Raw genomic sequence first — 56,003 nt, 5'->3', positions numbered from 1 at the left:
GAGCCGGACTGGGAGGATACCGTTCCGATACTCGGCCTCGATGGCGTCCTCGTCGATCGTCTTCGGAAACCGGAACCGGCGGTGGTACGTCCGGCGCGTGCCGCGGAACTCGTCCTCGTGCTCGCCGGCGACGTTCAGCGTGCCGTCGTTCCACGAGACGGTGAGTTCCGCCGGATCGAAGCCGGGGAGTTCGATCGCGAGGACGAACTCGTCCTCCTGTTCGTACAGTTCGTAGTCGTCGCTTCCTCGTTCGAACAGTCCGCTTGGCAGCTTCATGCCTCCGGTCCACGTGCTGGCTGGTCGTGGAAGAGCCATGTCTACCACCTCGAATCCATTCGATAGTCTATGGGCGGTTCAATAAAAGTCTAGCAGACTATAATATATATAGAGAGAATAAAAGTGGCAAGCGGAGGACGTGCTGCATTGTCCGGCGGGCGAGTTCATGTCTCGAGGCGGTCGAGGACCCCAGCCATCACCTTCGCTTCGGCACGGGAAAGGTGCTCCCAGACCGTGGTGGTTCCGAGTTCGAGTTCGTCGGCGACCGTCTCGATGCCGACATCTCCGCCGTGTTCGTAGTACCCCATCGCGATCGCGACCGCCAGCACCTCACGCTGTCGTGGCGTGAGATCCTCGAGAAAACGGGACAGTTCCAGCTGTGGCGGCCGCTCTATCTCCGACAGCGGTACGTTTCGGGCAAGTTCGACATCGTTGCCACCCGCTTCCAGCGCACGGATCACGGCCGAAAGGTCGTCGTCAGGCTCCAAATACAGCGTCCACCGCTCGATCCCGGCGGTGATCGTCGTCCCCATCCGGTAGTGGATCCCGAGGTCCGAGAGACGTTCGGCGATGCTGTCCCAGCGTTCGGCGTCGACGACGAGCGCCACGTAGACGTGGAACCCTTCGAGCGGCGAGAGCGGCTCTGCCTCGACGACGGACTCCGCCTCTCGGAACGCCTCGAGGAATCCATCGATGTCGTCGCCCGGCCCGCGGAGTTCGATGATCCGCTTTCGCTCCGTCCCCCGTCCGGTCATCGAGGAGACCGAGCGGAGCGTCACCTCCGGGTAGCGAGCGCTAGCCTCGCACTCGGGCGTGTCGTGGTGGCGGATCCGGAGCGTCACTTCGCGCATGGTCGAGGTGAGTCGGTGGAGGAACATAACGTGTTTCCCGTCGCGCTCGACGGTGGAAGGCGAGCAGAGCCCAAATCAATTCGGGCAACAGTATATAAACAGTATCGAAGATTGTAGATTCATTGAGAGAACTAAGATGAAAACCGCAAGACAGCAGCGGATTTAGAACTGGTAGTATACTCGTTGATCGGACCTCAGCGAAAAGTTTAAATTTATAATACCTAAATGGTGGGTATGGTGGCGTTTACCACATAAACTCATGTCAGAAGAAAACACAAACAGTCCGTCGATCTCGGAGGCCGGGATAGACGCCGCAGATCTCGAAGGTCCTAAAGTCGACCGACGGACCGCGGTGAAGGTGTTCGGTGCGGCCGGGATGGGCGCACTCGCGGGCTGTGCCGGCGAGGGAGGTGGCGGCGAGGGTGGTGACGACGAGGGCAGTGGCGGTGATGGTAGCGGGGACGACGGGTCCGGCGGATCGGACCGGTACGGCGGTCGTCTTCAGGCGGCGTGGTGGACCGGCGACATCAGCAACCTCGATCCGGCGTACATCAGTACGGGGATCTACTTCCAGCTCTCGGTTAACATCTTCAACGGACTCGTCATGGCCAACGAGAACCTGGAGATCGTTCCCGACCTAGCGACGGATTGGACCGTCGAGAACGACGGGACGAGGATGGTCTTCGACCTCCGCGACGACGTGTCGTTCCACAACGGAGACCACTTCACGGCCGAAGACGTCAAGTACACGATCGAACGGAACATCGAACGGGAGGCACCCCACAACCTGGAGAACGAACTCATCGCAGTCGAGGACGGGGCGGTCGAGGTCATCGACGACTACACGGTCGCGTTGAACTGGGAGGCACCGCTCGCGTCCGCGCTCGCCCTCCTCACCACCGGTCCGGGTCGCGCGGCGACGATCGTGAACGAGACCGCGTTCGAGGAGATGGGTGCCGACGCGTACAATCTCGAACCGGTGGGTACCGGTCCGTTCCAGGTCAGTAACCACGACACGGGCTCAGAGATCGTCCTCGATAGGTTCGACGACTACTTCAGGGAGGACGAGGACGGCAACTCGCTTCCGTACCTCGACGGCGTTGACGTCAGTCTGATTCCCGAGCCCGGAACCGTCGTGAATACGCTCCAATCCGGCGACATCCAGTTCACGAACCTCCTCCCGTTGGGGAACATCAATGAGGTCGAGGACAGCCCGGACGCCGGTGTCAGCAGTACGATCGGGAACACGTGGGCCGGCGTGATATTCAACCACGCCCGCGAGCCGTTCGACGCCCTCGAGACGCGCCTCGGCATCGCCAAGGCCATCGATAACGAGGCGTTCGTCGAGTCCGCGTACTTCAACTACGGCGTCGCGAACCCCGGCGTCTTCTCGCCGAGCCCCGAGTGGATCTGGCGGGAACCCGACGAGAAGCCGGACGATCAGGCCTACGCACCCGAGGAAGCGCGGGAGCTGTTGGAGGAGGGCGGCGCGATGGACACCACCATCAGCATCCTCGCGAATCCGGAGAACCTGCGTGCCTCGCGGGTCCTGAACCAACAGTTGAACGCGGTCGGCCTCGACTCCGAAGTCGAGCAGGTGACCTCCGCGACGTTCTGGGACCGGTTCGACTACGACGGCGACTTCGACATCCTGCTCAGTGGGAGCGTCGACAAGCCTGACCCCGAGGAGTCGATCTGGAACTTCTTCCGGCTGCCAGAGGAGGACGGCGTCTGGAATTGGGCGCAGTACCGCAACCAGGAAGTCCATGATCTCCTCGGCGAACAACGCCGTCAGATCGATCAGGAGGAGCGTCGTGAAACGCTCTGGGAGGTCGAGGACATCCTCATCCAGGAGGCAGCCTCCGGATTCATCGGACACCAGGAGGACGTCTGTGGGATCCGCAACGAGGTGAACGGCTTCGTCCACATCCCCGCGTTCGTCCGGAAGTTCGAGCCTGTCTGGTTGGATGAATAGGACGTGCCGTGACCGCTAAATGAAAAAGTACATCGCTAAACGCGTCCTCAACGCACTGTTCGTCGTTTGGCTGGTAGCGACGGTAGTGTTCTTCGGACTACGGGCCATCCCCGGCGGGCCCGTTCGGACGATGTTGGGTGCCGAGGCCACCGAGGAGGCGGTAAACCGGATGCGTGCTGAACTCGGTCTCGATCAGCCACTCTACGTCCAGTATGTCGAATGGATGATCGACCTGATGACGTTCGATCTCGGACAGAGCCTCACCTCAGGCGAACAGATCAGCGTGATGATGGCGAGCGCCGTCCCACGAACGCTCTCGATCGCGCTGATCGGGGTCGTCGTCGGCCTCGGGATCGCGCTTCCGACCGGGATCATCAGCGCGACCCGGAAGGGGCAGCGCTCGGACTACGTCGCGACCGTCGCGGCCTTCCTCGGACTCTCGATGCCGGCGTTCTTCATCGGCATCCTGTTGGCGCTCGTCTTTGGCGTCTGGTGGGGCGTCCTCCCGATCGTCGGATATGCTCCGCTACAGGAGGACGGGATCGTCGAGTGGTTCCGTCGGATCCTTCTCCCCGGGATCTCCGTCGGCGTTCCGTACGCGGCCGTGGTGATGCGAATGACGCGATCCTCGCTGCTCGAGGTACTCGACGCGGAGTACATGCGGACGGCGAAGGCGAAGGGCGTCGGTCGAACCACGAGGCTGTACAAACACGCGATGCAGAACGCGCTCATTCCGGTGGTTACCGTCGCCGGGATCCAGATCGCGCTCGTACTCGTTGGAAGCGTCACCGTGGAACTCGTATTCGGTATTCAGGGGATCGGTCGGCTCCTCGTCGACGCGATCCTCGATCGCAACTATCCCGTCACTCAGGCGGTGATCCTCCTCGTCGCGTCGATCATGGTATTCATGAACCTCTCAGTCGACATCATTTACACGTTCCTCGATCCGCGGATCCGTTACGGGGATGAGGCGTCATGAGCAACGATCACACCACGGCCGGCCGGTCGGACTCGGACGCACTCGACCCCGACGAACGGGAACGGATCGCTCGACGGTATCGCGACGAATCGCCGGTCGAATCGACCGAGAACAGGGGAGTGTATCGCCGAATACGCGATCAGATCCTCTCCGATAAGAAGGCGATCTTCGGCGCGACGATGGTGCTACTGTTCGTGTTCACGGCGATGTTCGCGCCGATGATCGCTCCATACGAACAGGACGAGACGTTCGGAATCAACCAGGAGCCGAACAGCTACTCCGAGGGCGACTACACCGGAAACGGCGAGATCGACCGTGTGTGGCACGTGCTCGGGACCGACTCGTTCGGTCACGACCTGTTCACTCGTATCGTCTTCGGGGCGCGGATCTCGCTTCTGGTCGCGCTGACGACCGTGGCGTTCGCGTTTACCGTGGGGACCGCGATCGGGTTGATAGCCGGCTACTACGGCGGCCTGATCGACGAGTTGTTGATGCGATACGTCGACTTCCAGTGGGCGTTCCCCTCGATCATCCTCGCCGCAGGGTTGATCGCGTTTCTCGGCGGACTCGGCGTGACGAACGTGGTGATCGCGATCGGAGTCGCCTTCATCGACGACTTCGCCCGATTGGTTCGGGGAGAAGTGTTGTCGATACGGGAGGAGGAGTACGTCCTCGCCGCCCGAGCGATCGGGACGAGCGACCGCCGGATCATGACCAAGGAGATACTCCCCAACGCCGTCGCGCCGATCATCGTCCAGATGACGCTTATGATCCCGCTTGCGATCATCGCGGAGGCGGCCCTCTCCTTCCTCGGTCTCGGGGTCAAACCTACGACGCCGACCTGGGGGCTGTTGCTCGCGGAGGGGCGACAGTACATCAACCAGGCGTGGTGGATCAGCGTCTTCCCCGGCCTGGCGATCATGGTTGTCGTGTTGGCGTTTAACATGTTCGGTGACAGCCTCCGGGACGCGTTCGATGTCAAGCAATCGGAGGTGTCGGAGAAATGACGATGCTGCAGATAGAGAACCTTCGGACGGAGTTCGAGACGCCTCGAGGGACGGTCACCGCGGTCAACGGTGTCGACTTACACATCGACAACGGCGAGATAGTCGGGCTCGTCGGCGAGAGCGGGAGCGGAAAGAGCGTCCTCGCACAGAGCGTCATGCGGCTCGTAGAGGACCCCGGTGAGATCACCGCAGATGAGCTGCTGTTCAAGGGCGAACCGCTGCTCGAGAAGTCGGAAGCGGAGATGACGACGATCCGCGGCAACGAGATCTCGATGGTGTTTCAAGACCCGATGAACAGCCTGAATCCCACGATAACCGTGGGAGAACAGATCGCGGAGACCGTCCGACTTCATCAGGACATCGGCGAATCGATCTCGCTTCCGGCGGAGATGAAACGGAAGATAATCGGCGCCTCGAAAGCTAGCGAGTCGTGGCGCCGGGCGATAGAGATGCTGGAGTCGGTTCAGATCCCGCACCCGGAGAGCCGTGCGACGGATTATCCCCACGAGTTCAGCGGTGGAATGCGCCAGCGCGCGATGATCGCGATCGCGCTCTCGTGTGAGCCTGACCTCCTGATCGCGGACGAGCCGACGACGGCGCTCGACGTGACCATTCAGGCGCAGATCCTCGAGGAGTTACACAGCATTCTCGAGGTGTTCGATACGTCCATCCTACTCATCACGCACGACTTGGCGGTGGTCGCTGAGACGTGCGACCGGGTGAACGTCATGTATGCCGGGGAGATGGTCGAACGGGCGACCACCCGGGAACTGTTCTCGAACCCCCAACACCCCTACACGCAGGCGCTTCTCGCGAGCACTCCGCAGGTCGAGACGGCGGTAGAGGAGTTGGAACCCATCCCGGGGACCGTTCCCGAACCGATAGACATCCCGTATGCGTGTCACTTCGCGCCGCGCTGCCCGGAGGCGAAAGAGGAGTGTTTCGAGGTCGATCCGGCGTTCAGACGTGTCGGCAGCGAGGATCACGAGGCGGCGTGTATCCGCCGTGATCCGGTGGACGGCGAGGTGATCGAGAATGAGTGAAACCGATATGACGGACGTCGGAGTGGAGGGAACCGACCGGAACTCGAACGAGGATCCGCTGCTCCAAGCGGACGGACTGAAGAAGTACTTCGATCAGTCCGACGGGATGCTTGACCGGCTCCTCGGCCCCGCCTCGAAAGTCAAGGCCGTCGACGGCGTCGATTTCGAACTCGGTCGGCAGGAGACGGTCGCGGTCGTCGGCGAGTCCGGCTGTGGAAAGAGTACGCTCGGAAAAACCCTTCTCAACCTCCATGACCCGACGGGCGGGGAAGTCCGACTGGACGGGACCGAGATCGGCGGCCTCTCCGACAAGGAGATGCTTCCGTATCGCAAGGAGATCCAGATGATCTTCCAGGACCCGCTCGCGTCGTTGAACCCGCGACAGACCGTCGGCGACATCATCAAGGCCCCGTTGGAGGTACACGGTATCGGCGAGGACGACGCGGAGCGGACGGAACGCGTGCGGTCGTTGCTCGACCGCGTGGGACTGTCTCCCGACTACTTGGAGCGGTACCCACACCAGTTCAGCGGAGGCCAGCAACAGCGGATCGGGATCGCCCGGGCGCTCGCGTTAGAACCACGAGTCCTCATCGCCGACGAACCGGTGAGTGCCCTGGACGTCTCGGTACAGGCGCAGATACTCAACCTCCTCAATACGTTCCAGGAGGAGTTCGGGCTGTCCATCCTGTTCATCACCCACGACCTTAGCGTGGTCCGGTACATCGCGGACCGGGTTCTGGTGATGTACCTGGGCGAGATAGTCGAAGCTGCGCCGGTTGACGAGCTGTTCGAGAACCCGAAGCATCCCTACACGCAGTCGCTCCTCTCGTCGGTACCGCGGATCGATCCGAAGGAGCGTTCCGACCGGATCACGCTTCGAGGCGTGGTCCCGTCGCCGATGGATCCGCCAAGCGGCTGTCGGTTCCACACACGCTGTCCGGTCGTCATTCCACCCGACGAGTGGCCCGGCACCGAGGAGGCGTTCCGGTTCGCCTTCCGGTTCCGGAACCAACTGCTCTCGGGAGAGATCGATGTCGAAAACATCGAGACGCATCTCGAGGCGACGACCGGCCGCGTCACGACGGAATCGGTCGCGGACGAGGTGATCGCGGACGCCTACCCCGGATCGCCGGAGAATCTGCCGGGAGAGAAACGGGACGCGATCGAATCCGCTGCGCTCGCGCTCGCGAAGGGGAACGACGAGGAGGCGGCGTCGATCGTCACCGAGGCGTTTCCATCGCCGTGTGAGCGGCGGATGCCGACCGAACACCGGCACGCGAGCGATCACGCCGTCCGCTGTCACCGGCTCGACCCGTCGGCACCCGGAGAGCCACGGCGGATCGGGGCGGACGACGCTTAGGAAGGGTCCGACGACGCTCAGGACGAGTCGGCCGCCCGCGGCGTCAGCGAGAGCGGGTAGTCGACCAGGTTCTCGAACCCGTCACGGGTGACGACGACGAGGTCCTCGAGGCGAACGCCGCCCCGGTCGGGGTCGTACACGCCCGGTTCGACCGTCACCACGTGGCCGGGTCGTAACTCGCGATCGTCGGTTAGTCCCGGCCCCTCGTGGAGACTGACTCCGATCCCGTGGCCGACGCCGTGATAAAACCCGCTCGAGACGTCGCCGACGCCGTACCCGGCGTCGGAGAGCACGTCCGAGGCGGCCTCATGAACCGAAACAGCGCGGACGCCGGCACCCTCTTCGAGGACCGACATCGCCGCGTTTCTGGCCTCAAGAACCGCGTCGTAGACGGTCTCGACCCACGGGTCGGGCGATCCCACCGTGAACGTTCGCGTGATGTCCCCGTAGTACCCGTGTGGTCCCCGCGGTGAGAGGTCTATCAGGACTGACTCGCCCGGTCGTATCTCGTCGGTTCCCGTGAAGTGGAGGTCGGCGCATGTCGGTCCAGCGCCGATGACGGAATAGCCCGACGGATCTACGCCCTGCCGGGAGAGTTCGGCGTTGATCTCTCGACGAAGGCGCTCCGTCGTCAACACGTCCCCGTTCCAGCGTGTCACGTCACCGTCGACGGTTGCCTCGGAGAGGACGGCCTCGGCACGCTCCAGCCCGTGCTGTGCCGCTCGCTCAACCGATTCCAGACATCGTCGTTCCCGATCTGTCTTGCGTTCGCGAGCGTTCTCGACCGCGCTCGTCGTCTCGATCTCGTATCCCGCCTTCGAGAGTCGGGCGTACGCGTCGTGGCGGATCGCGGAAGGAACCGCGACAGGGCCGTCGACGTCGCGGTCCGCGAGGATCGCGAGCACGGCGTCCACCGGGTCAGGTTCCGACCGATCGCCGTATCCGACCACGGTCGTCCCCGGGAACTCCCGCTCGGCCTGTTCATCGAAGAGCGACGGCGGGAAGAGTAGGGCGTCGCCGTCGTGGTACGCGAACGCGTACGGCCGGTCGGGACCCGAGAACCGCGTGAGGTATCTGAGGCCGTCGTCGAACCGGTCCGCAACGTGCACGAACGCGTCCGCGTCCGTGTCCGCCAGTGCCTCGGCCAGGAAGCCGTACTCCGTCTCCGGGTCGTCCGGGTGGTCCATACGAACACGGAACGTGACCTCGGACATAAACGCACCTCACTCGAGCCGTTCGGCGAGGTACGTCTCGACCGTTTCGTAGTGTTCCTCCGGTTGTTCCCAGAACGGCATGTGGCTGCTCGAGTCGAACTCGATCAAGCGGGAGTCGGGGAGCCGTTCGTCGATCCCCGCCGCGATATCCGGGTCGATCTCGTCGTGCGTCCCGGTGAGCACGAGCGTCGGCACGTCGATCGTCCCGAGATCGTCACGCACGTCCCAACCGCGGAGGCGGGCCGTCTCCGTCAGGACGTACTCGTTGGGCCCCCACATCAGCCCGTACACGTCCGTGTTGACGTTTTCCAGGGTGTGTTCGACCGCGGGGGGGTACTCCTCGAGCCGGCAGACGTGGTCGTGGTAGACGTCGTCGAGCGCGTCGAGGTACGCCGGCGCGTCGTAGGCTCGTCTCGCCTCGTGTCTCTCCACTTCTTCGAGCCGTTCGGACGGGAGGTCTTCCGCGCGGCTCCGCATCGATCGGTACGCGGACGCGGTGTCCGCGAGCGTGTTGGCGAGAACCAGTCCCGACAGTTTCTCGCCGTACTCGAGCGCGTACTCGAGCGCGAGCATCCCGCCCCACGACTGGCCGTACACGAGGAACCGGTCCGGATCGAGTTCGCGACGGACCGCCTCCACCTCCTCACGGTACGCTTCGATCGTGTATCCGTCGAAGTCGCCGGGGGCGGGACGGCTCGACCGTCCGACACCGAACTGATCGTACAGTACGACGCTCAGGTCGTCCGACCCGTGTCGCGAGAGCGGGAGGAGGTAATCGTGCGGCATGCCCGGTCCACCGTGGAGTCCGAGCATGACATCGTCGCCGTCGCCGAACCGGCGAAAGTACAGTTCCTTGTGGTCGACGGAGAGGTAGCCCTCCGCGTGCGGGTCCCGTAGATAGTCATGTGTCGACATGGATCGCTCGAGTGAACCGACAGGGGCGACGAAGCATATAGTTGCCCCTCGCGGAATAGGGCGGGGCGCTACGTCCGAGGCTCCCGACAACTCCCGATCTCGGTTAATCGAAGATCCGCTCCTTCGAGTCCTCACTGAATCCGTCGCTGGCGTCGTATGCGGCCTCGTACACCCGACGGATCTCGGCTATCGGGTCGTCGGCGTGGTCGACGCGGAGATCGTGGTAGGCGGTCGTCTTCGGTGCGGACACACACACCGCAGCGGAGCTGTGCCCGCGCTTGTCGCCGCCGACCTCGACGCCGGCCGCGAGCGCATCGATCAGCCGGGGGACGAGCCCGGCGTCGACCGTGTTGGCGGGATCCGTCGCGAGAAACGCGTCGGCGGCGGCGGGTAGCGCCTCGGGACCGGCGAGCATGTTGCCGGCGACGGAGACACCCTCGTCGGGATACGTCTCATCGCCCGACCACGGGTCGGTCTCGTCGCCGGTGTACGCGAAGACATCGTCGTCGGCGACGCCGTGGAGTTGGCGGAGTCCGTCGTGCTCGTCACGGGCGAGGACGCCCGAAAGTGCCTGCTCGAGCGGCACGTCCTCGAGGAGCGCGATGCCGCGACGACCCAGCCGCACGTTGACGAACGCCTGCGTACTGACGGCACCGCGACGACTAACGTACGGTGCGAGAGCACCCACGGCGGGCGCGTCGGTCGTTACGGCGACTCCGTACACCGTCCCAGCGTCGGTCTCCTCTTGAACGCAAATGGAAAACGTCATACGAACCCCTGTGACGGCCGCGGATATAACCGTCACTCCGAAACTATCCGGTCGGAGCCGCCGGGAACAATTCGGGGAGTTATTTAACCCAGTCCTCCGCCAACGGCTGGTATGGAGCCAGACCTTGACCGATTCACCTCGCGTCGATCGACCGTCCACGGCCAACGGGGCGTCGTCGCCACTAGCCAGCCGCTCGCGAGCGAGGCAGGGATAGAGACGCTGCGAAACGGCGGCAACGCCTTCGACGCTGCGGTGGCGACGGCGGCCGCACTCAACGTCGTGGAGCCGACCTCGACCGGCCTGGGTGGCGACGTGTTCGCGCTGTATCGGACCGCCGACGGCGACGTGGGCGCGATGCGCGCCTGCGGCGGCGCGCCCGCTGACGCGACGATCGAGAACGTTCGAGCCTCTCTTCGGGAGACCGACGACGTCTCCGCGTACTACCCCGACGACGGGGGGTACGCCGTCGACGACACCGATGAGGCCGGAATGCCCTTCTACGGCCCACACGCGGTCACGGTCCCCGGCACGGCGCGAGGCTGGGAGGCGACGGTTGAGGAGCTTGGACGGCTTACTCTCGCCGACGCGCTTGCCCCGGCGATCCGGTACGCGACGGAGGGGTATCCGGTCAGCGAGGTCATCGCCTCTTACTGGGAGAGCGCCGAGGAGCTTTTCACCGACGGAAACGCCCGCGACGCGTTCCTCTTCGACGGGGAGTCGCCGTCGGTCGGCCAGCGGGTGACCCTCCCCAAGCTCGGCGAATCGATGGAGCTGATCGCGGAGGAGGGCGCCGACGTCGTCTACGAGGGTGAGATCGCGGAGGCGATCGCGTCGGAGGTCCAGTCACACGGCGGGTTCATGACCGTCGACGATCTCGCGGACTTCGAGGTCGAGTGGCCTGAGCCGGTCTCGACCACCTACAACGGCGCGGAGGTGTACGAGCTGCCGCCGAACAACCAGGGGCTCATCGCGCTCGAGGCGCTCAACGTCGCCGAGGAGCTGGGCGCGGGCGAGTACGACTACGACACCGCGGAACGCGTCCACTACTTCTCGGAGGCGCTGAAGGTCGCCTTCCACGACGGCCACCGGTACATCACCGACCCCGAGTACGAGGACCACCCTCCGCTGGGATCCAAAGACTGGGGGGCGAAGCGCGCCGCGGCGGTCGGCGAGACCGCGAACCACGACGTGAGCTTCGGCGTGCCCGACGCGAACGCCGAGGACGCCGACACCGTGCTCCTCACCGTGGCCGACGAGGAGGGGAACGTGGTCTCGTACATCAACTCGCGATTCGCCGGGTTCGGGTCCGGACTCGTCGCCGGCGACACCGGGATCGCCCTCCAGAATCGCGGATCGTCGTTCTCGCTCGATCCCGACCACCCGAACAGCCTAGAGCCCGGCAAGCGCCCCTTCCACACCCTCATTCCCGGGATCGTTCGCCTCGACGAGGACGACTGGGCGGCCTTCGGCGTGATGGGGGGGTACATGCAGCCGCAGGGGCACGTCCAGGTCGTCTCGAACCTGGTCGACTACGGGATGCCGCTCCAGCGCGCGCTCGACGAGCCGCGGTGGCGGTATCGCGAGAGCGGTGAACTGGCGCTCGAACCCCACTTCGACGACGACGCCGCCGCCAAGCTGGTCCGAAAGGATCACGACGTACGGACGCTCTCGCCGGTCATGTTCGGCGGCGCACAGATCGCGCGGAACGAGGACGGGGTCCTCTCGGCCGCCACCGAGCCGCGAAAGGACGGGAACGCCCAGGGGTACTGAGGAACGGACCGGGGACGGACCCGCTTCAATCGCCGCCGGCCGCCCGTGCTCGTCGCCTGGCGTCCTCGGCGGAACGTCCCTCGCGCACGAGCGCGTCGACGAACAGCTCGCCGGCCTTGTACGACGAGCGGACCATCGGCCCGGAGGCACAGTAGAGGAAGTCGAACTCCGTCTCGGCCACCTCGCGCCACGTCTCGAAGACGTCCGGATGGACGTACTCGAAGACGTCGAGGTGCGACCGTGACGGCTGGAGGTACTGTCCGAAGGTGACGACGTCGACGCCGACCTCGCGGAGGTCGCCGAGCGTCCGGTACACCTCGTGGTCGTACTCGCCGACGCCGAGCATGAGGCTCGTCTTCGTGTGGATCTCGGACTCGTGGTCGACCCGGTCGAGCACGGCGAGCGACTGCTCGTAGTTCGCTCGTCGGTCGCGAACCGGCCACTGGAGGCGCTCGACCGTCTCCACGTTGTGGGCGATCACGTCGGGACCGGCCTCGATGATCCGGTCGATCGCGTCCGGGTCGCCACCGAAATCGGGGATCAGCGTCTCGACGAGGATCCCCGGATCGCGACGCTTGATCGCGCGGATGGTCTCGGCGAAGTGCGCGGAGCCGCCGTCGGCGAGGTCGTCGCGGTCGACGGACGTGAGGACGACGTACTCCAGTCCGATCTCCGCGACCGCGTCGGCGACGTTCTCGGGTTCGTCGGGGTCCAGCGGCTCCATCCCGCCGGTCTCGACGTCACAGAAGTTACACCCGCGTGAGCAGCGGTCGCCCATGAGCATGAACGTCGCCGTGCCCGGTCCGTTCGCGCCACCCTCGGCTGCGTTCGCGCCCCCGGACCAACACTCGCCCATGTTCGGGCAGTTGGCCTCCTCACAGACGGTGTGGAGGTCACGGTCGCGGAGCGTCTCCTTGATCTCCGTGAACCGGCTGCCGGAGGGGGGACGCGACTTCAGCCAGTCCGGTTTCCGCCGGCCGCGTTGCATACCGATCCCTCGGGAGGGTAGGGAGAAAAACGTGCGGGTCGACCGGGGTCGGAGCTATCGAACCGCCACACCGTGACGCGCGCGGCGCGTCCGTCGCCGCCGGCGATCCCGTCCCGGAAAAGCCGACGACGATCCCGTCCCCGAAAACGAGTTCGTCTCGGACGGGGACCGTCCGTCCGAACGCCCCTCCGGCGACAGCGGGAGAACCTATATGCGACCTCTCCACGGTTGGGACGTATGAACGATCCTCCGGAGCGTTCGAACGACGCCTTCGAGACGAAAGCGATCCACGCCGGCGAGGAACCCGACCTCGGCCCCGGCGGGACCGGGGACCTCGTGTCTCCGATCCACCTGTCGTCGACGTTCGCGATGGACGAGGCCGGCGACCCGAGCCACGGGTACAAGTACTCCCGGCTGGGGAACCCGACCCGTGCGGCGCTCGAGCGTCGCGTGGCGACGCTGAGCGATGCTGACCACGCGATGACGTTCGCCTCCGGCATGGCCGCCATCTCGACGACGTGTCTGAGCATGCTGGACTCGGGCGACCACGTCGTGGCGTTCGACGGGGTCTACGGCGGAACGAAGGTGTTCTTCGACGACTACCTCGCCGAGCACTTCGACGTGAGCGTCGAGTACGTCGACGCGACCGATGCGGACGCCGTCGCCGCCGCGGTCACCCCCGAGACGACGCTGTTCTGGATGGAGTCGCCGACGAATCCACTTCTAAAGCTGTGCGACATCGGGGCCATCGCCGGGATCGCCGACCGACACGACGTCCTCCTGGCCGTGGACAACACCTTCGCCACGCCGTACTTCCAGCGGCCGCTCTCGCTGGGTGCGGACGTCTCGGTCCACAGCACGACGAAGTATCTCAACGGCCACACCGACTCGATCGGCGGCGCGGTCGTGACGAACGACGACGCCCTCGCCGAACGGGTTCGGTTCGTCCAGGAGTACGCCCTCGGCGCGACGATGCCGCCGTTCGACTGTTACCTCGTCCTCCGCGGGAGCAAGACCCTCCCGCTCCGGATGCGTCAACACGAGGCGAACGCGAAGCGCGTCGCGGGATACCTCTCGGAACACGGGAACGTCACCGCGGTCCACTACCCGGGTCTCGACGCCCATCCCCAACACGAGCTCGCCGCACGCCAGATGGACGGCTTCGGCGGCGTCGTCTCCTTCGAGATCGCCGGCGGGGCCGCGGAGGCGAGGGCGTTCGTCGAGTCGCTCGACCTCTTCACCCTGGCCGTCAGTCTGGGTAGCGTCGAGTCGCTGATCGAACACCCGGCCAGCATGTCGGCCTCGTACGTGCCGGAGGAGGAGCGGCTGGCGTCCGGTATCAGGGACTCGCTGATCCGGGCACCGATCGGTACCGAGAGCGCCGACGACCTGATCGCCGACCTGGAGCAGGGGTTACGACACCTCTGAAGTCGAGACGCCTCCGGACCCGGTGGCGGTCGAGCGACGGCGGCCGCCTTCACCCGAGATCGGCTGCGTCGATAACCGTCGCGAACTCGTCGGAGAGGTGCGCGAGCGCGACCCGGTGGGAGGTCTCCGGGTCGATCCGTTCCCCGTCGTGTCCCTCGCGTTCGTGAGTCGCGGTCGCGTCGGCGACGAGGTACACGTCGTACCCGCGGTTCTCCGCCATCCGGACGGTCGTCGAGACGCAGTGGTCGGTGGTGAGCCCGCAGACGACGAGGGCGTCGTGACCGTGTTCACGTAGCCAGTCGTCGAGGTCGGTCCCGAGGAACGCGCCGTTGACCGACTTCTCGAAGGTCGCCTCGCCGTCGGCCGGGGCGGTCTCGGCCTTCCAGGCGAACCCCGGCGCGTCGCGCCGGAGCGGGGACTCGGGCTCGGTCGAGGCGTGTCGGACGTGTACGATCGGACGGTCGGCGTCGCGCCAGCGCGAGAGCAGGCCGGCCGCGACCGCCTCGGCGTCCGGATTGTTTCGCTCGCCCCACCCGGGTTCGTCGAATCCCGTCTGGAAGTCGATGAGGAGTAGGACGGCATCGTCGGGGGGTGAGATGGCGTCCTCCGAGCCGACGGGATCAGTCATCGCCGATCCCCAGGACGGTCGTCGTCGACCCCTCGCCGTCGTCGGAACCGGCGCTCGCATCCGAAAACCGACGCCATGCACCGCGTTCGAGCAGTTCCTCGTGGGCCTTCGGGTGCTCCCGAGTGGGTCTCAGCGGGCACTCGTCGGGGCTCTCCGCGTCGTCCTCGCGGAAGAGGTACTGTCTCCACTCGCGGTCGCCCTCCGCGCCCCAATCGCCGAGGTCGGCGTGCGGGCAGACCCCGTCGTACGCCTCCATCCGGGACCGGATCGTCTCGCGGGCGCGCTCGCCGGCCTCGGTGTCCGCCGTGATCCCCTCGAAGACCGCCCGCGGCTGGAAGGTTATCTCCAGCCCGACCGGCGAGTAGCGGCTCATTCGTTCGTCGTAGAAGGGCGCTCTCGAGGTCGGAAACAGCGGCTCGCCGCCGAAACAGAACTCCCAGTACGGGTCGTCGGGATCGGTCGGGATCCCCTCGGGCCAGGGTTCCGGGTCGTGGACGTGGAGGAACTCGAGGACGTGCCAGAGCGCCTCGTGGTAGTCGGCCTCGGTGGCGTCGTCCTCGTGGGGAGCGAAGAACACCGCGAGCGGCGCCCGCTCCGCGTGGTCGGGGTACGTCTCGAGGTACTCGTAGAGGACGTCGCGGAGTCGGAGGAGCGCGGCGGGATCGCTCGTTGACTCACACGCCGCGTACAGTAAGTCCCCCTCGCGTTCGACCTCGATCCCGAAGTAACACGGGAACGGCGACCCGTCGCGCTCGCCGAGCATGGACTCGCGGAACGTGCGGTAGTGCTCCGCGAGCCAGCCGGGGGCGTCCTCGAGCCGATCGTGGAGCGTCTCCTGGTCCAACAGCACGCCCTCGGTACCGGGCTCGTTCATGGGTTCTCTCCGTGAGCGACCGGCTTTTGGCTTTCGGCGAGATCCACGCCGTGAGAGCGGCGCTCCCCCCGCATCCGTTCGGTCCCGTTTCCGCCGGGGCGTTTATCCCGACGGCCACGAGTGACGACGTATGCTCATGACGCCGGGACCGACCGCGGTCCCAGAGTCCGTCCGCGACGCGATGAGCCGCGAGCTGATCAACCCCGACGTGGACCCCGCGTTTCAGGGAATCTACGCCGACCTCGTCGACCGGCTGGCGGCGGTGTACGGGGTCGACGACGCCGACTCGCACGACGTCGTCGTCCCCGGCGGCGAGGGGATCCTGGGGCTGGAGGCCGCGGTCGCCTCCCTCGTCGAGCCCGGCACCGAGGTCCTATGTCTGTCGAACGGCCTCTACGGCGACGGCTTCGCCGACTTCGTCGAGTCGTACGGCGGCGAGGCGACCGTGGTCGACGCCCCCTACGACGAGCCGCTCCCGCTCGACGACCTGGAGGCCGCACTCGCGGACGACGACGCCGACTTCGACCTCGCGACGATGGTCCACTGCGAGACGCCGACGGGAACGCTCAACGACCTCGATCCCGCGCTCGACCGGCTCGAGGCGGCCGATGGCGAGATCCTCACGGTCGTCGACGCCGTCTCCTCGCTCGGCGGCACGCCCGTCCCCACGGAGCGGATCGACGTCTGTCTGGGGGCCTCCCAGAAGTGTTTCAGCGCGCCCCCGGGGCTCACGACCGCCGCGATCAGCGACCGCGCGTGGGCGGCGATGGAGGCGCGCGACCCGCACTCGCTGTACACGAACTTCCTCCCGTGGCGCGACACGGACGATGGCTTTCCCTACACCCACCTCACGACGAACGTCGTGGCGCTGTCGGAGGCCCTCTCGCTGCTGCTCGAGGAGGGTGTCGACGACGTCCACGCTCGCCACGAGACCGCCGCGACGCGCTGTCGAGAGCGCGGTTCGGAGCTCGGGCTCGAGCCGTTTTCGGACCCCGAGCACGCGTCGCCGACGGTGACGGCCTTCGAGGTCCCGGGTCGGGCGGGAACGCTTCAGTGCCGGCTCCGCGAGGACCACGACGTGATCGTCGCGACCGGCCTCGGCGATCTCGCCGACGACGTGTTGCGCGTCGGGCACATGGGCCACGCCGCGCGCGTCGAGCGCGTGGAGGAGACGATGGACGCGCTCGAAGCGGTGTTGTGACCTAATATCCTCCCGAGTACCCTACCGACGCGCCCACTCGAGCATCCGTCCGTAGAAGGGATCGGAGGCGAGCGCCTCGGCGTCACCGACGAGCGTCAGCTGCTTTTTCGCGCGGGTGAGCGCGACGTTCACCCGACGGTGGTCCTCGAAGATCGGGCCGTCGAGGTCGCCGGTCGCGACGAACGAGACCACGATCACCTCCTTCGAGGAGCCCTGGAACCGGTCGACGGTGTCGACGGTCACGTCGGTCCGCCGGCCGATCTCCGCGACCTGCGCTCGGAACGGGGCGATGACGCCGATGTCGTCCGGGTCGACGCCGGCGGCGAGGTAGGCGTCGACGATCCCGGCGACGCGCTCGGCCTCCCGGACGTTTCGGTTGCCGTCGCGCTCGCCGTCGGGGTCGACGAACCCCACGCCGCCGGTCAGTTCGGGCGCGAGCGCGTCGGGGTCCACGCCGAGATCGCTCAGTCGCTGGCCGGCCACTTCGGGAGTCGCGGGACGCAACGCGCCGTCGTAGAACTCCGCGGACGCGAACGCCTGGATCCGCTGGCTCATCCGGTACTGGCGGTCGAGCATGACGCTCGCGTCCGGGTACGTCTCGATGAGCCGCTGAAAGAGGGAGGTCTTCAGGTCGTTCTCCGCCCGCACGACCGGCGGGAGCTGCTCGTGGTCGCCGACGAGCACGAACCGGTCGGCCAAGTTGATCGCGGCGTGCGTGCTCGGCTCCGTGAGCTGGGAGGCCTCGTCGACGAGCGCCACGTCGAACTCGCACTCGCGCATGACGCGGGAGCCGCAGGCCGCAGTGGTCGCAGCGACGACGGGCGCGTCCCGAAGCTCCGCCGCCTTCCGGTTCGGATCGCCGCGCTCGATCAGCCGCACGTCCTGCATGTCGGCGCGAACGCCGGTCTCCGAGCCGACGCGGAGGACGTCTCCGAACCCCTGGTCGCGAAGCGCCTCGAGGGCGTTGTCGACGGCGCGGTTCGTAAATGCCGCGAGCAACACCCGGTTCCCCTCCGCGACGAGCGCGCGGATCGTCCGCGCGATGGTGTACGTCTTGCCCGTCCCCGGCGGGCCGTGGATCAGCGCGCAGTCCTCCGCGTCGACGGCGAGTTCGACCGCCTCGTTCTGGGCCGCGTTGTTGTCGATGTAGGCGTCGGGAGCGTCAGGACCGTCGGATCCTGGAGTTCCGGCCGGCCGGTTCGACGGATCCCGGAACGCCGGCTCCCGACGACCGAAGATCACGTCCTTCCGACGCTCGTCGCCCTTCAACACCGCGTCGTGGAGGGCGGTGAGCATGCGGTCGACGGAGATCTCCGAGGGGTAGACGTCGAGCCGCCGGAGGTCGACCGGCTCGTCGGTCTCGACGACGATCTCGTCCCCCAACTCGCGGATCCGGCCGAGCTCCGCGTGGCCGGTTACGGGGTCGCCGTCGCTCGCGAGCGCCACGTCGCCCTCGCGCAGCTTCGAGACCGCGTCGTCCGGTTTCCTCGCCCGGAGCTCCCAGCGGTTGTCGTCGATCTCGGTCCGCGAGACGGGCTCGAGGTCGATCAGGGCGCGGTCGTCGGCCGCGCGTTCCTCGGGGGACTGTTCCCAGAGCTTCCGGTACTCGGCGTGGGTCTCGCGACGCTCCTCCTCGATGGCCGTGTAGAACCGGTCGAAGTAGTCGCGTTCCTCCTCGGGGACGGGCGACCCGACCTGCCCCGCCTTCGACTCCTGGTCGAGACGGCCGGAGACGACCATACAGGTGTCCTGCTCGAAACAGTAGTTGCAGTTCGCGTCGGCCTCGTGTCCCGTGGGGACCGTCGGGCGCTCACTGGGATCGTTCAGCGCGCGCCACTCCATCGCGGCGAGCGCGTTGCGCTCGCGAACGACGAACTTCAACAGGCCGTCGCCGACGGTGAACTCCTTGGCCGGCGCGAGGTCGCCGATCTCCTCGTTGCGGTCGAGGGCGGTGTTCTTCGTGTACAGCAGGGTTCCGATGTCGGGGTCGACCCCGCGCTCGTCGAGCATGAGGGCGTAACAGGCCGCCTGGATCTTGTCCTGGAACCGCGGCTCGCGGTTCGTGTTCTTTCCCGTCTTGAGCTCCACGGGAGTCCCGCGTCGGAGCGCATCGGCGCGCCCCTTCAGCCCGAACCTCGGCGAGAGGAGCGTGAACTCCGACCGCCAGGTGTCCTCGTCGGTCAGCGTACCCTGCGCGAGCCAGCCCTCGATCGCGGCCGCGTTGCGCCGGACCTCGTCCTCGACCTCCGCGGTCTCGTACCCCAACAATCCGAGTTCGAGTCCCGCCTCCTCGACGCGGTCGCGCACGGACTCCTCGAGGTCCATCCCGCGGAGCAGGTCGCCGAACACCTCGTGGACGATCGTCCCCTTGACGACCGGGTAGTTGAGCGGGATCCCGGAGAGCTTGTTGAGGTAGTACATCCGCGGACACTGGACCCACGACCGGATCCCGGTCACGTCGACGAGGAAGTCCGGCTCGAGCACGACCCACGAGTCGCCCGTGGTCGCGTACCCCGTCTCCCCGCCGTAGTCGTCCTCCTCGGCGTCGACGACGAGCAGCTCCATGCCGGGCTCGGCGTGCTCGGCCGTCTCCGTCCAGTCGCCCCACAGGGTCACGTCGACCGGGTCGCCCGCACCGCGTTCCGGGCGGACCCGAAGCTCACGGAGTTCGCGCTCGCCGTACGACGTCGACACCGTCCGCGCCTCCCCGACGGAGGCGATCGGTCCCCGAACGTTCACGAGACCCCTCCTCGGCCGCGGCGAAAAACGCTGTCGGTGTGGGGGATCGACCGACGTCCCTCGAGCCGAACCCGAGGGTTCCTTAGCCTCCGCCGCGTGGAGGCGGACATGAGCGATTCGTTGTACGACCGGTACGGGCGCCCCCTCGTCGTCGGGTTCGTCGTCGTGCTGGCCGCGCTATCAGTCGCGAGCGCCTACCTCCGGGTCGAGACCGCGGGAACGGTGGCCGTCGGCGACGCTATCGTCAGCCTCTACATCGCGGCGGTCGTGCTCTGGGGGACGTTCCGCGAGGGGTACGACACCGCCCGATTCCGGATCGCGCTCTACGGCGTCCTCGTCCTCTGGGGCTCGGCCGACCTGATCGCCGGAGCCGACGCGCGGCTCGCGTACCTCTTCCTGATCGGCGGTTCGCTGTTGATCGCCTGGGAGTCGTACTCCTACACGCGCGAGCGTCGAAAGCCGGTGTACGAGCGGTGAAGCGGGTCGGATACGAACGACGGTATCGGGCGGGACGGTCGGACGCGTCCCCCAGGCCCGGTCGCCGCGACCGACACGCTCATGCGGGCTCCGGCGCAAGCTGACGGCGACATGCGCGTACGCGACTGGCAGGAGATCCTCGCGGACGTCGCGAGCGACTCGACCGACCCGGACGGCTGGCGCGCCGTCGCCGGCTCCCGACGCGGGGGGCTCGGCGAGGACCTCTACTTCGGCCACCCGAGCGTCGGCGTCTACCACCTGAAGACGTACGCGAAGAACCCGCGCGACCTCCGTGGAGTGGGCGCTCGCGTCGCCAGAAAGGTCGACGACGACCTCGACCCGCTGCTTCCCGACGAGGGGTCGCCGGGCCGGTTCGCGGTGCGGTCACCCCCCGAGGACGAGGACGAAGCGAAGGACGTGGCCACCCGGTTGGAGGAGACGCTGAAGGTCCACGCCGAGGCTCCCACGGATCCCGACCACCTCTTCGAGGACGTGATGGAGGCGATCGACTCGCCCGCGTTCGGCCCCATGGACTACGAGTTCGACGGGCGTCCGGAGGAGCTCGACGAGCTCGGCGACACCTTCGAGGAGGCCGAGGAGTTGCTCTCGGCGGAGCTCGACGACCTGATCGACGAGGACGACGTGGACCGCGGGTTCCATTAGGGCCCGTCGGACCCACTAGCGCCCGCCGGTCCCGACGGCGGGTCGTCTCTCAGAGCAGCCCGTCGAACGCATCGCCAGCGATCCCCGGACCCCCGGGTACCTCGATCCGCCCGTCCACGACCGGACAGGGGTCGGACGCGAGGTCCGAAGAGAGCAGCTCGGCGGTCGCGAGTCCACAGGGAAGGACGTCCGGGATCGCGCCCGCGACGTGGACGGCCGCGGTCCGCGCCACCACGGCGTCGATCGTCGTCGTGACCACCGGGTCGACCCCGTTCTCTCGCGCCCGAAGCGCCGCGTCGAGCGCGCGGTCCGGCCCGCCGAGCGCCATCGGCTTGATCACGAGCACGTCCGCGGCGTCCGCGCCGAGGACCGCCTTGACGGACCGCTCCGCGAGCGACTCGTCGATCGCGATCGGCACGTCGCTCCGCGCGCGAAGCTCGGCGGTTCCGTCGAGGTCCGCCGCCGGAAGCGGCTGTTCGACGTACGCGGGGTCGAGCGGCTCCAGTCGGTCGAGCGCGCGTCGGGCGGTCGACCGGTCCCACGCGCCGTTCGCGTCCACGCGGAGGTCGATCGTCGGACCGATCGCCCGCCGAACCGAGCGAAGCCGGTCGAGGTCCTCCTCCAGCGTGCGTGCGCCCGCCTTCACCTTCAGACAGCGGTAGCCGTCCTCGACCGCGCGCTCCGCGGCCGCCGCCGTCGCCTCCGGCGTGCCGTCTCCGACCGTGGCGTTCACCGGGACGGAACCGGCCGGTTCCGGGAGTTCCGATCGGTCGACGCGGCGAACGCGCTCCGCGAGGTGGGCGGCCAGCGACCGGCCCGCGTCGCGGGCGGCCGCGTCGTCGAGCGCGAGCGCGAGTCCGTGGCGGGCGGCGGGCGTTTCGCGGGCATCGAGACCGGCGAGGGCGGCCCCCGGACCGGCCGGCTCCCCGGCCGCCTCGCGGAGGGCGGTCTCACACGCCGACCGCGACTCGGTCCAGCCGGGCAGCGGCGTCGCCTCGCCGACCCCGGTCGTGGTCGTGTCGCCGGCCGTTTCCTCGTCGTCGCTTGGACTCCCGACCCCGACGAGGAGGCCCTCCCGTTCGGTCAGTTCCTCGCGGGCGGTCCGCAGGGGGCTCGCGAGCGCGAGGGAGAACGGACGAAGCCGCATCAGACCGCGAGGCCGACGGCGAACGCGACCGCGTACGCCGCGAGCAGTTTCCCCGTCGACTCCAGCGCCGGGTTGAGCGCGTCGCCGGAGGTCTCCGTCAGGACGGTTCGGGCGACGACGACCGCGAGCGGGAGGGTGGCGAGCGGGAGGAGCGGGGCGAGGCCGTCCCCGTTCGCGTAGAACCAGAACGGAGTCGCGTACGCGAGCGCGAGCAGGGCCACGTACTGGACCCGCGAGAACCGGTAGCCGAAGCGGACGGCGAGGGTGCGTTTGCCCGTCTCGGCGTCCTCCTCGAGGTCCCGGACGTTGTTGACGACGAGGATGTTCGTCGAGAGCGCGGCCACCGGGAGGCTGGCGACCGCGGCCGCGAGCGTGACGGTTCCGTCGGGGATCCACACCGGGAACGTCCCGCCCGCGAGCGCGGCCGCCTGGACGTAGTAGGTCCCCGTGACCGCGATCAGTCCGAAGAAGACGAAGACGAAGACGTCGCCGAGGCCGTGATAGCCGAGCGGGTAGGGCCCGCCGGTGTAGGCGATGCCCGCGGCGACGGACGCCAATCCGATGGCGAGGATGGGAACGCCGCCGACGTAGACGAGGTACATGCCGACGCCGATCGCCGCCGCGAACGTCAGCCACATCGCGCGTTTGACCTCCGTCGGCTCGATGAGGCCGCTGGCGACGACGCGGGTGAACCCCTCGCGGTCGTCGGTGTCCGCGCCCTGGATCGCGTCGTAGTAGTCGTTCGCGAAGTTGGTCCCGATCTGGATCAGCGCCGCGCCGACGAGCGCCGCGAACGCCGGAAGCGGGGCGAACGTCCCGGCCCCGATCGCGAGCCCGACGCCGACGATCACCGGGGCGGCCGCCGCGGGTAGCGTCTGCGGGCGCGCGGCGATCACCCACGCCCGCCGACGCGACACCTCCGTAGCCATTGTCGACGCTTGGGGTGTGCCGCCCGTTAAGCTTCCCATCGGCGGCCGGTCCTTCTCGCCGATCTTTCTCCCCGATTCCTCTCACCGATCGCTCTCGCCGATCTCTCCTGCCGGCCGTGAAACGACGCGCCGACGGTCGCGGCCAACGCGGCCGAAGCACGTACAGCTAACCCGCCGGAGGTCGGGATCGGAGACATGGCACGCGTTCCGTACGTGGAGGCGTCGGACGTCCCGGACGAACACGAGGAGCTGCTGGAGTCGGTGCTTCAGGGAAAGCCGCTCAACGTGTACCGCTCGCTCGGCAACAACCCGGCGGTGCTCGCGGGGATGCGGGCGTTCCTGCGCTCGCTGTGGCACGACAGCGGGCTCTCCGACCGCGAGCGGGAGCTCACGATCCTCACGACGGCGGCGGCGATCGACAACCGCTACGAGTGGCACCAGCACGTCAACATCGCGCGCGACGTCGGCATCGACGACGCGGCCATCGCCGGGATCGGGACCGACGACCTGGCCGCGCTCGACGGCGACGAGCGGACGCTCGTGGAGTACGTCCGCGCCGTCGTCGAGGCGGACGTCGACGCCGTCACTCACGAGTCGATCGCGGCGCTGTACGACGACGGCGAGGTCGTGGGTATCGCGGCCACCGCGCAGGGGTACGCCGCGCTCGGCGGGCTCATCCGCGCGTTCGACCTCGAGTTGGAGGCGGGGACGACGTTCCACGGGTGGGATCCGCGGTGAACTCCCGGTCCTGATCCGTATCGAGGACCGACAGATACGACAGGGTTCGGGTCCAACGTCGCGTATGACGGACACGACGGGGTCGGAGCACGCCGAACCGGGCGAGACGGATCCGAACGCCGCCGAACCGGACGCGACGGCGACTGCCGAGTCGGCGGGGATCGTCGCCCGATACGAGGAGACCGAGACCGAGCGGCTGCTCACGTTCTCCGCGGACGGGCGGACGGCGACCGTGGCACAGAACCGCGAGGGGTACGCCATGCTCAAGGTTCGAACCGGGCCGGACGGGGACGAACTGGAGCGGTACTACGGGTTCGACATGGCGCTAGACCACGCGGCCGAACTGCTCGACGTCGCGGTTCACGACCTCCCCGTGCCGGAGGCCGCGGCCGACATGGGGATGTGACTCGTTCTCAACCCCACACCACTTTCTTTCGATCCTCCTCCCTTCGACTTCCTTCGGTCTTCTTTCCTTCCTTCCTCTTCGACATCTTCGGCACCGACCACCTCTCGCCACGATTCTCCTGCCATTCGCTCCGAACGCGAGCGTGAGTGATCGAACGATCGGATCCCGATCGGGACGTAACGCTTAAGTAGACAAACGTTCTGCTGTCAGTCGATGACAGACATCACGGAGGCTTCGTCGGACACCCCGGCGGATCGAGTTCTTCCAGGGCACGATAGCTTCTAACATCGAAATCGGTCCTGTACGGATCTTCGACACGACGTTACGAGACGGCGAACAGTCACCACGTACTTCGTTCAGCTACGACGAGAAACGCGAGATAGCGGCGACGCTGGACGACATGGGGACCCACGTCATCGAGGCCGGGTTCCCGGTGAACTCCGAGGCGGAGTTCGAGGCCGTGAGCGATATCGCCGCCGCGACGGACACGACCGTCTGTGGGCTCGCCCGCGTCGTCGAGGGCGACATCGACGCCGCCATCGACTCGGGCGTGGAGATGGTCCACGTGTTCGTCTCGACGAGCGACGTCCAACTCGAGGACTCCATGCACGCGACGCGCATGGAGGCGAAGGAACGCGCGGTCGACGCCGTCGAGCAGGTCAAGGACGCCGGCGTCGAGTGCATGTTCTCCCCGATGGACGCCACGCGGACCGACCCCGACTACCTGACGGAGATCGTCGAGGCGGTCAGCGACGCCGGCACCGACTGGATCAACATCCCGGACACGTGCGGCGTCGCGATGCCGACGAGCTTCGGCAAGACCGTGAAGGCGGTCGTCGAGGCGACGGACGCCCGCGTCGACGTCCACACCCACGACGACTTCGGCATGGCCGCGGCCAACGCGGTCATGGGCTTCGAGAACGGCGCGGAGCAGGCGCAGGTGTCGGTCAACGGGATCGGCGAGCGCGCCGGCAACGCGGCCTACGAGGAGGTCGTGATGGCGGTCGAGTCGGTGTACGGCGTCGACACCGGGATCGACACGACCCAGATCACGAAGCTGGCCCGGATCGTCGAGGACGCCTCGGACATCCCGGTGCCGGCGAACAAGCCCGTCACCGGACGGAACGCGTTCGCCCACGAGTCGGGCATCCACGCCGCGGGCGTGATCGAGAACGCGGACACGTTCGAGACGGGCGTGATGACGCCCGAGATGGTCGGCGCGGAACGCGAGTTCGTGCTCGGCAAGCACACGGGCACCCACAGCGTGCGGAAGCACTTGGTCGAGGCCGGCTTCGACCCCAGCGACGGGGAGGTCCGCGAGATCACGAAGCGGGTCAAGGAGTACGGCGCCGGCAAGCGGCAGGTTACCGCCGGCGACGTCGAGCGGTTCGCCCGCGAGGCCGGCATCGAGCGCGAGGAGGAGATCCGGATCTGATGGCCCCCTCCGTAGTCGCTGAGACCCGCCAGCGACTGCCGAACGCGTCGATCGGGTCGACGGGTCACCGCGTCGATCGCTCGCGGCGACAGGAATTTATAGGCGGGTCGCGTGGGTTCGGATCGAATGCGACGCTCACGTCCTACGCTCGTGGACGACGATCGGGCGGGAGCCGTCGCCGTAGCGATCGTAGGGGTTTGATCCCCTACAGTACTACTTCCTCACCAACCCGACGTACCGACGGACGCCGGCGCGCCGCCGATCCCGAACCGTCGACGGTCGACGGCGACCCGACGGCGCGACCCGCGTCCGGATCGATCGACGCTCGCATCCGAGAGATACCCACACACCACACACGATGAGCGATTCAGCAGCACACCAACGAGAGGACGACCCCGACGCCGAGCCGGCGTCCGGTCCGGCCGACGCGGACGGCCCGGGCGCGGCTGACCCGGCCGGCGAGGAGAACCGACCAGACGGCGAGCCCACCGAGGTGTCGACCGGCGCGGAGTCGGTCGTCGCCGCCCTCGAGGCCGCCGGCGCGGAGACCGCATTCGGCGTGCAGGGCGGGGCGATCATGCCGGTGTACGACGCGCTGTACGGCTCGTCGATCCGGCACCTGACGATGGCCCACGAACAGGGAGCCGCGCACGCGGCCGACGCGTACGGCGTCGTCACCGGCGAGCCGGGCCTCTGTCTGGCCACCTCCGGTCCCGGCGCGACGAACCTCGTCACCGGCATCGCCGACGCCGACATGGACAGCGACGCGATGCTGGCGCTGACCGGCCAGGTGCCGACCGAGTTCGTCGGCAACGACGCGTTCCAGGAGACCGACACCGTCGGCGTCACCCGCCCGGTCACGAAACACAACTACTTCGCGGGCGACGCGGACTCCGTCGGCGACGTCGTCGGCGAGGCGTTCGCGCTCTCGAAGGTCGGTCGACCCGGCCCGACGCTCGTCGACCTCCCGAAGGACGTCACCCTCGATGACACCGACGAGTCGCCGGGGGAGGCGGCGGCGCCCGCCGGAACCGATCCCGATCCGTACGCCCGCGAGGACGCGGTCGAGGCGGCCGCCCGCGCGATCGAGGACGCGGACCGACCGCTCTGCCTGTTCGGCGGCGGCGTGATCAAGGGTGAGGCGAGCGACGTCGCGCGGGAGTTCGCGCGCACCTACGAGATACCCGTGACGACGACGATGCCCGGGATCGGGTCGTTCCCCGAGGACGACGAGCTGTCGCTGTCGTGGGCGGGCATGCACGGAACGGGCTACGCCAACATGGCGATCACCCACACCGACTGTCTGATCGCGGTCGGGACCCGGTTCGACGACCGACTGACGGGCGGGATCGACACGTTCGCGCCGGAGGCCGAGGTCGTCCACGTCGACATCGACCCGGCGGAGATCTCGAAGAACGTGTACGCCGACTATCCGCTCATCGGCGACGCCGGGACCGTCCTCGAACAGCTCAACGAGGCGATCCACGAGGCGCCCGACGCGGACGAGTGGCGCGAGCGGTGTCAAGAGTGGAAGGAGACGTACCCGATGACGTATTCGACCCCCGACGATGAACCGCTCAAGCCGCAGTTCGTCGTCGAGGCGTTCGACGAGGCGACCGACGACGACACCATCGTCACGACGGGCGTCGGCCAACACCAGATGTGGGCCTCCCAGTTCTGGACGTACACGGAGCCCCGGACGTGGGTCTCCTCGCACGGACTGGGCACGATGGGGTACGGCGTTCCGGCCGCGGTCGGCGCGCGCGTCGCCGCCGACGCGATGGGCGAGCCCGACCGCGACGTGGTCTGTTTCGACGGCGACGGCTCCTTCCTGATGACGATGCAGGAGCTGTCGGTCGCGGTCCGCGAGGACCTCGACGTCACCATCGCGGTGCTCAACAACGAGTACATCGGGATGGTCCGCCAGTGGCAGGACGCGTTCTTCGAGGGACGACACATGGCGTCCGACTACAACTGGATGCCCGAGTTCGACAAGCTCGCCGAGGCGTTCGGCGCGCTCGGGATCCGCGTCGACGGCTACGACGAGGTCGCCCCGGCGGTCGAGGAGGCGCTCGCGTACGACGGCCCCGCGGTGATCGACTTCCACGTCGACCCCGAGGAGAACGTGCTGCCGATGGTGCCGAGCGGCGGAGCGAACGGGCGGTTCGCGCTCACGGAGGACCAGCTATGAGCAGCGAGGACGCTAGCGGCGAGGAACGGGCGAGCGGCGAGGGTCGCTCCGGCATGCCGGGGCCGGCTCCGGACGAGCGCCCGCAGCCGGAGGGGCGACGGAACCTGGAGGGCCACCGGATCGACCCCGTCGTGGAGGCGGAACACGACTCGCGACGCGCGGTCATCTCCGCGCTGGTCGAGGACGAGCCGGGCGTGCTCGCGCGCGTCTCCGGGCTCGTCTCCCGGCGACAGTTCAACATCGAGAGCCTGACCGTCGGCCCGACGACGGTCGAGGGTCACTCGCGGATCACGATGGTGGTCGAGGAGACCGATCCGGGGATCGACCAGATCGAAAAACAAATGGCGAAGCTGAAGCCCGTTATCTCCGTGGGCGAAGTCTCCGGGAGCGCCGTCACGTCCGAACTCGTCCTGCTGAAGGTTCACGGCGAGGAGCCGGACAAAGTCCACGCGATCGCGGAGATGTACGACGGCGAGGCGCTCGACGCCGGGCCGGAGACGATCACGGTGCAGCTCACCGGCGACGAGTCGAAGATCGACGACGCGATCGACGCGTTCGACCAGTTCGGGATCATCGAGATCGCCCGGACCGGTCAGACCGCGCTCGCGCGAGGGAACATCCCCACCGCGCCAGGAGAGAAACCCGGAACGGCCGGCGAACCGACCACACCCAACACCCAGTAACCTACAATGACGGAAGACGACACTCAGACGTTCGATTCGATAGTATACTACGACGACGACGCCGACAGCGAGGCGATCGCCCACAAGACGGTCGCCGTGCTCGGTTACGGCTCGCAGGGTCACGCCCACGCACAGAACCTCGCGGACAGCGGGGTCGACGTGGTCGTCGGTCTCCGCGAGGGCAGTTCGTCCCGCGAGGCCGCCGAGGGCGACGGGCTCCGCGTGGCGACCCCCGCGGACGCGGTCGCGGAGGCGGACATCGTGAGCGTGCTCGTTCCCGACACGGTCCAGCCTGACGTCTACGAGAACGCGATCGAGCCGAACCTCGAGGCCGGCGACACGCTCCAGTTCGCGCACGGATTCAACATCCACTACAACCAGATCCAGCCGCCCGAGGACGTCGACGTGACGATGGTCGCGCCGAAGTCGCCGGGCCACCTCGTGCGCCGGAACTACGAGAACGACCAGGGGACGCCCGGCCTGCTGGCGGTCTATCAGGACGCCACCGGCGAGGCGCACGACGAGGGGCTCGCGTACGCGGCCGCCATCGGCTGTACCCGTGCCGGCGTCGTCGAGACGTCCTTCCGCGAGGAGACGGAGACGGACCTGTTCGGCGAGCAGGCGGTGCTGTGCGGCGGCGTCACCTCGCTCGTGAAGCAGGGGTACGAGACGCTCGTCGACGCCGGCTACTCCCCCGAGATGGCGTACTTCGAGTGTCTCAACGAGCTGAAGCTCATCGTCGACCTGATGTACGAGGACGGGCTCGGCGGCATGTGGGACTCGGTCTCCGACACCGCCGAGTACGGCGGGCTCACGCAGGGTGACGTCGTCGTCGACGAACACGCTCGCGAGAACATGGAGGAGATCCTCGAGAAGGTCCAGAACGGCCAGTTCGCCCGCGAGTGGATCGCGGAGAACCAGGCGGGTCGGCCGTCGTACACCCAGCTGCGGACCGCCGAGAAGAACCACGAGATCGAGGAGGTCGGCGAGGAGCTCCGCGGGCTGTTCGCCTGGCAGGAGGAGGAAGACGAGGACGAGACGGCCGAGGTGAAGGCCTGATGGGAGAGGGGACGCTGTACGACAAGGTGTGGGACCGTCACAAGGTGACGGAGCTGCCGACCGGCCAGGACCAGCTGTTCGTCGGCCTCCATCTCGTCCACGAGGTGACGAGTCCGCAGGCGTTCGGCATGCTGAAGGAGCGCGGCCGCGAGGTCGCCTTCCCGAAACGGACGCACGCGACGGTCGATCACATCGTCCCGACCGGGAACCGCGACCGACCGTACGCGGACGAGGCCGCGGAGGACATGATGGCGGAACTCGAGGAGAACGTCCGAGGGTCCGGGATCGAGTTCTCCGATCCCGACTCCGGCAACCAGGGTATCGTCCACGTCATCGGTCCGGAGCAGGGGCTCACCCAGCCCGGCATGACGATCGTCTGTGGCGACTCGCACACCTCGACGCACGGCGCGTTCGGCGCGTTGGCGTTCGGGATCGGCACCTCCCAGATCCGCGACGTGCTGGCGACCGGCTGCGTCGCCATGGAGAAACAGAAGGTCCGGAAGATCGAGGTCACGGGCGAGCTCGGCGAGGGCGTCACCGCGAAGGACGTGATCCTCACCATCATCCGGAAGCTCGGCACCGACGGCGGCGTCGGCTACGTGTACGAGTACGCCGGCGAAGCGATCGAGAACCTCGGCATGGAGGGTCGGATGTCCATCTGTAACATGTCCATCGAGGGCGGCGCACGCGCGGGGTACGTCAACCCGGACGAGACGACCTACGAGTGGCTGAAGGAGACGGACGCCTTCGCCGACGACCCCGAGAAGTTCGAGGAACTGAAGCCCTACTGGGAGTCCATCGCCTCCGACGACGACGCCGAGTACGACGACGTCGTCACGATCGACGGCTCCGAGATCGAGCCGGTCGTCACCTGGGGTACCACGCCCGGCCAGGGGATCGGCATCACCGAAGCGATCCCGCACCCCGACGACCTGCCCGCCGACAAGGCGGACACCGCGCGTAGAGCGCAGGAGCACATGCGCGTCGAGCCCGGCGACACGATGGAGGGCTACGAGATCGACGTCGCCTTCCTCGGGTCGTGTACGAACGCTCGTCTGAAGGACCTGCGGGAGGCCGCGGCCTTCGTCAAGGGCCGGGAGGTCGACGACGACGTCCGCGCGATGGTCGTCCCCGGTAGCCAGCGCGTCCAACGGGCCGCGGAGGCCGAGGGACTCGACGAGGTGTTCACGGACGCCGGGTTCGACTGGCGTGACCCCGGTTGTTCGATGTGTCTCGGGATGAACGACGACCAGCTCCAGGGTGACGAGGCGAGCGCCTCCTCCTCGAACCGGAACTTCGTCGGCCGCCAGGGATCGAAGGACGGGCGGACCGTGCTGATGAGTCCGATCATGGTCGCGGCCGCGGCGGTGACCGGCGAGGTCACCGACGTCCGCGAGCTGGAGGAGGTGGCGACCGTATGAGTTCGCCCGAGTTCAGCGCCGGCGAGGCGCCCGCGGAGAAGGTAACCGAGGTCACCGGAACCGGCATCCCGGTCCGTGGAAACGACATCGACACCGACCAGATCATCCCGGCGCGGTTCATGAAGGTCGTCACCTTCGACGGGCTGGGTCAGTTCTCCTTCTTCGACCAGCGGTTCGACGACGAGGACAACGAGAAGGACCACCCCTTCAACGAGGAGAAGTACCGGGGCGCGAACGTGCTCGTCGTCAACGCGAACTTCGGCTGTGGATCCTCGCGCGAGCACGCCCCGCAGGCGCTGATGCGCTGGGGGATCGACGCCGTCGTCGGCGAGTCGTTCGCGGAGATCTTCGCGGGCAACTGCCTCGCGCTCGGGATCCCGACGATCACCGCCGATCAAGCGTCCATCGAGGGCCTTCAGGACTACGTCGAGGCGAACCCGGCCGCCGAGATCGACATCGACGTCGCCGCGGAGACGGTCACCTACGACGACACGACGATCGACGCGACGGTTCACGACGCCCAGCGGAAGGCGCTCGTGGAGGGCGTCTGGGACACCACGGCGTTGATGGGCGCGAACGCGGGGGCGGTGAAGGCGACGGCGCGCTCGCTGCCGTACGTCCCCGACGAACACGTGCCGGCCGACGACGCCGCCGAGGGCGCCGCGGGGGACGACTGAATGGCCGAGGAGATCGTCGTCATCGAGGGCGACGGGATCGGCCGGGAGGTCGTACCGGCGGCCATCGAGGTGCTCGAGGCGTTCGACATCGGCTTCGAGTTCGTCGAGGCCGAGGCCGGCGACGCGGTGAAGGAGACGACCGGCGAGGCGCTCCCGGCGGAGACGTACGAAACGGTGGCGGACGCCGACGCGACGCTGTTCGGCGCGGCCGGCGAGACCGCCGCCGACGTCATCCTCCCGCTGCGGGACGCGGTCGACTCGTTCGTGAACGTCCGGCCCGCGAAGGCGTACCCCGGCGTCGACGCGCTGCGGCCGGAGACCGACGTGGTGTTCCTCCGTGAGAACACCGAGGGAGTCTACGCCGGCCACGAGGACCGGCTCAGCGAGGACCTCTCCACGCTGACGCGCGTGGTCACGTCCTCGGCCTCCCGCGAGCTCGCCGAGTACGCCTGCGAGTTCGTCGAGGACGGCCGCGGCCCCGACGGTCGCGACGGATTCACGGTCGCACACAAGTCGAACGTGATGCGCGAGACCGACGGACGCTTCCGGCGGGAGGTGCTCGCCGTCGCCGAGGAGCGCGGCGTCGACGCCGACGAGGAGCTGATGGACGCGTTCGCGACGAAGCTCCCGCTCGACCCGAGCGGGTACGGCGTGGTCGTCTGTCCGAACCTCGCGGGCGACGTGCTCTCCGATCTGGCCGCCGGGCTCGTCGGCGGGCTCGGCCTGCTCCCCTCGGCGAACGTCGGCCACGAGAACGGGCTCTTCGAGCCGGTTCACGGAACCGCGCCCGACATCGCCGGCGAGGGGATCGCGAACCCGACGGCCACGGTCCTCTCCGCGGCCATGCTTCTCGAGCACCTCGGCTACGTCGAGGAGGGCGGGCGGGTCCGGACCGCGGTCGAGTCGGTGCTGTCAGACGGCCCGCGGACGGGCGACCTCGGCGGCGACGCGACGACCGAGGAGGTCACCGCGGCGATCGTCGACCGGCTGTAGATCGTCGCCGGAGCGGTCCGCGGCCTCACCGACGCGGTCTGCGGCCTCGCCGTCACCAACGAGCGTGGTCTCGGCACGGCCTCCGGCGACCGCCGACGAACCACAAGAGACGAAACCCTGCGGCCCCTCGAACGGATATGAGCAACTACGCGGTCGCGATGGAAGCGGCCTGGTTGGTTCGTGACGTCGAGGAGACCGACGACGCCATCGGCGTCGCGGTCAGCGAAGCCGGAAAGCGACTCAACGAGACGGACAAGCAGTACGTCGAGGTCGAACCCGGCGTCACCGGCTGTCCCGCCTGCGGGGAGCCGTTCGACGCGGCGTTCCTCGCCGCGAACACGGCGCTCGTCGGACTCCTCCTGGAGATCGACGTCTTCAACGCCGACAGCGAAGAGCACGCGGAACGGATCGCGAAGAGCGAGGTCGGCGGCGCGCTCCGGGACGTCCCGCTCGAGGTCATCGACGTGATGGAGACCGAGGCCGACGACGAGGAGACGGACGCCGGCGATCGCTGAACGATCGAAGGGCCGAAACCTTTTCTAATAACCAAGGGTTATTAGCCGTATGGAGCTTCCGACGCCACAGGACCTGCGCGAACGACGGACGTCGCTCGAACTGACGCAGAGCGCGCTCGCGGACGCCGCGGGCGTCTCACAGCCGCTCATCGCCCGCATCGAGGGCGGCGACGTCGACCCGCGGCTCTCGACGCTGCGACGGATCGTGAACGCCCTCCAGGAGGCCGAAGGGGAGGTGGTGCGCGCGACCGACCTCATGAACGAGACCGTGATCAGCGTCGCCCCCGACGACGCCGTGAGCGACTCGGTCGAGCTGATGGAGCGGGAGGCGTACTCCCAGCTACCGGTCCTCCAGAACGGGGTCCCCGTCGGATCGATCAGCCAGGGGGACGTGGTCCACGCGGGCGAGAACGTCGGGAAACATCCGGTCAGCGAGGTGATGAGCGAGTCGTTCCCCACCGTCGCGCCGACCGCGACCGTCGACGAGATCCGGAACCTGCTCGACCACTACAAGGCGGTGATGGTGACTGACGGCGGAGAGACGGTCGGGATAATCACCGAGGCCGACATCGCCGCGCACCTCTCGTAGACGGCATCGGGAGAGGACCGTCGTCCCTACCGTCCCCCTCGTCCCGTTTCGATCGCCGCGGCGTCATCCGTCGCGGTTCTCGGAGAGGTGTTCCCAGATCTCCGTACAGCCGGCACCGTCCTTCAGGTCCTCGAGATGGTCGCCCTCCTCCGTCGCAGCCTCGCTCGGCGTGGAATCAGTCTCCCCGTTCTCGTGGTCGGTTCCCTCCGCGGTCGACCCGTTCTCCCGGTCGTCCTCGGCGACCAACGAGCGCGACTCGCTCGTTCCCGTCATGGCTGGCTCCGGATCGGTTCGCGGTCCCGGACCGGTTCGTGGCTCCGGATCGGTTCCCGACCCCGGACGGACTCGAACAGTTCGGGCGCGACGTCGGCGGACGCGTGCTGGCGATGCGGTCGGTCGTCGTCTCCGCCGCCACGGCGATCGATCGCGGTTTCGGGTGTCGTCTCGGTCATCGACGCGTCCTACCGTCGCGCCGATCATAAGGGACCCCACACGAGTAAATCGAACCACTACTCCCGGGTACCGGAACCGACCTCCGGTATCAGTGACGCGCCTTCGGCCCTCGATCCGGCCTCAGTCTGGCGATCTTCGCGGATCGGGACGTCCCCGGAGCCGACGCGGTTTGCGGGGGGCGTCACCCATTGGGTCGTGGCCGTCCAACCGGGGAGCGTGACGACCCGTCTGCGCGTGCTCGACGACGGCGCATGGATATCGGTCGACGACCACCGCGAGGTCCGCGTGAGCGAACTCTGGCGGCTCGACGCCCCCGATTTCTGCGGCTGTGATCTGGCCGACCTCGTCGTCGAGAACTTCCAGGAGGTCGGCGTCGACGGGTCCCGGGTCGAGGTCCGCGTCTACGGCCAGTGTATCGAATGCGGCGCTAGCGGGATCACGGGGTGGCTCCCGGTCGGCCGGGTTCGGGCCGACGAGTTCGTCGAATTCGACCGTTCCTGCGTTCGTCGGGAGCGACGCGAATAAACCGGCAAGAGTCACCTATTCGAGGGGGCACCGGGCAACGTTGACTCCACGGGGTCCCCTATGTGGTCGGCGGTCGTGTGTCGGGATACGATGCCAACGGACGTCGAAAACTGGAAGTCGGAGGTCTACGGGAACGAGATCCGGGACCACCTGTTCGAGTTCGCGGAACGGGGGTTCGACTCGATCCCCGACGACGAGCGGGACGCCTGGTTCGAGCGGTTCAAGTGGTGGGGGCTGTACCACCAGCGGAACGGCCAGGAGGGCTACTTCATGATGCGGATCGGGACGCCGAACGGCGTCCTGGAGCCGGGACAGCTCCGCGTCGTCGGCGAGATCGCCGACGAGTACGCCCGCGGACCGGGGACGAACCCGATCTTCGGCGACGCCTACGCCGACTTCACCACCCGCCAGTCGATCCAGCTCCACTGGATCGAGCTGTCGGACGTGCCCGCGATCTTCGAGAAGCTGGAGGCGAACGGGCTCTCCACCCAGCAGGCGTGTGGCGACTCCTGGCGGAACATCGTCGGGAACCCCGTCGCGGGCAAGGACGGCCAGGAGGTGATCGACGCCTGGCCCGTCATCCGCGAGCTCAACGAGACGTTCAAGGGCGACGACGACCACTCGAACCTCCCGCGGAAGTGGAAGGTGTCCGTGACCGGCTCCGCCGACGGCTCCGGGCAGGGCGACATCAACGACCTCGCCTTCGAGCCCGCGTACAAGGAGGTCGAGGATGAGGACGTCGTCGGCTTCAACGTCCGGGTCGGCGGCGGGCTCGCGCGCAACGAGCCGCGCTTCGCCCGCGACATCGACGTCTGGGTCCCGCCGGAGCGGGTCCCCGACGTCGCCGGCGGCCTCTCCGCGCTGTTCCGCGACAACGGCGACCGCGAGGACCGCTACAACGCCCGGATCAAGTTCCTCGTCGACGAGTGGGGGCCCGAGGAGGTCTGCGAGACGCTCCAGGCCGAGTACGTCGACTTCGAACTCGAGACCGCCGGCCGCGACGTCCGCGAGGAGTACACCTACAACACCGGCGAGGGCGAGCGCAACGACCTCGTCGGCGTCCACGACCAGAAGGACGGGACCAACTTCGTCGGCCTGAACGTGCTCGTCGGCCGGATGGGTGCGGCCGACGTGCTCGATCTCGCCGACCTCGCCGACGAGTACGGCTCCGGCGAGGTGCGGCTCTCCCAGCGGCAGAACGTCATCGTCACCGACGTGCCCGACGACGCGCTCGACGAGTTCCTCGCCGAGCCCCTACTGGAACACTACTCGCCGGACCCGTCGCCGTTCATGCGCGGGTCCGTCGCGTGTACGGGCACCGAATTCTGTTCGCTCTCCATCGTCGAGACCAAGAACCGGCAGGTGCGGTTCGCCCGGTGGCTGAAGGGGAACGTCGAGCTTCCCGAGGGCGTCGAGGAGTTCCACATCCACCTCTCCGGCTGTACCGCCTCCTGCGCGCAGCCGCAGATCGCGGACGTGAGCCTCCGCGGCATGAAGACGCGGAAGGACGGCGAGCCGGTCGAGGCGCTCGACGTGGGGCTCGGCGGCGGCCTCGGCGACGATCCGGGGTTCGCCCGCTGGGTCACCCAGCGCGTTCCAGCCGACGAGATCCCGGGCGCGATCGCGAGCCTGATCGACTCGTTCGCCGGCGAGCGCGAGGAGGGCGAGTCGTTCCGTGCGTTCGTCGCGCGTCACGACGACGAGGAGCTCGACGCGTTCGTCGATCCGGAGGAGACCGACTACGAGGACCCGATGATGCACAACACGAAGCGTACCTGGTATCCGTACGCCGAGGAGGACGGGCTCGACGACGCCCCGCCCGTGCCGGCGGACGACTGAGATGTGGGGCCGGACCACGGGGGGAGAGACGTGAGCGACCGACTGCTCCGCGTGAACGCGTACACCACGCTGGACCTCGTCGACGCCCGAGCGAGGGGGCACGGCTTCGAGGCGGACGCGCCCGGCGTGGTGAACGTCACCGCGCCGCGTGAGGACCCGGACCACGTCGATCTCCAGGTCGAACTCGACGACACCGCGATCCCGATCCCGGCGCACGCCGACGAGATCGAGCTCTCGCCGGGGCAGGCACGAACGCTCGCCGAGGCGCTGGAGTCGGCGGCGGACCGCGTCGAGGCGGCACGGGACGACGTGGACGCTTGAGACGCCGTCCCGTTCGCACTCCCGATGCGCCTACCGTTGATCGACACACTCGCCGGCCACCTCGACGAGGTCGTCGGTCACCCTGACCCGTCCGTCGAACAGCCGGCACGTGGCGGCGTTCCACGCGAGCTGTCCGCGAAAACCGTCACCGGAGACGGTCACCTCGTGACGTCCCTCCTGGCCGCCGATCACCTCGAAGGCGCGAGCCACTCCGCCGTCGATCCGATCGGATCCGTCCTCGTAGGTCGTTCCCTCGGCATCGACGACCTCGACCCGAACGGTGATCGGATCGGCACGGTCGTTCCGTACGGTGAGATCGAGACGGCTGCTCTCTTCGGGACCGAAGGGCGCCGTACAACCGGCTAACGACGTGGCGCCCGCGACGGCGAGGAACCGGCGACGGTTCATACCGTGCACACCCAGGCGTGACACGTCAACTACCCCACCCTACTTCGCTCACCCTGACGGGTTCGCTCGTTGAGGGTGGGGCTTGTCCGTGAACTCGACCTCGAACCCTTCCGGGTGGGCGGTGAATCCACCACTCGGCGTCACAGTTCCAGACTTCAGGGCGAGCTGACTGTTGCCCGTCCGCCGAGACGACTGTTGGCCCCGACGGACATACCGCATCCCGATATTCTTCGCCGCATTGTAGTCCGCATTCGCTTCCGACTCGCACTTCACACATCGGAAGTCGCTGCGAGTCGCGCGATTTTCGTCCGCGGTAAAGCCACACTCGGCGCACCGTTTTGACGTGTACGCCGAACCGACTTGCTTCACCGAGATACCTTCGGCTTCGGCTTTGTACTCCACTTGCTCGTACAGCGTTCGGAACGCCCACTTGTGCCCCCACGACGCACCCGTTCGGTCGCGGATATGGGTCAAGTCCTCGAACGCGATCACGTCGCAGTCGTATCGGAGTGCTTCGTATACGATGGTTTTCGACGCTCGGTGAAGTACGTCGCGGACGTAACGAAGTTCGCGCCCACTCGCCTGTTCGAGCGTTCGGTGGGCGCTTCGCGTCCCGGTCTGCTGGAGTCCGGTGCGAACCTTCTCAAATTCGCGGAGGTCGTGAGTTAGTTCTCGCCCGCTGATGAACCGTGCAGTGCTGGTGACGGCGAGGTTTTCGATGCCGAGATCGACCCCGAGAACCGTTCCGTCCTCGGCGGTGTTTCGTTCGGTATCGTTCTTGTGTCGGCGGAACCCGATGTGCAAGAAGTAGTCACCGTCACGGACGGTGAGTGTGCTTTCCGTGACGCTCCACTCGTCCGAATCAAGGTACTGCCGTTGGTAGCCATCGTCGGCGTCGGGCAAAGCAAGCGGACACCGGACGCGACTCTCTGTGGTGGAGAGTGACACCGTATCGTCGTCAAATAGCGTCATTGTCCGGGTGTCGTATTTCACCGTGGGTGCGGTGAAGGTGGGTTTGCTGACTTTCTTGCCGTTGGAGCGGCGTTCGATGCAGCCGGTGATGGCTTGTGCGGCTTGGTGGGTGGCGAGAATCGCGTGCTGACTGCCGAGGCCGGTGTGTTCGCGCACAGTATCGTAGGCGAGGGGCTGTACGTCGCTCTTGGTGTTACACTTGCCCCACGCCATGTCGGTGGCGAGTTGGCAACCCTGTTTCCAGTCGGAGATGGTGTCTTCAAGGAGGTCGCGTTGCTCGTCTGTAACTTCGAGACGAGTGATTGCTGTCCGGCGCACGTAGTCGTCTGCCACAGTTTCAATGTGATTGGGAGGCTACTTATAGACTGGTGTTGTATATCCGGTGCGAACGCGCTCCTCCCCTCCCTACTCGCTCACTTTGCCCGCTCCTTGAGGAAGGGGACTCCGCGCTACCGCTTCAGTTGAACCAACGTCCCGCCCGAACGAAACCGCCGACGATCGATGACGCTCCCGTGGGAGGGACGCATCGTCCATCCCTCGAACCGCTCATTCCCTTCCCGCTCGCTTCCCGTCAGATCGAGAACGAGCACGTCGGTAGCTCCGGAGAAACGCGTAGAGCGATCCGACGGCCGCGCCAATGCCGAGTACCCCGGGACCAACGCTCATCGAGATCTCGTCCGGCGTCGACGAGAACGAGAACAGGAAGCCGAGCGTGTCCGGCGTCCCGATCGTGAGGGAGTCAACGGCGAGGACGTCAAGGACGAGCGGGCCGCCGACCGCCAGCACGACGAACACGCCGACCGCGGCGACGGCCGCCCCGGCGAGCGCGTCCCAGACGACGGCGGTCACCGAGAGCGTCCCACGGCGGTCGCTCTCTCGACCCACGATCCGCACGCCGTTCCGGTGGTCCTCGATACGGACGTCCGCGGGGAACGCGAGCAGGGTCATCGTCATCCAGAGGTCGGCGATCGCGCCTGCGGCGTTCGCAGCCAGCGGGATGACCAGCCAGCCCCACTCGAAGGCTAACATTACCGGCACGCCGACGGCTGTCATCACGACCAGCGGCGTCACGAGCACGACGACGAACTGGTCGCGGGTGAACTCGTGGTCGGTCGTGGCGTACGCGTACGGGAGAACGAAGTGGGCGACACCGACTCCGTACTTCGGTTCGCCGCCGTAATATCGAATGGCGAGGCCGTGGAGCCACTCGTGGGGGACGAGGATCACGGTCACTAACAGGAGGATGACGAGGCCGTCCAGGGCGGTGGTCCACCAGGCGACGCCGGGCGCGAACCGGAACGTGGCTGGCTGCCCGATGACGGCTTGGTAGAGGCCGCCAAACGCGGCCGCGGCGACGAAGACGCCCAACGTACTCAGCGCCGCCATCTGGATCGTGAGCCCGCGCGTCAGTTCGAGCTCGGCGAGAACCGTCTCCGCGTCACCGTTGCCGATCGATGCCATACGATCCCGTCTCTCGTCCAACCGTTAAGTACCCGAGCCTGCGTTTCGTCCCGTCGGGCTACACGGGTCGTTGCGGGCCGCGTCTCGGAGTCCGATGAACGTCGGAGCGACCGTCAGGCGATCGGCGTCCACGCAACGGGAGGCCCTACGGTCGGTAGCGTCCGCGGGTTTCAGCGTTCACCGTGGTTCGATGGTAACCGTCAGGTCGTCGACGTAGTGCGTCGCGTCGGCCTCCCAGATGACCGCGGTTCCGACGGCGAAGTGGAGCGTGTCGGTCGACAGTTCCGGCGTCGTCCACTCGAACGAGTACTCCCGCCAGCCGTCGGCGAGCCACAGCGGCTCTCGGAGCCCGCCGATCGGCGTCTCTCCGAACTCGGTGGAGTTGACGCCGAGCTGTGGGAAGTCGTCCTCGACCTCGGCGGGTTCGGGGCCGAGTCGCATCACCGCATGACGGATCGTGTTGAACGATTCCGAGTCGCTCCAGAACCGGCCCGTGGCCTCGATCCGGTACGATCGTCCGGATTCGACCGAGATCGGATGGGACACCCACGTCACGCCGTCGTCGTGATCGCCCTCGTTCCACACCCGGAGCGACCGTTCCCCTTCGGCCGCTTCCGTCTCGGAGACCTCGACCTCCCATTCGAAGTCCACAACATCGACTTCCGGGCCGATGGTCGCCTCGGGCTCCCATTCACCGAGGCTCCCTTCGAACCCCTCAGTGAAGTTCGGACTCCCGCTCCGCCCGAGACAACCGGCGACGCCGGCGACTCCGAGTGCTGTTCCTGCCCGGAGCGCATCGCGACGAAACATGTCCGATTCGAGGCGGCCGAACGCGATAGCTGTTGGGTAGCGGATACGTACGGTGAGGAACCGACCGTCACCGTGGAGGCGACGCTCGAGCCCCTCCCTCCTCGCTTTTTATAACTGATCGCGTCCAACCGGAGACACATGGTTCCGCGGACCGCGTCGCTGTCGACCGCCGCGTGGGGCGTCGAGGGATCGCTCCCGATACTGGCCGTCGTCGTCGTGGCGGGGATCGGGACGGGGCTCCTCTTCCTCGTGAGTGTGGTCGCGTACGGCCGCCGCCGGACCGGACGACACCTGCTGATAAGCGTCGCCGTGGGGGCGCTTCTGGCGCGCTCGGTCGTCGGTGCGGGCACCGTCCTCGGCCACGTACCGATGCCGGTCCATCACTTCCTCGCGCACAGTCTCGACTTCCTGATCGCGGCAACCGTGCTCTACGCGGTGTACGCGTACGCGCCCGGATCGCTCTCGAGCGCGCCGGACTGACCGGCCACGTCCGGGAAAACCGCTCACTCGTCGACTCGCGCCCGAACGCCCTCGAGGAGGGCCTCCAGCCGGTCGCCGTACGCCAGGGTCGCGGACGAGACGGCCACGCCGCCGACGGTCCAGACGAGAAGCGAGCCGAGCGCGCGGCCGACGTCGACGAAGCCGCCCTCCGGTGTGAACGCCACCCCGATCACCCCCTGGAAGACGAGCCCGCGGAACGCGCCGTTCGGAGTGAACGCGAGCAGTCCGGGGATCGTCGAGGGAGCGGTGCCGGTCGCAAGCGACCGCAGGATCGCGAGATCGCCGCCGAGAACGGCGACGGCGAGCACGAGGACGCCGACCGCGACCGCGCCGCGCCGGCTCGAGGCGACCGCCGAGACGGCGGTCGCGAGCGAGAGGTACGCCGCGCCGAACGGGACGAGCAGGCCGAGGAACCGGAGGTACAGGAGCGGCGAGTCGATCCCGGAGTGCGTCGCGAAGATCGTCGTGTCGGGGGCGGCGGTGGCCCAGACGGCGACGCCGAGCAGCGCGTACGGGACGACGACGATCGCCAGGAACGCGAGCCCGCGGGCGAGGACCACCCCGACGACGTAGCCGCCGACGCTCACGGGATACGTCCGGATCACCGCGAGTTCGCCCGTTTCGGCGTCGGTGAGCAGGGCGCGGTATCCGATCACGAACGCGACGAGCGGGACCACGACCTCCGTCACGAGAAGCAGATCGACGACCGCGGGCACGAACCCGGTGTCGGCCCCCCCGCCGACCGCGACGATCCCGCCGAGCAGGGCGAGGAGTCCGACCGCGAGGACGCCGTATCCGGGCGTCCGGAGGACCGTCGCCAGTTCGCGGCGGAACACGGTGGCGACCGCGGTTCTCCCGCCGATCCCTCCCCTCATCGCTCCGAGACCCCCGTGACGTGGACCGCGGTCGGCTCCTCGCCGTCTCCGCCGTCCCCGCCGTTCCCGTCGTCCTCTCCGGTCGCGTCGCCGGCGACGACCGCCCGATAGAGGCCGGAAACGTCGTCGACGCCGTGTTCCGAACACAGCCGCTCCAGCGGACCCGCCGCGACGACCCGGCCGCGGTCGAGGACCACGACGCGGTCCGCGTGCTCGTCCACGAGTTCGAGGTCGTGCGAGCTCACGACGACGGCGGTCCCGGATCCGGACGCGTCGGTCGCGGTCCGGAACGCTCGTTCGCGCGTTCCCGGATCGAGCCCGCTCGCCGGTTCGTCGAGCACGACGAGGGGAGGCTCGCCGACGGTGGCCTGCGCGATCCCGAGGAGCCGACGCATCCCGCCGGAGAGCGCCCCGACCCGTCTGTCCGCCGCGTCGGCGAGGCCGACACGGTCGAGCGCCTCCTCGGGATCGGCCACGTCTTCGGGGTCCGCGGCGTCGGCGGCGACGAGGCGGACGTAGAACGCGAGCGTCTCGCGCGCGGTGAACTCCTCGCGGAACGGGACCCGCTGTGGGAGATAGCCGATCGGTCTGGATGTGTCGGGGCCGACGTACCGTGACTGCCCGTCGGTCGGCTCGACCGCTCCGGAAAGGACGCCGAGCAGGGTCGACTTTCCCGACCCGTTCGGACCGATCACGGCCGTCACGCCGGGACGGACGTCGACCGAGACGTCCTCGAGGACCGCGACGCCGCCGTAGGTCCGCGTGACGTCGGACAGTTCGGCGACTCGTTCGTCGCTCATCGGCGACGCTCCGGGCCGAACGACGTTCGGGACCGTTCGGTCGATCTCCGAGGTTCCATCACGTTTGTTCCGTTCGTCTCGTCCGTTCTGTTCGTCTCGTCCGTCGCGTTCCGATCGTGTGCGTTCATCGTGTCGGTGGATACGGTGATCGAGTCGTCGCCGGCGAGTTCGAGCCGCCATTCCGGGTGGATCGGTGCCGGATCCGGCTCCCTCGCCGCGGCGACCCGCTCGGGAGCGTACGGCCCGGGGGCCGGTGACGGGTCCACGATGCTCCCGGAGCGAGCGCCGGGAACGGTCCCGTGGAGCCGGTCGAGGAGGACGGCACCCGGCGACTCCCGAACCACCGCCGCGGCTGTCTCGTGGTGAAGCGCCGCGTCGACCGGGGCAGTCGGGCGATAGGCCCGCTCGCCGGGGTCGTGGAGCCCGACGTCCGCGCCCTCCCAGTGGTTCCCACGGTCGTCGTCGGCCCAGATCCGCAGCGCGCCGGCGCCGGCCTCCGCGTGACGGTCGTTGCCGACGAAGTCGTTCGCGACCACTCGGCTCGAGGGCACCACCGTCGTCGCGTGCGCGCCCACCTCGTTGTCGACGGCGACGTTGTGCTCGTACAGCGAGCCGCGAGAGCTGGTCGAGAAGCCGAGTCGGTTGTCCACGAGCGTGTTGTAGCCGACGTACGACCGGGTGCCGGACGCTTGGATCCCTGCCCCGGAGTCGCGAACGTCGTTGCCGACGATCGCGTTCCCGGACGGACGGGTCATCACGGTTATCCCGCCGAACTCGGCGTCCCGAAAGCGGTTGTCCGCGATCAGGGCGTTCCCGGTGTACATGAGGTGTGTTCCGTATCGGTTGCCGACGAACGTCGAGTTTCGGACGATCGACCCGTCGGCACGGTGGAGGTAGACCCCGTCGCGGCCGCCCTCGAACCGGCCGTCGGTGATCGTCACCCGTGACTCCATGCCGATCACGCCCATGAACCCGTCGCGCCAGTCGTCGCTGCCGTCGACGCGTAGGTCACGGATCACCGCATCGGATCCTTCCCGGAGGAGTACGCCGCTCGCGTTCGTCTCGACCGCGACGTCGTCGACGAGGAGGCCCGGTGCGCCGATCGCACGGATCCCCGCGTCGCCGTGGCCGTATCCGAGCTGGACGTTCGTGTCCCACCCCTCGTCGGCGTCTCCGTCGGCCGACTCGCGTGCGGTCTCGGGGTCGCGCGTCTCGTTCCCGACTCCGTCGATCGTCAATCCGGAAACGGTCACGTTCGGCGCGCGGACCGTGAGCACCGAGCCGTTCCCGTCGCCGCGGACGCGCGCGCCGTCGCCCGCGATCGTGACCGACTCGTTCACCGTGACCGTCTCCTCGTAGGTCCCCGGGGGAACCACGACGGTCGCGTTCGGCGGCGCGGCCGCGACCGCCGCGTCGATCGTCGGCGCGTCCCGGCCGACGACGACCGCCTCGCCGGTGTGCTCGGCCGCGGACGCCTCCGCGTCGGCGATCCGACGGTCGGCCGCCGTCCACCGTTCCGGCGCCATCGAGCGCACGGTCGCCGCGGAGTCGACGTCGAACGACCGGTTCCGGACGGCCGCCCAGTCGTGGACCCGTCCCCCGTGCTCCGCCGCGAACGCCTCGGCGTTCGTCCGCTCCGAGAACGGCACGACCGTCTCGCCGGCGGGGGTCCGGGCCGTGCTTCCGACGACGTAGGTCGCCTCGTTCGCGGGAATCCAGTCGGTCGACCGTTCGGCCTCGAAGAGACCGTCATCCGTCACGCCGGGGTTGCCGCCGTCGAACGTCTCGACGTGGACGACGAGCGGATAGCCGAACTGGCGTTCGGTCCGACCGTCGTCGACGCTCGCCACGAACGACTCGATCCCGTTGTAGCCGACCACGTACTGGAGCTGCGAGTAGAAGACCTGGACGCGGGGAACCCGTGCCGACCCCGCCATCAGCTCGTCCGTCTCCGAGGAGAGCCCGAGCTCGACGGTGTCGTCGTAGGCGACGGGGTCGGGGGTCGCCGCCGAGGGGTCCGCCGCGAACGCGCCGGCGGTCGCGATCCCGGCGACGACGACGAGGACCGCGACCGCGGCGAGTACCCGCCCGAACCGGTCGCCGAAGGGATCGAGAAACGCCACGTCGTCGATTCGATCGCCCGGCGTATAGCCGATCTGGTTCGTTCCTCGAACGGGCGAGCGGATCCGTTCCCAGGGGCTAAGACGGCCGGATTCGAACGTCCAGGCGATGAAGGAACGTGCCGGATCGACGACGTCACGGCGACGGGTGCTGGACGGGATCGCGGGCGGGGCCCTGCTCACGCTCGCGGGATGTCTGGGTGGCGGTGCGGACGGCGGCGAGGAGTCGATCGCGCCGGTCTCGCTGGCCGGGGAACGAGCCTGTGACCAGTGCGGGATGATCGTCCGGGACCACCCCGGACCGGTCGGTCAGGTCCACTTCGCGGACGACGAGCCCGAGGGCGGCAGGCCGGCACAGTTCTGTAGCAGCGTCTGCACGTACACCTACCGGTTCGACGCCGAGGACGCCGACCGCGACCCGCTCGCGACCTTCCTCACGGACTACTCGAGCGTCGACCAGGAGGTCTTCGAGAGGGGATCCGACGTCATGTTCTCCTCGCACGTCGAATCGTCGGCGTTCTCGCGGACGACCGAGCTGACGGTGGTCGCCGGTAGCGACGTGGTCGGGTCGATGGGCCCGGAGCTGATCCCGTTCGGCGAGGCGGCCGACGTTGAGGCGTTCGTCGCCGAACACGGCGGGGAGCCGTTGGACGCCGAGGCGGTCGATCGAGGGACGCTCGAGGGGTTGTGAGCGGGCGGTCCGCCGCGTAGCCGCTTCCTCGACGACCTCTCACCCGTCGAGCCCGGCCAGCGCGTCCTCGACGTCACGGAGCAGGTCGTCGCGATGTTCGGTGCCGACGCTGAGTCGGACGAGTCCCGGCGGGATCCCCGCCCGTTCCAACTGCTCCCGCGAGAAGTCCTGGTGGGTCATCGTGGCCGGGTGTTCGGCGAGGCTCTCGACCCCGCCGAGGCTCTCCGCGAGCACGAACACGTCGAGGTCGGCGGCGAAGGCGGCGGCGGCCTCCCGTCCGCCGGCGAGTTCGACGCTCACCATCCCGCCGAAGTCTGCCATCTGCCTGCGGGCGACCGCGTGGTTCGGATGCGACTCCAGGCCCGGATAGTAGGTCCGCTCGACCGCGTCGTGGCCGTCGAGCAGCGCCGCGATCGCCGTCGCGTTCCGGCAGTGTCGCTCCATCCGCGCCGAGAGCGTCTTGATCCCGCGAAGCGCCAGGAAACACGCGAAGGGCCCCGGCGTCCCCCCGCGAGCGTACTGATAGTAGGCGATCTCCTCGGCGAGGTCGTCCTCGCGGGTCGCGACCGCGCCGGCGACGACGTCGGAGTGGCCGCCGACGTACTTGGTGAGCGACTCGACGACCAGGTCGGCCCCGCACTCGAGCGGCCGCTGGAGGTACGGCGACGCGAAGGTGTTGTCGACGACGAGGAGCGGATCGCCGGGATGCTCGTCGACGACGGCCGCGGTCGCCTCGACGTCGACGATCCGGAGCGTCGGGTTCGTCGGCGTCTCGGCGTAGACCATCGCGGTCTCCGGCCGCATGGCCTCGGCGATCGCGTCGGGGTCGGTCGAGTCGACGACCGTCGTCTCGATCCCGTAGCCGGCGTATATCCGCGTCAGCAGTTCGTGGGTCTCGGCGTAGACGCTCTCGCCCACGACGACGTGATCGTCGGCGGTCAGAAGCGAACACACCGCGTCGATGGCGGCCATGCCGCTGGCGAACGCGCTCGCGTGGTCGGCGGCCTCCAGGTCGGCGAACGCCCGCTCCAGCTCGTCCCTCGTCGGCCCCGAGATCCGCGAGTAGCGGTGGCCGCCGCGCGGCCCGTCCATCGTGTCGTACTCGTAGGTCGTGTTGGCGTATATCGGCGTCGCGAGCGCGCCGTACTGGTCGGTTCTCGCGCTCGCGTGGACCTCCCTCGTCTCGAACCGTCGATCACGACTCGGTTCGGATCGTCGCTCGTCGCTCATGGCTACGACTGTCGCCCGGCCGTGATAAACTCCGGCGACCGGCGGGAGGTCTCGAGCTCGTCCGGTTCCGCTCGCCGGCGCTCTCCGTCGACCTTCACACCCGTCCTACTCGTCGGGGTCCTCGCCGCGGGCGCGCTTGTACATCGCCAGCGCCCGCTCGCGTCGCGTCGAGTGGTCGACGATCGGGTCCGGATATTCCGGCGCGGCGTTCGCCCGTTGGGTCGCCGAGAGCTCGTGCCAGCCGTGGACGACCTCCGGATCGACGCCGCGCAGTTCGGGGACGTGCTCCGCGACGTACTCGGCGTCCGGATCGTAGCGTTCGCCCTGCGTCATCGGGTTGAAGATCCGGAAGTACGGCTGCGCGTCGGTCCCGGTCGAGGCCGCCCACTGCCACCCGCCGTTGTCGTTTCCGGTCTCGTGGTCGGCGAGCCGCTCGCGGAAGTGGTCGTAGCCGTGTCGCCAGTCCGCGAGGAGGTCCTTCGTGAGGAAGGAGGCGACGATCATCCGGACGCGGTTGTGGACGTACGCCTCCTCGCGGAGTTGGCGCATCCCGGCGTCGACGATGGGATACCCCGTCTCGCCGCGTTTCCAGGCCGAGATCTCCTCGGGATCGTCGCGCCAGTCGATCCCCGCCTCGTACTGCTTGTAGTTCTCGGTGACGACCTCGGGGTTGTGGAACAGCACCTGTGTGTAGAACTCCCCCCACGCGAGCTGCGCTTGGAACTCCTCGACGCTCCCCTCTGCGTCGTCCTCGGAGCGATCAGCCGCGGCTTCCATCGCCTCCTCCGTGGCGGCGTAGACCTCCCGGATCCCGATCTCGCCGTACTTCAGGAACGCCGAGAGCCGCGAGGTCGTCCGTCTGGCGGGGTAGTCGCGGTCGTCCTCGTAGCCGAACACGTCGTCGCCGAGGAAGTCGTCGAGCCGCTCTCGAGCCGCCTTAGTCCCGGCGGGACCGACCGCGGCGTCGGGCTCGACGAAACCGAGGGACTCCGACGTCGGGAGGTCGCCGACGGTGGCGGGACCCGCGGTCTCGAGCGCGTCGGCGAGGTCCGAGAGATCGGCGAGGTCGCCGGGATCGGGCGTCGGGACCGGCGAATCCTTCCCGCGGTCCCGCCACTTCTTCCAGTAGTAGGAGTACACGGAGTAGGGGTCGCCCGCGTTCGTCCGGATCGAATCGGGCTCGTGGAGCACCCTGTCGTGGTGCGCCTCGCGAGCGATCCCTTCCTCGTCGAGCGCGCGCCGCACCGCCGCGTCGCGCTCGCGGGCCAGCCCCGAGTAGTCGCGGTTCCAGACCACGCGCTCGGCGTCGAGGTCGTCCGCGACGGCCGGGAGGACACGGACCGGGTCGCCGCGGGAGACGAGGAGGTCGCTCCTGCGGTCGCGGTAGGCGTCGCGAAGCGTCGCCAGTCCGTCCAACAGGCGCCGAACCCGAACGTCGCTCGCGTGTGCGAGTACGTCGGGGTCGAGGACGAAGATCGGCGCGACCGCGCTGCGGTCGGTCGCGGCGGCGAGCCCGACGTTGTCGGCGACCCGCAGGTCCCGTCGATGCCAGAACAGTTCCATGGGGATCCCACGGCGGCGGGGACCGTGAAACCACCGTCCAGCACTCGCCGGCCCTCGCTCAGATCCGCCGCCCGCGAGTGTATCGGACGTGAGCCAGCGCCGCGACGAGCAGGAGAAGCGTCATCGAGGCCATCACGACGGCCGGATCGAACACGCTGAACGGCGGCGTCCCGGTGGCGTACGCGAGCGAGATCGCGGCGAAGAGCCCCGTCAACCCGAGGTAGAACTCCGACCAGGTGAACTCGTTCTCGCCGACCACCTCCAGGTACGCGTCGAAGTCGTCCGCTGCCGGCGCGAGCGTCACCAGTCCGCTGTTCCGGTCGTACTCGATCACGCCGCTACGTTCCATTCGCGGGAGGTGTGACTGGTACAACGACGTGTAGAGCCGCTTCCGTTGTGTGTAGGTCACCTCGACGGGATCGACTCCGTTCTCCTCGGCGGCGATGGTCGTCGCCAGCTCGCGGAGCTTGATCTCGCCGCCGTTCTCCGAGAGGAACCGCAGGACGTGTCTGCGTCGTCCGTTACTCAGAAGCGCGAACACCTCGTCGGTCGAGATGTGGTTCGACTCACCGTCCGTCGTCGGGTCTGCCGATCCGTCGTGATCGCCCTCCGGTACGTCCTCCGGTTTCGCGGATATCTGGTCCATTTTGGGGTACTCGTCTCCCTTTCGCCCGTCGGGTCGATCGGTCCGGTCACGTCGGATCGGTCACGTCCGGTAGGCGGAAAGGCCGTTTCATCGCGGCCGTTCGGTCGTCGTTCGGTGTGGAAAGCGGGTCGGCGGGTGCGTCTCCGTCCCCGCATGACTCGGCGACGGATCCGCGGATACTCGTTATTCGCGGAATCCGACGCAGTGTCGTTGTGCCGACAGACATCTCGTGACATATTAATACTTCCTATATTTCTGTTTTCTTATACTACCGATGGCGACGGACCACGGGACGGCTCGCTATTCGGTTCATGACGATCGACGTTCTGATCGGCTCAGGCACCCATATTCGGTGTTTTGAGGCGTTTTACAGGCCGATCGGGTATACGACGAGCCGCCGATTGAGGTTCGTTAACACTATTTGTGGTCCGACAAATGTGAAATTAATTAAGTTTTTGTAACCGCCTTCTGTAGTTCTCGACGTGATGGGGGGATCCACCGAACTCACCACGGTCGAGGAGACGACGGGCCCCTCAAACGCCGATTCTCCTGAACCGGAGGGGCCGACGCGTGACGAGATCTTCGACGTCCTCTGTAACGAGCGGCGACGATACGTGCTCGAGTACCTTCGAGAGTCGCCGGACGAGGCGCTCCACCTCGGCGAGATGGTCGATACGATCGCGGCCTGGGAGAACGACAAGGAACCCGTCGAGACCGAGTACGCGGACCGAAAGCGCGTGTATACGGCGCTCCGGCAGACGCACCTCCCGAAGCTTCACGAGACGGGGATGATCGAGTACGACCGTCGACGCGGCGAACTGCGCCCGACCGAACGCATGGACGACGTCCAGCTCTACCTCGATTACGTCCCCGAACACGAGATCCCGTGGGGACAGTACTACCTCGGGCTCTCGCTGCTCGCGGCGCTGCTCTTTTTCGGATCGGTGCTGGTCGGGACGACCTCCGGTGTCGTCTCCTTGTCGACCGCGGCGATCGTCGTCGCGGCGTTTCTCGTTTCCTCGAGCGTCCACACGTATCGAACCCGCCGAAACGACGTCCACCGACCGTCTCCGGAGACCTGAGTGATCGAGGATGCGTTCGCTCCGCCGCCGCCTGAACGGATCTGCGGCTGCGGAGGAGGTATTGCCCCGTGAAACGGTCTTCGAGATCCTTCGTAACGAGCGTCGGCGACACGTCCTCCGGTACCTGAAGGCACACGACGGCGACTCGGTCGCGTTCGAGGACCTCGTGGAGTACGTGGCCGCGCGCGAGAACGACCTGGCGGTCGAGGAGATCACCGCAACGCAGCGAAAACGCACGTACGCCGGGCTCACACAGACCCACCTCCCCATGCTCGAAGAGCGTGGCGTGATCAACTACGACCTCGAGACCGGACGGGTCGAACTCACGGCGAGGGCCCGACGGGTGGAGTTCTATCTCGAGCCCGTTCCCGAGAGCCGGATCCCCTGGAGCTACTACTTCCTCGGACTCTCGCTCGTCTGCGTCGCCGCCCTCGCGATGGAGGCGCTCGCTTTTCCGCCCTTCGACTCGATCCCGGTGGCCGTCCTCTTGGGACTCATCGTCCTGGCGTTTCTGATCTCGTCGGCCGTCTACGTCCGGCAAACCGACCGGAACCGGCTGGGTGCCGACCTCGACGAGGAATGAACAGCCGGAGAGATCATTATCAAAGGCTCAACAGGTAATCGACGACGGGAACGAGGACCAAAAGCAGGATCAACAGCCGGAGCACGTTCCGTTTCGTCACGAACCGACGAGGACTCCAACCGCCGTCGACTCGAGCCCGACCGAGTCCGGTGCGGCGCGGATCGTCGGGCGGGTCGTTCGGCGTCATCGCTCGTCTCCACCCGACATGACGTCTCTCGTGGGCTTCGAGACGAAGAACGCCCCGTCCTCGTGACTGCTACGTCGACTCGTCGATTCCGATCGATCCCGGACGACGATTCGATCGATGGTCGATTCGTCGTTCGTCGACGGCTCCGTGCTCGATTCGTTGTTCGTCGACGATTCGTGTGTTGACGTGTGGTTCTCCGATCTCTCGCTCGTTTCCGTACCCTGCGTCGACGTATCGTTCGTCTCCGTACCCTGGGTCGACGTGTCGTTCGTCGTTTCGTCGTCGGTTCCCTCGTCGGTGCGGGGGTCGCCATCGTCAGGTCCACTCTCCGTTTTCCGATCCGTCTCCGCGTCCCCGTCCGTCTCGGTTCCGTTCCGGTTCGTCTCTACGGTCGGGGTTCCGTCCCCCGCAAAGTCCGGCTCCGGATCCTCCGGGACGTTCCCGACGGAGAACGTGACGGCGACGTTGCCGCTGTCGGTAAACGACGCGTACGTCACGGCACCGCCCGAGATCCCGGCGATCACTAACGCGACGGCCGAGGCGAACGCCAGGACCTTGGTCGGAGTCCGATCACTCATCGGTACCCTCCGGAGGGTCACGCGTCGGCGTTTCGTCGCTCGGCGGCGAGTCGCGCGCGTTCTCGATGCCGAGATCCTCCGTCGATTCGCTCGGGTCGCCCTCACCGTCGGCTCGGATGACGCCGGTCGAACGCGTCTCACGGGAACGGCCGTCGACCTTCGGCGATCGATCGCCCACCCGATCGGGATCGTCACCGCTCGAGGAGTGACCGCTCTCCGGATCGGTCCCTCCCGCGGCGTAGTACATCCCGGCGACGAGCAGGAGCCCGAAGCCGGATCCGAACGCGGCGGCGAACGACCACGCCGTCTGGACGTGATACACGACCCAGCCGGCGTATCCGGTGGTTCCCGTCAGGACGAGCCCCGAGAGGCGGAGGTCCGTTCGCGTGATCGCGATCGCCTCTCCGCTCGCCGCCGCGTCCTCGTTCGCATCGACGGAAGCGCTCGATTCCCCGCTCGCCCCCGTGACCTCGTTCGCCCGAACCTCGGATTCACTATCGTCGACGGCAGCGGTTTCGAACGGCCCCATCGGCGGGATCTCGGCGGAGTCGCCGTCGTTCTCCCCTGCCTCCCCGGAATCCTCGATCTCTCCGAAACCCTCGATCTCTCCGGAACCCTCGGTCCCACCGGAATCCCCGGTCTCTCCGGACCCCTCGTCCTCGAGAGCTCCCTCGGTCGGGCCGGAGTCGTCGCCCGCGATCACGGACCGAACCTCCGAGAGCGCGAGCAGCACGAACGGGATCACGACGAGCGCGAGAAAGCCCGTCGGCGTGTTCACGAACTCGATCACGTAGCCCATGTACGGGATCACGACGGCGACCTCGCCGAGGACCCGTGACGCCGGGACGGGCGCGGCGTCCGGATCCTCGTTGGCGTCGCCCTGGGTGATGAAGGCGCGTTCCCCGTTCCGTTCCGTGACCTCCACGACCCGGTGGGTCGTCGGCGTGTCGGCATCGCCCCGGAGGTACGTGATCACGTCTCCCTCCTCGATCTCGGCTGGAGTCACGTCGTCGACGATGACGACGTCACCCACGCCGATCGACGGCTCCATGCTCCCGGACAACACCACGTAGCCCCCCTGCGCGCCGACGACTCCGGGGACCGCGTAGACGACGAACGGGACGACGAGGGCGATCAACAACAGCAGGCCGGCCCAGTCGAGCACGCGGCGTCGCTCCGGAAGGCTCACCGACATGACGGCGACTCACCTCCGTTCGCGTTCAGTTCCATGGGTTATCACGTCCCTGGTTGTGACGGCACTGTTCGGCGGTGAACTCGAACGAGCAGGAGATGGACGCTCCCGAGAGCCGGGACGGGACGTCGTCGTCGAGCTCCCACTCGAGGTCGAGACACCCCGGCTCACAGCCGGCACAGTCGTCGTGGAGCGGTTCCCCGTCTCCGAAGGCGTCGAGCAGGTCCGCGAGCGTCCCGACGAAGAGCTCGGTACCCCCGCGGTCACAGACCTGCCCCCCCATGAGCCGGACGTCGAGGTACGTCGCCGGGCCGTTCGATTCCGTCGATCCCGTCGCCCGCACCCAGACCCAGCCGTCGGCCTCACACAGCCGATAGCCGACTCTGAGAGTGCCCCGACTTCCGGGCGAGAGGTCGGGGAACTCGACGGGGACCGTCGCGACCGATCCGAAGTCGTCATCGGAGGGGACGGGTGGGTCACTAAGCCCGTCCCTCGAGAGGACGGCAAGCTCAAGCCCGAACGACCCCGTCCGGACGAGTGCCTCGGAGACGGGCTCCCAGTCCGCGAGGTACGCGCCGGTCACGGCACCGCCGGCCGCGCCGACGGCACCCGTGCCCGCCACCGCCCCGAGCAGCCGTCGGCGTGAGTAGTCCTCATCGGACATGGGTGATCCCCCGTTCGAACGTCCCGTGCGTCGATCCGTGAGCCGTCTCGAGCGTCGCTCCCCGATCGCTTCGATCCATCCTTCGTTGAGGGGGTACTTGTGTATGAGTCGGCTGTGAGCCTTCGAGCGGAGCCTGTAGACCGACGCTCGGCTCGAATCGTTCGTTGAATCGGCTCAACGGGTCGTTACGTCCGCGTCGCTTTCGCGGTCGCCGGCGGCTCGCCGATCGGAGAGGGTCAACACTGGGCGGCATCGAAGGTCAGGTCGAACTCGATCGTCTCGCCCTGTACCGCGTTGATCCCCTCGCGGTTCGGCGGGAACGACCAGCCGAACGTGACCGTCACCGCGCCGTCGGCGTCGAGACAGCTCGCGCCCGGCGTGTTAGGCGAGGCGTCGAGGGCGACGCCCCCGGCGAGCGCGTCCTCCACGTCACCGAGCGTTCCGCTCGCGTCCGGATGGACGAGTCCCTCTCCCGGATCCCGCTCCGCGTTGTCCGATCCCAGCGCGTCGACGTCGAAGAGGCCGGTGTCGTACCACACCGCGGCGTCGATGAACTCCCGCAGGGGACTCGGCTCGACGTCGTCGCCGAGCGAGAACGAGAGCGTGGGCTCGATCGCGGGGATCGCTCCACTGCCGTCGCTGCCATCCCCGTCCGAGCCGTCCGTCTCGATCCGGAGGCGGATACTGAGCGATCCGGCGTCGCCGGGGAGCACGTTGCCGAGGGCGATCGCCGGGCCGGAGGGTTCGGGCGTCGCGGTCGTGTCCGTGAGAACCGTTCCGTTGTACGTCTCCCGCCAGTCGACGACGAGCCCCTCGATCGTCTCCGTCTGGAGTTGTATCGTGTCCGTGTACGCGCGACTCCCGCCCGTCGAGAGCGCGAGACCGGCGACTGCGGCCGTGACGCCGCCGCCGACCCCGGCGAGCAGTCGTCGCCGCGATATCGGAGTGTGCGTCATGTCGCGTGCGTTCGATCTCTTGTTTCGAGTTCACGCCAAGCGTCGGCCCGCGGTGGGATCGCTCCGCCCGTCCGCGCACCGACGTGGATCGTCGACGCTCCGTTACGTCGGCGTCTGGTTCGTACTGTTTCCGTCGTCCGGACCGCTTCCGTCGTTGTGGCGGCACTGCTCGGTGTAGAATCCGAGGTCGAACCCGACGGAATCACCCTGGATGACGTTGCCGACCTCTATCGGGACCTCCCACTCGAAACCGATACAGAACCCCTCCTCGGCGGGGAAGCACTCGACGCCTTCCGTACGCGGATCGGCGTCCAACTGATGCATACCCGCGAAGGCGTCGGATTCCTCGTCGGCACCCTGCTCGACGCCGAGTTCGTCCATCAGCCCGGCGAGCGTCCCCTCGAATATCGGCGTTTCCGTCTCCTCGTCGTAGATGTTGTCGCAGTCGTCGTCGTACCAGAGGGTCACGTCGACGTGATCGGCGAGCTCTCCCATGTCGTCGCCCTCCGTGACCGAGCCCGGATCCGATTCGTTCATCGAGACGCTCTCAGGTTCCGTCAACGTCCCGCCGTCCTGCGAGAAGTTGCCTGCCGTGAACCAGACGTAGCCGGGGTTGTCACAGAGGTGTAACGAGAAGGTTATCTCGCCCGTATCGCCCGGTTTGACGTCGTCGAGCTCGACGAGGTGCTCCTGATCGGGGTAGTTCTCGCTCCGGAAGACGGCGGGCGTGTCAAGTTCCGCACCGCTGTCGATGCCGCAGGAGCTGTGGATGACGATCGGGTCGAGATCACCGTCGGTTCCGACAGTATCCTCGAGGACTACCTCTGTGGATGTATCTCCATCAAGGAGCACCAATCGTTCGATATCGGTCTGATCCTGGAAGACCGAGTTTCCATCATACGTAGCCGCGTTGTTCAACGCCGGAGTAACCCGTAGAGCGAAATCCTCATCTAATGTACCGAGAACGCCGCCGTCGGTTTTTCTATTCTGCCAAGCCCAGTCAGCCGTCGCGACGTTGCTTCCATTGGCGTCCTGATATGCGTCGATGTCGGTACCAGGTTCGTCCTGATCTATCCACGCCGCGTTTAACCACTGGCTACCCTCAGCACCTTCGACAGTGACTGAAGCGACGAATCCGTTATCGGAGCTCCTGGTGTTGTCGAGTTCATTGTTGATTATGAATAGGTGTAGATCACCCTCATCGTCTTCATACAGGAAGAGAACGGTCGTGTTCCGTCGCTGAATGTCATCATTCAGTGACGACCACTCCCCCGTATCGTAATCGTAGAATTCATCCGTGCTTTCGTCCCCCGAGATCGCGCTGACACAGTACGACTCGCCGCCGTACGTGACGTAGTACTCGTCCTCCGCACAGTCACAGCAGGCGGGGACGTCGGCCGCGTCGAACACGGGATCCAACTCACCCGCGCCGGAGTACCGGACGCCGTCGAGGTCCTGGAGCCCGTCGCCGTAGCTCTGGCCGTCGACCGCGGTATCCGGGTAGGCGTTCACCGGGTGTTCGCCGACCTCGCCGTCACCGTTCGGGATCGGCCCGTTGTAGGTCTGTTGCCAGTCGACCTTCAGGTCCAACTCCCCCGCGGACAGC

General features: G+C 67.5%; 56 protein-coding genes and 1 pseudogene (1 of these 57 cut by a window edge). 28 read left to right on the top strand and 29 right to left on the bottom strand.

The window, feature by feature from the left end; all coding sequences use genetic code 11:
* Positions 1-315, bottom strand: the 5' portion of a protein-coding gene (locus OKW78_RS01715) for an Hsp20/alpha crystallin family protein (protein WP_281193611.1). Its footprint begins 48 nt before the window's first position; 315 of the gene's 363 nt are visible here — the first part of the coding sequence; it begins with the start codon at positions 313-315; the stop codon falls past the left edge of the window.
* A 125-nt stretch (positions 316-440) separates the two neighbouring features.
* Positions 441-1,127 (bottom strand): helix-turn-helix domain-containing protein, encoded by a 687-nt coding sequence (locus OKW78_RS01710; protein ID WP_281193610.1) that lies wholly within the window; start codon positions 1,125-1,127, stop codon positions 441-443.
* A 259-nt stretch (positions 1,128-1,386) separates the two neighbouring features.
* On the opposite strand from OKW78_RS01710, the gene OKW78_RS01705 reads away from it, so the two are divergent.
* From OKW78_RS01705 to OKW78_RS01685, 5 genes are read left to right on the top strand one after another with little or no spacing between them, the layout of a single operon-like run.
* Complete coding sequence (locus tag OKW78_RS01705; protein WP_281193609.1) at positions 1,387-3,102, top strand: ABC transporter substrate-binding protein; 1,716 nt, start codon at positions 1,387-1,389, stop codon at positions 3,100-3,102.
* 19 nt (positions 3,103-3,121) lie between these two features.
* The gene (locus OKW78_RS01700; RefSeq protein WP_281193608.1) at positions 3,122-4,081 is read left to right on the top strand and encodes an ABC transporter permease; all 960 of its coding nucleotides are present in this window, start codon (positions 3,122-3,124) and stop codon (positions 4,079-4,081) included.
* The gene (locus OKW78_RS01695) at positions 4,078-5,088 is read left to right on the top strand and encodes an ABC transporter permease (protein ID WP_281193607.1); all 1,011 of its coding nucleotides are present in this window, start codon (positions 4,078-4,080) and stop codon (positions 5,086-5,088) included. Before OKW78_RS01700 ends, OKW78_RS01695 begins: the two co-directional genes overlap by 4 nt.
* A gap of 2 nt (positions 5,089-5,090) precedes the next feature.
* Positions 5,091-6,131: an ABC transporter ATP-binding protein gene (locus OKW78_RS01690; RefSeq protein ID WP_281193606.1), complete on the top strand. Its 1,041-nt coding sequence runs from the start codon at positions 5,091-5,093 to the stop codon at positions 6,129-6,131.
* The gene (locus OKW78_RS01685; protein ID WP_281193605.1) at positions 6,124-7,491 is read left to right on the top strand and encodes an ABC transporter ATP-binding protein; all 1,368 of its coding nucleotides are present in this window, start codon (positions 6,124-6,126) and stop codon (positions 7,489-7,491) included. The genes OKW78_RS01690 and OKW78_RS01685 overlap by 8 nt, the downstream gene beginning before the upstream one ends.
* A gap of 17 nt (positions 7,492-7,508) precedes the next feature.
* On the opposite strand, the gene OKW78_RS01680 is transcribed toward OKW78_RS01685, so the two are convergent.
* The 3 genes from OKW78_RS01680 to OKW78_RS01670 all read right to left on the bottom strand — a co-directional run bounded on the left by OKW78_RS01680 (position 7,509) and on the right by OKW78_RS01670 (position 10,389).
* A complete protein-coding gene (locus OKW78_RS01680; RefSeq protein ID WP_281193604.1) occupies positions 7,509-8,678 on the bottom strand; it encodes a Xaa-Pro peptidase family protein in 1,170 nt (389 codons plus the stop codon).
* Between the two features lie 36 nt (positions 8,679-8,714).
* The gene (locus tag OKW78_RS01675) at positions 8,715-9,620 is read right to left on the bottom strand and encodes a proline iminopeptidase-family hydrolase (protein ID WP_281193603.1); all 906 of its coding nucleotides are present in this window, start codon (positions 9,618-9,620) and stop codon (positions 8,715-8,717) included.
* Positions 9,621-9,723: 103 nt separating this feature from the next.
* The gene (locus tag OKW78_RS01670) at positions 9,724-10,389 is read right to left on the bottom strand and encodes a DUF1028 domain-containing protein (protein WP_281193602.1); all 666 of its coding nucleotides are present in this window, start codon (positions 10,387-10,389) and stop codon (positions 9,724-9,726) included.
* A gap of 111 nt (positions 10,390-10,500) precedes the next feature.
* Here OKW78_RS01670 and ggt point away from each other — a divergent pair, with 111 nt between their 5' ends.
* Positions 10,501-12,159 carry a gamma-glutamyltransferase gene (ggt, locus tag OKW78_RS01665; protein ID WP_281193601.1) on the top strand — a complete coding sequence of 553 codons (1,659 nt, stop codon included), beginning with the start codon at positions 10,501-10,503 and terminating at the stop codon, positions 12,157-12,159.
* A gap of 25 nt (positions 12,160-12,184) precedes the next feature.
* On the opposite strand, the gene lipA is transcribed toward ggt, so the two are convergent.
* On the bottom strand, positions 12,185-13,147 hold the full coding sequence (gene lipA, locus OKW78_RS01660; protein ID WP_281193600.1) for a lipoyl synthase: 963 nt from the start codon (positions 13,145-13,147) through the stop codon (positions 12,185-12,187).
* A gap of 237 nt (positions 13,148-13,384) precedes the next feature.
* Between lipA and OKW78_RS01655 the strand changes: the two genes are divergently transcribed.
* Positions 13,385-14,575, top strand: a complete 1,191-nt coding sequence (locus OKW78_RS01655; RefSeq protein ID WP_281193599.1) for a PLP-dependent aspartate aminotransferase family protein — start codon at positions 13,385-13,387, stop codon at positions 14,573-14,575.
* Between the two features lie 49 nt (positions 14,576-14,624).
* Here the strand turns inward: OKW78_RS01655 and OKW78_RS01650 are convergent, their stop codons facing one another.
* A complete protein-coding gene (locus OKW78_RS01650; RefSeq protein WP_281193598.1) occupies positions 14,625-15,203 on the bottom strand; it encodes a cysteine hydrolase family protein in 579 nt (192 codons plus the stop codon).
* The gene (locus tag OKW78_RS01645) at positions 15,196-16,077 is read right to left on the bottom strand and encodes a YqcI/YcgG family protein (protein WP_281193597.1); all 882 of its coding nucleotides are present in this window, start codon (positions 16,075-16,077) and stop codon (positions 15,196-15,198) included. The genes OKW78_RS01650 and OKW78_RS01645 overlap by 8 nt, the downstream gene beginning before the upstream one ends.
* A 130-nt stretch (positions 16,078-16,207) precedes the next feature.
* On the opposite strand from OKW78_RS01645, the gene OKW78_RS01640 reads away from it, so the two are divergent.
* A complete protein-coding gene (locus OKW78_RS01640) occupies positions 16,208-17,278 on the top strand; it encodes an alanine--glyoxylate aminotransferase family protein (RefSeq protein ID WP_281193596.1) in 1,071 nt (356 codons plus the stop codon).
* A 21-nt stretch (positions 17,279-17,299) separates the two neighbouring features.
* On the opposite strand, the gene OKW78_RS01635 is transcribed toward OKW78_RS01640, so the two are convergent.
* Positions 17,300-20,017, bottom strand: coding sequence for an AAA domain-containing protein (locus tag OKW78_RS01635; RefSeq protein ID WP_281193595.1), 2,718 nt, complete (start codon positions 20,015-20,017; stop codon positions 17,300-17,302).
* A 108-nt stretch (positions 20,018-20,125) separates the two neighbouring features.
* On the opposite strand from OKW78_RS01635, the gene OKW78_RS01630 reads away from it, so the two are divergent.
* The gene (locus tag OKW78_RS01630) at positions 20,126-20,494 is read left to right on the top strand and encodes a hypothetical protein (protein WP_281193594.1); all 369 of its coding nucleotides are present in this window, start codon (positions 20,126-20,128) and stop codon (positions 20,492-20,494) included.
* A gap of 111 nt (positions 20,495-20,605) precedes the next feature.
* Positions 20,606-21,157 carry a hypothetical protein gene (locus tag OKW78_RS01625; RefSeq protein WP_281193593.1) on the top strand — a complete coding sequence of 184 codons (552 nt, stop codon included), beginning with the start codon at positions 20,606-20,608 and terminating at the stop codon, positions 21,155-21,157.
* Between the two features lie 49 nt (positions 21,158-21,206).
* Here the strand turns inward: OKW78_RS01625 and OKW78_RS01620 are convergent, their stop codons facing one another.
* Positions 21,207-22,304, bottom strand: a complete 1,098-nt coding sequence (locus tag OKW78_RS01620; RefSeq protein ID WP_281193592.1) for a mandelate racemase/muconate lactonizing enzyme family protein — start codon at positions 22,302-22,304, stop codon at positions 21,207-21,209.
* Entirely contained in the window at positions 22,304-23,233 is a 930-nt protein-coding gene (locus tag OKW78_RS01615; protein ID WP_281193591.1) for a 1,4-dihydroxy-2-naphthoate polyprenyltransferase, read from the bottom strand. The genes OKW78_RS01620 and OKW78_RS01615 overlap by 1 nt, the downstream gene beginning before the upstream one ends.
* A 195-nt stretch (positions 23,234-23,428) precedes the next feature.
* Between OKW78_RS01615 and OKW78_RS01610 the strand changes: the two genes are divergently transcribed.
* The 11 genes from OKW78_RS01610 (at position 23,429) to OKW78_RS01560 (ending at position 33,940) form a co-directional block, all read left to right on the top strand.
* Positions 23,429-23,971, top strand: a complete 543-nt coding sequence (locus OKW78_RS01610) for a carboxymuconolactone decarboxylase family protein (protein WP_281193590.1) — start codon at positions 23,429-23,431, stop codon at positions 23,969-23,971.
* Between the two features lie 64 nt (positions 23,972-24,035).
* Entirely contained in the window at positions 24,036-24,377 is a 342-nt protein-coding gene (locus OKW78_RS01605) for a hypothetical protein (RefSeq protein ID WP_281193589.1), read from the top strand.
* 274 nt (positions 24,378-24,651) lie between these two features.
* Positions 24,652-25,812: a 2-isopropylmalate synthase gene (locus OKW78_RS01600; protein ID WP_281194141.1), complete on the top strand. Its 1,161-nt coding sequence runs from the start codon at positions 24,652-24,654 to the stop codon at positions 25,810-25,812.
* A 358-nt stretch (positions 25,813-26,170) separates the two neighbouring features.
* Positions 26,171-28,003 carry a biosynthetic-type acetolactate synthase large subunit gene (ilvB, locus tag OKW78_RS01595; RefSeq protein ID WP_281193588.1) on the top strand — a complete coding sequence of 611 codons (1,833 nt, stop codon included), beginning with the start codon at positions 26,171-26,173 and terminating at the stop codon, positions 28,001-28,003.
* 53 nt (positions 28,004-28,056) lie between these two features.
* A complete protein-coding gene (ilvN, locus tag OKW78_RS01590; protein ID WP_281194140.1) occupies positions 28,057-28,686 on the top strand; it encodes an acetolactate synthase small subunit in 630 nt (209 codons plus the stop codon).
* Between the two features lie 6 nt (positions 28,687-28,692).
* Positions 28,693-29,745 (top strand): ketol-acid reductoisomerase, encoded by a 1,053-nt coding sequence (gene ilvC / locus OKW78_RS01585; RefSeq protein ID WP_281193587.1) that lies wholly within the window; start codon positions 28,693-28,695, stop codon positions 29,743-29,745.
* Entirely contained in the window at positions 29,745-31,166 is a 1,422-nt protein-coding gene (gene leuC / locus OKW78_RS01580; protein ID WP_281193586.1) for a 3-isopropylmalate dehydratase large subunit, read from the top strand. The genes ilvC and leuC overlap by 1 nt, the downstream gene beginning before the upstream one ends.
* On the top strand, positions 31,163-31,843 hold the full coding sequence (leuD, locus tag OKW78_RS01575; protein WP_281193585.1) for a 3-isopropylmalate dehydratase small subunit: 681 nt from the start codon (positions 31,163-31,165) through the stop codon (positions 31,841-31,843). Before leuC ends, leuD begins: the two co-directional genes overlap by 4 nt.
* Positions 31,844-32,836: an isocitrate/isopropylmalate family dehydrogenase gene (locus OKW78_RS01570; RefSeq protein WP_281193584.1), complete on the top strand. Its 993-nt coding sequence runs from the start codon at positions 31,844-31,846 to the stop codon at positions 32,834-32,836.
* A 137-nt stretch (positions 32,837-32,973) separates the two neighbouring features.
* On the top strand, positions 32,974-33,351 hold the full coding sequence (locus OKW78_RS01565; protein ID WP_281193583.1) for a DUF555 domain-containing protein: 378 nt from the start codon (positions 32,974-32,976) through the stop codon (positions 33,349-33,351).
* A gap of 49 nt (positions 33,352-33,400) precedes the next feature.
* Positions 33,401-33,940, top strand: a complete 540-nt coding sequence (locus OKW78_RS01560; RefSeq protein WP_281193582.1) for a CBS domain-containing protein — start codon at positions 33,401-33,403, stop codon at positions 33,938-33,940.
* Between the two features lie 63 nt (positions 33,941-34,003).
* Here the strand turns inward: OKW78_RS01560 and OKW78_RS01555 are convergent, their stop codons facing one another.
* Positions 34,004-34,213 (bottom strand): hypothetical protein, encoded by a 210-nt coding sequence (locus tag OKW78_RS01555; protein ID WP_281193581.1) that lies wholly within the window; start codon positions 34,211-34,213, stop codon positions 34,004-34,006.
* Complete coding sequence (locus OKW78_RS01550; RefSeq protein WP_281193580.1) at positions 34,210-34,392, bottom strand: hypothetical protein; 183 nt, start codon at positions 34,390-34,392, stop codon at positions 34,210-34,212. The genes OKW78_RS01555 and OKW78_RS01550 overlap by 4 nt, the downstream gene beginning before the upstream one ends.
* 217 nt (positions 34,393-34,609) lie before the next feature.
* On the opposite strand from OKW78_RS01550, the gene OKW78_RS01545 reads away from it, so the two are divergent.
* From OKW78_RS01545 to OKW78_RS01535, 3 genes are all read left to right on the top strand, one after another.
* Positions 34,610-34,918 carry a hypothetical protein gene (locus OKW78_RS01545; RefSeq protein WP_281194139.1) on the top strand — a complete coding sequence of 103 codons (309 nt, stop codon included), beginning with the start codon at positions 34,610-34,612 and terminating at the stop codon, positions 34,916-34,918.
* 90 nt (positions 34,919-35,008) lie between these two features.
* On the top strand, positions 35,009-36,757 hold the full coding sequence (locus OKW78_RS01540) for a nitrite/sulfite reductase (RefSeq protein WP_281193579.1): 1,749 nt from the start codon (positions 35,009-35,011) through the stop codon (positions 36,755-36,757).
* A gap of 30 nt (positions 36,758-36,787) precedes the next feature.
* Positions 36,788-37,078, top strand: a complete 291-nt coding sequence (locus OKW78_RS01535; RefSeq protein ID WP_281193578.1) for a DUF6360 family protein — start codon at positions 36,788-36,790, stop codon at positions 37,076-37,078.
* A gap of 30 nt (positions 37,079-37,108) precedes the next feature.
* Here the strand turns inward: OKW78_RS01535 and OKW78_RS01530 are convergent, their stop codons facing one another.
* The 4 genes from OKW78_RS01530 to OKW78_RS01515 form a co-directional block, all read right to left on the bottom strand.
* Positions 37,109-37,486: a hypothetical protein gene (locus OKW78_RS01530; RefSeq protein ID WP_281193577.1), complete on the bottom strand. Its 378-nt coding sequence runs from the start codon at positions 37,484-37,486 to the stop codon at positions 37,109-37,111.
* 48 nt (positions 37,487-37,534) lie between these two features.
* The gene (locus OKW78_RS01525; RefSeq protein WP_281193576.1) at positions 37,535-38,791 is read right to left on the bottom strand and encodes a transposase; all 1,257 of its coding nucleotides are present in this window, start codon (positions 38,789-38,791) and stop codon (positions 37,535-37,537) included.
* Between the two features lie 213 nt (positions 38,792-39,004).
* Positions 39,005-39,919: a DUF3267 domain-containing protein gene (locus tag OKW78_RS01520; RefSeq protein WP_281193575.1), complete on the bottom strand. Its 915-nt coding sequence runs from the start codon at positions 39,917-39,919 to the stop codon at positions 39,005-39,007.
* A gap of 177 nt (positions 39,920-40,096) precedes the next feature.
* Positions 40,097-40,729 carry a hypothetical protein gene (locus OKW78_RS01515; protein ID WP_281193574.1) on the bottom strand — a complete coding sequence of 211 codons (633 nt, stop codon included), beginning with the start codon at positions 40,727-40,729 and terminating at the stop codon, positions 40,097-40,099.
* A gap of 138 nt (positions 40,730-40,867) precedes the next feature.
* Between OKW78_RS01515 and OKW78_RS01510 the strand changes: the two genes are divergently transcribed.
* Entirely contained in the window at positions 40,868-41,209 is a 342-nt protein-coding gene (locus OKW78_RS01510; RefSeq protein WP_281193573.1) for a hypothetical protein, read from the top strand.
* 23 nt (positions 41,210-41,232) lie between these two features.
* Here OKW78_RS01510 and OKW78_RS01505 read toward each other — a convergent pair whose 3' ends face one another.
* From OKW78_RS01505 to OKW78_RS01495, 3 genes are read right to left on the bottom strand one after another with little or no spacing between them, the layout of a single operon-like run.
* Positions 41,233-42,105, bottom strand: a complete 873-nt coding sequence (locus tag OKW78_RS01505; RefSeq protein ID WP_281193572.1) for a copper ABC transporter permease — start codon at positions 42,103-42,105, stop codon at positions 41,233-41,235.
* Positions 42,102-42,905 (bottom strand): ABC transporter ATP-binding protein, encoded by an 804-nt coding sequence (locus OKW78_RS01500; protein ID WP_281193571.1) that lies wholly within the window; start codon positions 42,903-42,905, stop codon positions 42,102-42,104. Before OKW78_RS01500 ends, OKW78_RS01505 begins: the two co-directional genes overlap by 4 nt.
* The gene (locus OKW78_RS01495; RefSeq protein ID WP_281193570.1) at positions 42,902-45,028 is read right to left on the bottom strand and encodes a right-handed parallel beta-helix repeat-containing protein; all 2,127 of its coding nucleotides are present in this window, start codon (positions 45,026-45,028) and stop codon (positions 42,902-42,904) included. Before OKW78_RS01495 ends, OKW78_RS01500 begins: the two co-directional genes overlap by 4 nt.
* A 106-nt stretch (positions 45,029-45,134) precedes the next feature.
* Here OKW78_RS01495 and OKW78_RS01490 point away from each other — a divergent pair, with 106 nt between their 5' ends.
* The gene (locus tag OKW78_RS01490) at positions 45,135-45,716 is read left to right on the top strand and encodes a nitrous oxide reductase accessory protein NosL (RefSeq protein ID WP_281193569.1); all 582 of its coding nucleotides are present in this window, start codon (positions 45,135-45,137) and stop codon (positions 45,714-45,716) included.
* A gap of 39 nt (positions 45,717-45,755) precedes the next feature.
* Here the strand turns inward: OKW78_RS01490 and OKW78_RS01485 are convergent, their stop codons facing one another.
* The 3 genes from OKW78_RS01485 to OKW78_RS01475 all read right to left on the bottom strand — a co-directional run bounded on the left by OKW78_RS01485 (position 45,756) and on the right by OKW78_RS01475 (position 49,155).
* Entirely contained in the window at positions 45,756-46,946 is a 1,191-nt protein-coding gene (locus OKW78_RS01485) for a PLP-dependent aspartate aminotransferase family protein (protein ID WP_281193568.1), read from the bottom strand.
* A 105-nt stretch (positions 46,947-47,051) separates the two neighbouring features.
* Positions 47,052-48,509, bottom strand: coding sequence for a deoxyribodipyrimidine photo-lyase (locus OKW78_RS01480; RefSeq protein ID WP_281193567.1), 1,458 nt, complete (start codon positions 48,507-48,509; stop codon positions 47,052-47,054).
* 58 nt (positions 48,510-48,567) lie between these two features.
* Entirely contained in the window at positions 48,568-49,155 is a 588-nt protein-coding gene (locus OKW78_RS01475; RefSeq protein WP_281193566.1) for a hypothetical protein, read from the bottom strand.
* A 485-nt stretch (positions 49,156-49,640) separates the two neighbouring features.
* Between OKW78_RS01475 and OKW78_RS01470 the strand changes: the two genes are divergently transcribed.
* Both OKW78_RS01470 and OKW78_RS01465 read left to right on the top strand, forming a co-directional pair.
* Positions 49,641-50,237, top strand: a complete 597-nt coding sequence (locus tag OKW78_RS01470; RefSeq protein ID WP_281193565.1) for a hypothetical protein — start codon at positions 49,641-49,643, stop codon at positions 50,235-50,237.
* Between the two features lie 61 nt (positions 50,238-50,298).
* Positions 50,299-50,820: a hypothetical protein gene (locus tag OKW78_RS01465; protein WP_281193564.1), complete on the top strand. Its 522-nt coding sequence runs from the start codon at positions 50,299-50,301 to the stop codon at positions 50,818-50,820.
* Positions 50,821-50,839: 19 nt separating this feature from the next.
* Here the strand turns inward: OKW78_RS01465 and OKW78_RS01460 are convergent, their stop codons facing one another.
* The 6 genes and pseudogenes from OKW78_RS01460 to OKW78_RS01435 all read right to left on the bottom strand — a co-directional run.
* Positions 50,840-51,007, bottom strand: coding sequence for a hypothetical protein (locus tag OKW78_RS01460; protein ID WP_281193563.1), 168 nt, complete (start codon positions 51,005-51,007; stop codon positions 50,840-50,842).
* Complete coding sequence (locus OKW78_RS01455) at positions 51,004-51,585, bottom strand: SipW-dependent-type signal peptide-containing protein (RefSeq protein WP_281193562.1); 582 nt, start codon at positions 51,583-51,585, stop codon at positions 51,004-51,006. Before OKW78_RS01455 ends, OKW78_RS01460 begins: the two co-directional genes overlap by 4 nt.
* On the bottom strand, positions 51,578-52,780 hold the full coding sequence (locus OKW78_RS01450) for a signal peptidase I (protein ID WP_281193561.1): 1,203 nt from the start codon (positions 52,778-52,780) through the stop codon (positions 51,578-51,580). Before OKW78_RS01450 ends, OKW78_RS01455 begins: the two co-directional genes overlap by 8 nt.
* A 25-nt stretch (positions 52,781-52,805) precedes the next feature.
* Positions 52,806-53,441, bottom strand: coding sequence for a hypothetical protein (locus OKW78_RS01445; protein WP_281193560.1), 636 nt, complete (start codon positions 53,439-53,441; stop codon positions 52,806-52,808).
* A 236-nt stretch (positions 53,442-53,677) separates the two neighbouring features.
* Entirely contained in the window at positions 53,678-54,397 is a 720-nt protein-coding gene (locus OKW78_RS01440) for a hypothetical protein (protein WP_281193559.1), read from the bottom strand.
* A 426-nt stretch (positions 54,398-54,823) separates the two neighbouring features.
* Positions 54,824-55,087, bottom strand: a pseudogene (locus OKW78_RS01435) (hypothetical protein); the annotation flags it as partial.
* Positions 55,088-56,003 lie beyond the last annotated feature (916 nt).

Source organism: Halorubrum sp. F4 (assembly GCF_027257195.1).
Taxonomy (GTDB): domain Archaea; phylum Halobacteriota; class Halobacteria; order Halobacteriales; family Haloferacaceae; genus Halorubrum.
This window is presented reverse-complemented; position numbering and strand designations above follow the sequence as displayed.

Coding starts and splice junctions, on each gene's coding strand:
- OKW78_RS01655 (WP_281193599.1), top strand. CDS start 13,385: ATGAACGATCCTCCGGAGCGTTCGAACGACGCCTTCGAGACGAAAGCG.
- ilvN (WP_281194140.1), top strand. CDS start 28,057: ATGCCGGGGCCGGCTCCGGACGAGCGCCCGCAGCCGGAGGGGCGACGG.
- OKW78_RS01695 (WP_281193607.1), top strand. CDS start 4,078: ATGAGCAACGATCACACCACGGCCGGCCGGTCGGACTCGGACGCACTC.
- OKW78_RS01455 (WP_281193562.1), bottom strand. CDS start 51,585: ATGAGTGATCGGACTCCGACCAAGGTCCTGGCGTTCGCCTCGGCCGTC.
- OKW78_RS01555 (WP_281193581.1), bottom strand. CDS start 34,213: ATGACGGGAACGAGCGAGTCGCGCTCGTTGGTCGCCGAGGACGACCGG.
- OKW78_RS01610 (WP_281193590.1), top strand. CDS start 23,429: ATGGCACGCGTTCCGTACGTGGAGGCGTCGGACGTCCCGGACGAACAC.
- OKW78_RS01500 (WP_281193571.1), bottom strand. CDS start 42,905: ATGAGCGACGAACGAGTCGCCGAACTGTCCGACGTCACGCGGACCTAC.
- ilvB (WP_281193588.1), top strand. CDS start 26,171: ATGAGCGATTCAGCAGCACACCAACGAGAGGACGACCCCGACGCCGAG.
- OKW78_RS01450 (WP_281193561.1), bottom strand. CDS start 52,780: ATGTCGGTGAGCCTTCCGGAGCGACGCCGCGTGCTCGACTGGGCCGGC.
- OKW78_RS01440 (WP_281193559.1), bottom strand. CDS start 54,397: ATGACGCACACTCCGATATCGCGGCGACGACTGCTCGCCGGGGTCGGC.
- OKW78_RS01530 (WP_281193577.1), bottom strand. CDS start 37,486: ATGAACCGTCGCCGGTTCCTCGCCGTCGCGGGCGCCACGTCGTTAGCC.
- OKW78_RS01470 (WP_281193565.1), top strand. CDS start 49,641: ATGGGGGGATCCACCGAACTCACCACGGTCGAGGAGACGACGGGCCCC.
- OKW78_RS01505 (WP_281193572.1), bottom strand. CDS start 42,105: ATGAGGGGAGGGATCGGCGGGAGAACCGCGGTCGCCACCGTGTTCCGC.
- OKW78_RS01615 (WP_281193591.1), bottom strand. CDS start 23,233: ATGGCTACGGAGGTGTCGCGTCGGCGGGCGTGGGTGATCGCCGCGCGC.
- leuC (WP_281193586.1), top strand. CDS start 29,745: ATGGGAGAGGGGACGCTGTACGACAAGGTGTGGGACCGTCACAAGGTG.
- OKW78_RS01700 (WP_281193608.1), top strand. CDS start 3,122: ATGAAAAAGTACATCGCTAAACGCGTCCTCAACGCACTGTTCGTCGTT.
- OKW78_RS01605 (WP_281193589.1), top strand. CDS start 24,036: ATGACGGACACGACGGGGTCGGAGCACGCCGAACCGGGCGAGACGGAT.
- ilvC (WP_281193587.1), top strand. CDS start 28,693: ATGACGGAAGACGACACTCAGACGTTCGATTCGATAGTATACTACGAC.
- OKW78_RS01670 (WP_281193602.1), bottom strand. CDS start 10,389: ATGACGTTTTCCATTTGCGTTCAAGAGGAGACCGACGCTGGGACGGTG.
- OKW78_RS01620 (WP_281193592.1), bottom strand. CDS start 22,304: ATGCGGCTTCGTCCGTTCTCCCTCGCGCTCGCGAGCCCCCTGCGGACC.
- OKW78_RS01625 (WP_281193593.1), top strand. CDS start 20,606: ATGCGCGTACGCGACTGGCAGGAGATCCTCGCGGACGTCGCGAGCGAC.
- OKW78_RS01630 (WP_281193594.1), top strand. CDS start 20,126: ATGAGCGATTCGTTGTACGACCGGTACGGGCGCCCCCTCGTCGTCGGG.
- OKW78_RS01485 (WP_281193568.1), bottom strand. CDS start 46,946: ATGAGCGACGAGCGACGATCCGAACCGAGTCGTGATCGACGGTTCGAG.
- OKW78_RS01685 (WP_281193605.1), top strand. CDS start 6,124: ATGAGTGAAACCGATATGACGGACGTCGGAGTGGAGGGAACCGACCGG.
- OKW78_RS01490 (WP_281193569.1), top strand. CDS start 45,135: ATGAAGGAACGTGCCGGATCGACGACGTCACGGCGACGGGTGCTGGAC.
- OKW78_RS01460 (WP_281193563.1), bottom strand. CDS start 51,007: ATGACGCCGAACGACCCGCCCGACGATCCGCGCCGCACCGGACTCGGT.
- OKW78_RS01640 (WP_281193596.1), top strand. CDS start 16,208: ATGCTCATGACGCCGGGACCGACCGCGGTCCCAGAGTCCGTCCGCGAC.
- lipA (WP_281193600.1), bottom strand. CDS start 13,147: ATGCAACGCGGCCGGCGGAAACCGGACTGGCTGAAGTCGCGTCCCCCC.
- leuD (WP_281193585.1), top strand. CDS start 31,163: ATGAGTTCGCCCGAGTTCAGCGCCGGCGAGGCGCCCGCGGAGAAGGTA.
- OKW78_RS01480 (WP_281193567.1), bottom strand. CDS start 48,509: ATGGAACTGTTCTGGCATCGACGGGACCTGCGGGTCGCCGACAACGTC.
- OKW78_RS01710 (WP_281193610.1), bottom strand. CDS start 1,127: ATGCGCGAAGTGACGCTCCGGATCCGCCACCACGACACGCCCGAGTGC.
- OKW78_RS01515 (WP_281193574.1), bottom strand. CDS start 40,729: ATGTTTCGTCGCGATGCGCTCCGGGCAGGAACAGCACTCGGAGTCGCC.
- OKW78_RS01650 (WP_281193598.1), bottom strand. CDS start 15,203: ATGACTGATCCCGTCGGCTCGGAGGACGCCATCTCACCCCCCGACGAT.
- OKW78_RS01680 (WP_281193604.1), bottom strand. CDS start 8,678: ATGGACCACCCGGACGACCCGGAGACGGAGTACGGCTTCCTGGCCGAG.
- OKW78_RS01540 (WP_281193579.1), top strand. CDS start 35,009: ATGCCAACGGACGTCGAAAACTGGAAGTCGGAGGTCTACGGGAACGAG.
- OKW78_RS01550 (WP_281193580.1), bottom strand. CDS start 34,392: ATGACCGAGACGACACCCGAAACCGCGATCGATCGCCGTGGCGGCGGA.
- OKW78_RS01560 (WP_281193582.1), top strand. CDS start 33,401: ATGGAGCTTCCGACGCCACAGGACCTGCGCGAACGACGGACGTCGCTC.
- OKW78_RS01690 (WP_281193606.1), top strand. CDS start 5,091: ATGCTGCAGATAGAGAACCTTCGGACGGAGTTCGAGACGCCTCGAGGG.
- ggt (WP_281193601.1), top strand. CDS start 10,501: ATGGAGCCAGACCTTGACCGATTCACCTCGCGTCGATCGACCGTCCAC.
- OKW78_RS01475 (WP_281193566.1), bottom strand. CDS start 49,155: ATGGACCAGATATCCGCGAAACCGGAGGACGTACCGGAGGGCGATCAC.
- OKW78_RS01520 (WP_281193575.1), bottom strand. CDS start 39,919: ATGGCATCGATCGGCAACGGTGACGCGGAGACGGTTCTCGCCGAGCTC.
- OKW78_RS01675 (WP_281193603.1), bottom strand. CDS start 9,620: ATGTCGACACATGACTATCTACGGGACCCGCACGCGGAGGGCTACCTC.
- OKW78_RS01645 (WP_281193597.1), bottom strand. CDS start 16,077: ATGAACGAGCCCGGTACCGAGGGCGTGCTGTTGGACCAGGAGACGCTC.
- OKW78_RS01445 (WP_281193560.1), bottom strand. CDS start 53,441: ATGTCCGATGAGGACTACTCACGCCGACGGCTGCTCGGGGCGGTGGCG.
- OKW78_RS01570 (WP_281193584.1), top strand. CDS start 31,844: ATGGCCGAGGAGATCGTCGTCATCGAGGGCGACGGGATCGGCCGGGAG.
- OKW78_RS01510 (WP_281193573.1), top strand. CDS start 40,868: ATGGTTCCGCGGACCGCGTCGCTGTCGACCGCCGCGTGGGGCGTCGAG.
- OKW78_RS01565 (WP_281193583.1), top strand. CDS start 32,974: ATGAGCAACTACGCGGTCGCGATGGAAGCGGCCTGGTTGGTTCGTGAC.
- OKW78_RS01705 (WP_281193609.1), top strand. CDS start 1,387: ATGTCAGAAGAAAACACAAACAGTCCGTCGATCTCGGAGGCCGGGATA.